Source organism: Streptomyces sp. NPDC047002, from assembly GCF_040704505.1.
Lineage (GTDB): Bacteria > Actinomycetota > Actinomycetes > Streptomycetales > Streptomycetaceae > Streptomyces.
On the sequence record NZ_JBEYWC010000040.1, the window covers coordinates 1 to 56,417 of the forward strand.

At 72.1% G+C, this 56,417-nt stretch carries 50 protein-coding genes and 2 pseudogenes; 20 read left to right on the forward strand and 32 right to left on the reverse strand.

Annotation, left to right across the window (positions count from 1 at the left end):
• The first annotated feature begins 107 nt into the window (after positions 1-107).
• Together AB0910_RS27725 and AB0910_RS27730 are read left to right on the forward strand one after the other, a co-directional pair.
• Positions 108-983 carry a LysR substrate-binding domain-containing protein gene (locus AB0910_RS27725; protein WP_366747398.1) on the forward strand — a complete coding sequence of 292 codons (876 nt, stop codon included), beginning with the start codon at positions 108-110 and terminating at the stop codon, positions 981-983.
• 326 nt (positions 984-1,309) lie between these two features.
• Positions 1,310-2,257 carry an aromatase/cyclase gene (locus tag AB0910_RS27730; protein WP_366747399.1) on the forward strand — a complete coding sequence of 316 codons (948 nt, stop codon included), beginning with the start codon at positions 1,310-1,312 and terminating at the stop codon, positions 2,255-2,257.
• Between the two features lie 69 nt (positions 2,258-2,326).
• On the opposite strand, the gene AB0910_RS27735 is transcribed toward AB0910_RS27730, so the two are convergent.
• Genes AB0910_RS27735 through AB0910_RS27750 form a run of 4 tightly spaced genes read right to left on the reverse strand, consistent with a single transcriptional unit; the run spans position 2,327 to position 6,210 of the window.
• Complete coding sequence (locus AB0910_RS27735; protein WP_366747400.1) at positions 2,327-2,596, reverse strand: acyl carrier protein; 270 nt, start codon at positions 2,594-2,596, stop codon at positions 2,327-2,329.
• Between the two features lie 55 nt (positions 2,597-2,651).
• Entirely contained in the window at positions 2,652-3,872 is a 1,221-nt protein-coding gene (locus tag AB0910_RS27740; protein ID WP_366747401.1) for a ketosynthase chain-length factor, read from the reverse strand.
• Positions 3,869-5,137, reverse strand: a complete 1,269-nt coding sequence (locus AB0910_RS27745; RefSeq protein ID WP_366747402.1) for a beta-ketoacyl-[acyl-carrier-protein] synthase family protein — start codon at positions 5,135-5,137, stop codon at positions 3,869-3,871. The genes AB0910_RS27740 and AB0910_RS27745 overlap by 4 nt, the downstream gene beginning before the upstream one ends.
• 8 nt (positions 5,138-5,145) lie before the next feature.
• Positions 5,146-6,210: an acyltransferase domain-containing protein gene (locus AB0910_RS27750; protein ID WP_366747403.1), complete on the reverse strand. Its 1,065-nt coding sequence runs from the start codon at positions 6,208-6,210 to the stop codon at positions 5,146-5,148.
• Between the two features lie 323 nt (positions 6,211-6,533).
• On the opposite strand from AB0910_RS27750, the gene AB0910_RS27755 reads away from it, so the two are divergent.
• Positions 6,534-7,508 (forward strand): ketoacyl-ACP synthase III family protein, encoded by a 975-nt coding sequence (locus AB0910_RS27755; protein ID WP_366747404.1) that lies wholly within the window; start codon positions 6,534-6,536, stop codon positions 7,506-7,508.
• A gap of 22 nt (positions 7,509-7,530) precedes the next feature.
• Here the strand turns inward: AB0910_RS27755 and AB0910_RS27760 are convergent, their stop codons facing one another.
• The 7 genes from AB0910_RS27760 to AB0910_RS27790 all read right to left on the reverse strand — a co-directional run bounded on the left by AB0910_RS27760 (position 7,531) and on the right by AB0910_RS27790 (position 13,756).
• Complete coding sequence (locus tag AB0910_RS27760) at positions 7,531-8,415, reverse strand: ABC transporter substrate-binding protein (protein WP_366747405.1); 885 nt, start codon at positions 8,413-8,415, stop codon at positions 7,531-7,533.
• A gap of 109 nt (positions 8,416-8,524) precedes the next feature.
• A complete protein-coding gene (locus AB0910_RS27765) occupies positions 8,525-9,274 on the reverse strand; it encodes an amino acid ABC transporter ATP-binding protein (RefSeq protein WP_366747406.1) in 750 nt (249 codons plus the stop codon).
• A complete protein-coding gene (locus AB0910_RS27770) occupies positions 9,271-10,164 on the reverse strand; it encodes an amino acid ABC transporter permease (protein ID WP_366747407.1) in 894 nt (297 codons plus the stop codon). The genes AB0910_RS27765 and AB0910_RS27770 overlap by 4 nt, the downstream gene beginning before the upstream one ends.
• Before the next feature lie 10 nt (positions 10,165-10,174).
• The gene (locus tag AB0910_RS27775) at positions 10,175-11,239 is read right to left on the reverse strand and encodes an LLM class flavin-dependent oxidoreductase (RefSeq protein ID WP_366747408.1); all 1,065 of its coding nucleotides are present in this window, start codon (positions 11,237-11,239) and stop codon (positions 10,175-10,177) included.
• Positions 11,236-11,781 (reverse strand): flavin reductase family protein, encoded by a 546-nt coding sequence (locus AB0910_RS27780; protein ID WP_366747409.1) that lies wholly within the window; start codon positions 11,779-11,781, stop codon positions 11,236-11,238. Before AB0910_RS27780 ends, AB0910_RS27775 begins: the two co-directional genes overlap by 4 nt.
• Positions 11,768-12,943: a phosphotransferase family protein gene (locus AB0910_RS27785; RefSeq protein ID WP_366747410.1), complete on the reverse strand. Its 1,176-nt coding sequence runs from the start codon at positions 12,941-12,943 to the stop codon at positions 11,768-11,770. Before AB0910_RS27785 ends, AB0910_RS27780 begins: the two co-directional genes overlap by 14 nt.
• 9 nt (positions 12,944-12,952) lie before the next feature.
• Positions 12,953-13,756, reverse strand: coding sequence for an AfsR/SARP family transcriptional regulator (locus AB0910_RS27790; protein ID WP_366747411.1), 804 nt, complete (start codon positions 13,754-13,756; stop codon positions 12,953-12,955).
• A gap of 110 nt (positions 13,757-13,866) precedes the next feature.
• Here AB0910_RS27790 and AB0910_RS27795 point away from each other — a divergent pair, with 110 nt between their 5' ends.
• Complete coding sequence (locus AB0910_RS27795) at positions 13,867-14,772, forward strand: MBL fold metallo-hydrolase (protein ID WP_366747412.1); 906 nt, start codon at positions 13,867-13,869, stop codon at positions 14,770-14,772.
• A 161-nt stretch (positions 14,773-14,933) separates the two neighbouring features.
• The gene (locus AB0910_RS27800; RefSeq protein ID WP_366747413.1) at positions 14,934-15,650 is read left to right on the forward strand and encodes an SDR family NAD(P)-dependent oxidoreductase; all 717 of its coding nucleotides are present in this window, start codon (positions 14,934-14,936) and stop codon (positions 15,648-15,650) included.
• A gap of 92 nt (positions 15,651-15,742) precedes the next feature.
• On the opposite strand, the gene AB0910_RS27805 is transcribed toward AB0910_RS27800, so the two are convergent.
• The 7 genes from AB0910_RS27805 to AB0910_RS27835 all read right to left on the reverse strand — a co-directional run bounded on the left by AB0910_RS27805 (position 15,743) and on the right by AB0910_RS27835 (position 23,586).
• Positions 15,743-16,036, reverse strand: a complete 294-nt coding sequence (locus tag AB0910_RS27805) for an antibiotic biosynthesis monooxygenase family protein (RefSeq protein ID WP_366747414.1) — start codon at positions 16,034-16,036, stop codon at positions 15,743-15,745.
• A 24-nt stretch (positions 16,037-16,060) separates the two neighbouring features.
• Positions 16,061-17,149 (reverse strand): alkene reductase, encoded by a 1,089-nt coding sequence (locus tag AB0910_RS27810; RefSeq protein ID WP_366747415.1) that lies wholly within the window; start codon positions 17,147-17,149, stop codon positions 16,061-16,063.
• On the reverse strand, positions 17,146-17,595 hold the full coding sequence (locus AB0910_RS27815) for a nuclear transport factor 2 family protein (protein WP_366747416.1): 450 nt from the start codon (positions 17,593-17,595) through the stop codon (positions 17,146-17,148). Before AB0910_RS27815 ends, AB0910_RS27810 begins: the two co-directional genes overlap by 4 nt.
• Before the next feature lie 112 nt (positions 17,596-17,707).
• Positions 17,708-18,532: an AfsR/SARP family transcriptional regulator gene (locus tag AB0910_RS27820; protein WP_366747417.1), complete on the reverse strand. Its 825-nt coding sequence runs from the start codon at positions 18,530-18,532 to the stop codon at positions 17,708-17,710.
• A 163-nt stretch (positions 18,533-18,695) separates the two neighbouring features.
• A complete protein-coding gene (locus AB0910_RS27825) occupies positions 18,696-21,968 on the reverse strand; it encodes a BTAD domain-containing putative transcriptional regulator (protein WP_366747418.1) in 3,273 nt (1,090 codons plus the stop codon).
• A 98-nt stretch (positions 21,969-22,066) separates the two neighbouring features.
• On the reverse strand, positions 22,067-23,086 hold the full coding sequence (locus AB0910_RS27830) for an LLM class flavin-dependent oxidoreductase (protein ID WP_366747419.1): 1,020 nt from the start codon (positions 23,084-23,086) through the stop codon (positions 22,067-22,069).
• 41 nt (positions 23,087-23,127) lie between these two features.
• Positions 23,128-23,586, reverse strand: a complete 459-nt coding sequence (locus AB0910_RS27835) for a MarR family winged helix-turn-helix transcriptional regulator (protein WP_366747420.1) — start codon at positions 23,584-23,586, stop codon at positions 23,128-23,130.
• Between the two features lie 216 nt (positions 23,587-23,802).
• On the opposite strand from AB0910_RS27835, the gene AB0910_RS27840 reads away from it, so the two are divergent.
• The 7 genes from AB0910_RS27840 (at position 23,803) to AB0910_RS27870 (ending at position 32,864) form a co-directional block, all read left to right on the forward strand.
• On the forward strand, positions 23,803-25,284 hold the full coding sequence (locus AB0910_RS27840) for a DHA2 family efflux MFS transporter permease subunit (RefSeq protein WP_366747421.1): 1,482 nt from the start codon (positions 23,803-23,805) through the stop codon (positions 25,282-25,284).
• A 155-nt stretch (positions 25,285-25,439) separates the two neighbouring features.
• Positions 25,440-26,360, forward strand: coding sequence for a zinc-binding dehydrogenase (locus AB0910_RS27845; protein ID WP_366747422.1), 921 nt, complete (start codon positions 25,440-25,442; stop codon positions 26,358-26,360).
• An 81-nt stretch (positions 26,361-26,441) separates the two neighbouring features.
• Positions 26,442-27,419 carry a zinc-binding dehydrogenase gene (locus AB0910_RS27850; RefSeq protein WP_366747423.1) on the forward strand — a complete coding sequence of 326 codons (978 nt, stop codon included), beginning with the start codon at positions 26,442-26,444 and terminating at the stop codon, positions 27,417-27,419.
• Between the two features lie 10 nt (positions 27,420-27,429).
• Positions 27,430-29,094: an FAD-dependent monooxygenase gene (locus AB0910_RS27855; protein WP_366747424.1), complete on the forward strand. Its 1,665-nt coding sequence runs from the start codon at positions 27,430-27,432 to the stop codon at positions 29,092-29,094.
• Positions 29,095-29,127: 33 nt separating this feature from the next.
• Complete coding sequence (locus AB0910_RS27860) at positions 29,128-29,940, forward strand: SDR family NAD(P)-dependent oxidoreductase (protein WP_366747425.1); 813 nt, start codon at positions 29,128-29,130, stop codon at positions 29,938-29,940.
• A gap of 1,026 nt (positions 29,941-30,966) precedes the next feature.
• On the forward strand, positions 30,967-32,013 hold the full coding sequence (locus AB0910_RS27865) for a methyltransferase (protein WP_366747426.1): 1,047 nt from the start codon (positions 30,967-30,969) through the stop codon (positions 32,011-32,013).
• Between the two features lie 11 nt (positions 32,014-32,024).
• Complete coding sequence (locus AB0910_RS27870) at positions 32,025-32,864, forward strand: TauD/TfdA family dioxygenase (RefSeq protein ID WP_366747427.1); 840 nt, start codon at positions 32,025-32,027, stop codon at positions 32,862-32,864.
• A 144-nt stretch (positions 32,865-33,008) separates the two neighbouring features.
• Here AB0910_RS27870 and AB0910_RS27875 read toward each other — a convergent pair.
• Positions 33,009-33,125 (reverse strand): annotated as a pseudogene (locus tag AB0910_RS27875) (thioredoxin-disulfide reductase); the annotation flags it as partial.
• Between the two features lie 622 nt (positions 33,126-33,747).
• Here AB0910_RS27875 and AB0910_RS27880 point away from each other — a divergent pair.
• On the forward strand, positions 33,748-34,566 hold the full coding sequence (locus tag AB0910_RS27880) for a serine hydrolase (protein ID WP_366747458.1): 819 nt from the start codon (positions 33,748-33,750) through the stop codon (positions 34,564-34,566).
• A gap of 67 nt (positions 34,567-34,633) precedes the next feature.
• On the opposite strand, the gene AB0910_RS27885 is transcribed toward AB0910_RS27880, so the two are convergent.
• Genes AB0910_RS27885 through glmS form a run of 3 tightly spaced genes read right to left on the reverse strand, consistent with a single transcriptional unit; the run spans position 34,634 to position 38,333 of the window.
• Positions 34,634-36,079, reverse strand: coding sequence for an NAD(P)H-hydrate dehydratase (locus tag AB0910_RS27885; protein ID WP_366747428.1), 1,446 nt, complete (start codon positions 36,077-36,079; stop codon positions 34,634-34,636).
• 4 nt (positions 36,080-36,083) lie between these two features.
• On the reverse strand, positions 36,084-36,452 hold the full coding sequence (locus AB0910_RS27890) for a holo-ACP synthase (RefSeq protein ID WP_366747429.1): 369 nt from the start codon (positions 36,450-36,452) through the stop codon (positions 36,084-36,086).
• Between the two features lie 33 nt (positions 36,453-36,485).
• Positions 36,486-38,333, reverse strand: a complete 1,848-nt coding sequence (gene glmS, locus AB0910_RS27895) for a glutamine--fructose-6-phosphate transaminase (isomerizing) (protein WP_366747430.1) — start codon at positions 38,331-38,333, stop codon at positions 36,486-36,488.
• Between the two features lie 197 nt (positions 38,334-38,530).
• Between glmS and AB0910_RS27900 the strand changes: the two genes are divergently transcribed.
• The 3 genes from AB0910_RS27900 to coaA all read left to right on the forward strand — a co-directional run bounded on the left by AB0910_RS27900 (position 38,531) and on the right by coaA (position 42,334).
• Positions 38,531-40,333: a hypothetical protein gene (locus AB0910_RS27900; protein ID WP_366747431.1), complete on the forward strand. Its 1,803-nt coding sequence runs from the start codon at positions 38,531-38,533 to the stop codon at positions 40,331-40,333.
• Positions 40,334-40,398: 65 nt separating this feature from the next.
• Positions 40,399-41,151, forward strand: coding sequence for a hypothetical protein (locus AB0910_RS27905; protein WP_366747432.1), 753 nt, complete (start codon positions 40,399-40,401; stop codon positions 41,149-41,151).
• A 154-nt stretch (positions 41,152-41,305) separates the two neighbouring features.
• Positions 41,306-42,334: a type I pantothenate kinase gene (gene coaA, locus AB0910_RS27910; RefSeq protein ID WP_366747459.1), complete on the forward strand. Its 1,029-nt coding sequence runs from the start codon at positions 41,306-41,308 to the stop codon at positions 42,332-42,334.
• Positions 42,335-42,399: 65 nt separating this feature from the next.
• On the opposite strand, the gene glmM is transcribed toward coaA, so the two are convergent.
• The 4 genes from glmM to AB0910_RS27930 all read right to left on the reverse strand — a co-directional run bounded on the left by glmM (position 42,400) and on the right by AB0910_RS27930 (position 46,967).
• Positions 42,400-43,758, reverse strand: coding sequence for a phosphoglucosamine mutase (gene glmM, locus AB0910_RS27915; RefSeq protein WP_366747433.1), 1,359 nt, complete (start codon positions 43,756-43,758; stop codon positions 42,400-42,402).
• 188 nt (positions 43,759-43,946) lie between these two features.
• Positions 43,947-44,411: a 30S ribosomal protein S9 gene (gene rpsI, locus AB0910_RS27920; protein WP_307865406.1), complete on the reverse strand. Its 465-nt coding sequence runs from the start codon at positions 44,409-44,411 to the stop codon at positions 43,947-43,949.
• 99 nt (positions 44,412-44,510) lie between these two features.
• Entirely contained in the window at positions 44,511-44,954 is a 444-nt protein-coding gene (gene rplM / locus AB0910_RS27925; protein ID WP_030903771.1) for a 50S ribosomal protein L13, read from the reverse strand.
• 375 nt (positions 44,955-45,329) lie between these two features.
• On the reverse strand, positions 45,330-46,967 hold the full coding sequence (locus AB0910_RS27930) for an ATP-binding cassette domain-containing protein (protein WP_366747434.1): 1,638 nt from the start codon (positions 46,965-46,967) through the stop codon (positions 45,330-45,332).
• A 95-nt stretch (positions 46,968-47,062) separates the two neighbouring features.
• Here AB0910_RS27930 and AB0910_RS27935 point away from each other — a divergent pair, with 95 nt between their 5' ends.
• Entirely contained in the window at positions 47,063-48,031 is a 969-nt protein-coding gene (locus AB0910_RS27935; protein WP_366747435.1) for a hypothetical protein, read from the forward strand.
• A gap of 61 nt (positions 48,032-48,092) precedes the next feature.
• On the opposite strand, the gene AB0910_RS27940 is transcribed toward AB0910_RS27935, so the two are convergent.
• Both AB0910_RS27940 and AB0910_RS27945 read right to left on the reverse strand, forming a co-directional pair.
• Positions 48,093-48,698: a dihydrofolate reductase family protein gene (locus AB0910_RS27940; RefSeq protein WP_366747436.1), complete on the reverse strand. Its 606-nt coding sequence runs from the start codon at positions 48,696-48,698 to the stop codon at positions 48,093-48,095.
• Positions 48,699-48,851: 153 nt separating this feature from the next.
• Complete coding sequence (locus tag AB0910_RS27945) at positions 48,852-49,220, reverse strand: hypothetical protein (RefSeq protein ID WP_366747437.1); 369 nt, start codon at positions 49,218-49,220, stop codon at positions 48,852-48,854.
• 512 nt (positions 49,221-49,732) lie between these two features.
• On the opposite strand from AB0910_RS27945, the gene AB0910_RS27950 reads away from it, so the two are divergent.
• Both AB0910_RS27950 and AB0910_RS27955 read left to right on the forward strand, forming a co-directional pair.
• On the forward strand, positions 49,733-49,861 hold the full coding sequence (locus tag AB0910_RS27950) for a hypothetical protein (RefSeq protein ID WP_366747438.1): 129 nt from the start codon (positions 49,733-49,735) through the stop codon (positions 49,859-49,861).
• Between the two features lie 100 nt (positions 49,862-49,961).
• Positions 49,962-50,152: pseudogene (locus AB0910_RS27955) on the forward strand (DUF397 domain-containing protein).
• A 21-nt stretch (positions 50,153-50,173) separates the two neighbouring features.
• Here AB0910_RS27955 and AB0910_RS27960 read toward each other — a convergent pair.
• The 3 genes from AB0910_RS27960 to AB0910_RS27970 all read right to left on the reverse strand — a co-directional run bounded on the left by AB0910_RS27960 (position 50,174) and on the right by AB0910_RS27970 (position 53,797).
• Positions 50,174-51,493 carry a UDP-glucose/GDP-mannose dehydrogenase family protein gene (locus tag AB0910_RS27960; RefSeq protein ID WP_366747439.1) on the reverse strand — a complete coding sequence of 440 codons (1,320 nt, stop codon included), beginning with the start codon at positions 51,491-51,493 and terminating at the stop codon, positions 50,174-50,176.
• A 71-nt stretch (positions 51,494-51,564) separates the two neighbouring features.
• Entirely contained in the window at positions 51,565-52,002 is a 438-nt protein-coding gene (locus tag AB0910_RS27965) for an NUDIX domain-containing protein (RefSeq protein ID WP_366747440.1), read from the reverse strand.
• A 28-nt stretch (positions 52,003-52,030) separates the two neighbouring features.
• Entirely contained in the window at positions 52,031-53,797 is a 1,767-nt protein-coding gene (locus tag AB0910_RS27970; RefSeq protein ID WP_366747441.1) for an asparagine synthetase B, read from the reverse strand.
• Positions 53,798-54,118: 321 nt separating this feature from the next.
• On the opposite strand from AB0910_RS27970, the gene AB0910_RS27975 reads away from it, so the two are divergent.
• Positions 54,119-55,510 (forward strand): sporulation protein, encoded by a 1,392-nt coding sequence (locus AB0910_RS27975; RefSeq protein WP_366747442.1) that lies wholly within the window; start codon positions 54,119-54,121, stop codon positions 55,508-55,510.
• Between the two features lie 25 nt (positions 55,511-55,535).
• Here AB0910_RS27975 and AB0910_RS27980 read toward each other — a convergent pair whose 3' ends face one another.
• Complete coding sequence (locus tag AB0910_RS27980; protein ID WP_366747443.1) at positions 55,536-56,363, reverse strand: SDR family oxidoreductase; 828 nt, start codon at positions 56,361-56,363, stop codon at positions 55,536-55,538.
• Positions 56,364-56,417 lie beyond the last annotated feature (54 nt).

A 56,417-nucleotide genomic window follows, 5' to 3' on the forward strand; every position in this document is an offset into this window, starting at 1 on the left:
GATCACAGGCCGACCCTATCTCCCGCAACGGGTACGCCGTCACGCGCCACAGGTGTACAAAAGCGGGCGCGGACTTTCTCCGAGCCACCGCAGGGGTACGCGCTGACATGGCCCTCGACCTGAACAAGCTGGAGCACCTGATCGCGGTCGCCGAGGAGGGCAGCATCACCCGCGCCGCCGCCCGCCTGCACCTGTCTCAGCAGGCGCTGTCCACCTCCGTCCGCGTCCTGGAGCGCGAGGTGGGCGTCCCGCTGCTCGAACGCACGGCGACCGGCGTCTCGCTCCTGCCCGCGGGCGCCGCCCTCGCCGAGGACGCCCGCGCGCTGCGCGGCGCCGCGCACTCCGCCCTCCAGCGCGCCCGCCGCGTCGGCCGCGGCGAGCCCGAGGTCCTGCGGCTCGGCCACACCCCCGCCGTCACCGGGGAGGAGGCCATCGGCCTGCTGCGGCAGGTCGCCGCCGCCCACCCCGATCTGGCGACCGACGTCAACCAGCGCTACCCCGCGGAGCTGGCAGAGGCCCTCCTGGCCGGGGATCTCGACATCGGGCTGTGCCGGGCCATGGCGCCGCCGCGCGGCCTCGCCCGCACCACTCTGGGCCACCAGCCCCTCCACCTCGCGGTCGCCGCCGGCCACCCCCTCGCCGCGCGGGAGTCCGTGCCGCTGTCCCGGCTGGCCGGGCAGCGCTTCGTCGTCTGGGGCAGGCCGGGCCACTCCGGCTACACCGACCTGCTCATCGGCCACTGCCGCGCCGCCGGCTTCGAACCCGACATCGAACGCACCGCACTCCAGGGCACCCCGCCCGTCACCGCCGTCATCGGCACCGACCGCTGCGCCTTCGTCACCACGCCGCCGGGCCCCGCGGCCGGCGGCGCCGTGCGCATCCTCGCCCTGGACCCGCCGCCGTACGCGCCCCTGCACGCCCTGTACTCCCCCCGCACCACGAGCCCCGCCAAGGACGCCTTCCTCGCCACCGCGCTCCTGTGAGCCGACAGACGCCCTCGGCCGGCGCCGGACGCGCCACTGGTGCCTGTCAGGCACGAGGCCGTTTCGCCGGAACCGCGGCGCTGGGCCGTGGGCCCTCTTGTGCTGCGGAGGAAGTGCAGATCCGGGGACACGTCGGCATTGCGGACCGAGCCCTGCTCCTCGGCCTCTCGATCAGTCACCCGGGACGACACTTCCTCCCCAGCTCACTGGCTCGCGAGGCTTTCCCAGGACAGATGCGTCTGCAGCGCGTGCGTCCAGTACCCCTCCACCCCTGCTGGATCGGCCTGCCCCACACTCTCGGCGACATCACCGGAAAGGGGTACAGCATGCCGGACTCAGGCATAGTCAGGACGCGTCATGCCGTCCATGTGACGGCCGACCCGAAGGCCGTGTACGAGCTGATCGCCACGGCAGAGGGCTGGCCGTACGTCTTCCCTCCCACAGTGCACGTGGAGCGGCTCGACGGGAACAGCCGTTCGGAACGGCTGAAGATCTGGGCGTTCGCGAACGGCGAGGTACGGTCCTGGACCTCCCGGCGTGAACTGGACCCCTCGGCACTTCAGGTGACGTTCCGCCAGGAGATCTCGTCGGCGCCGGTGGCCTCCATGAGCGGGGAGTGGATCGTCGAGGAGGCCCCCGGCGGTTCCAGCGTCGTGCTGCTGCACGACTTCACGGTCGTCGACGACGACCCGGGGGCGCGGGAGTGGGTGCAACGTGCCGTCGACACCAACAGCAAGGCCGAGCTCGCCGCGCTGAAGTCCGCCGCCGAGTCCCTCGGTGCCGAGCCTCGGGCGCTGTTGTCGTTCGCCGATCACGTGGACATCGCCGGGCCGGCCGAGGCCGTGTACGACTTCCTGTGGCGGGCCGACCTGTGGGAGGAGCGGCTGCCGCACGTCAGTCGGCTGGTGCTCACCGAGCCGGGAGAGGATCTGCAGACGGTGGAGATGGACACCCGGGCCGCCGACGGTTCCGTGCACACCACCACATCGGTGCGCGTCGGCTTCGGGCCTGACCGGCTCGTGTACAAGCAGACCCGGGTGCCCCCGCTCATGCGCGCGCACACCGGCCGCTGGGCCGTGGAGTCGACCGGGAACGGAGTGCGTGCCTCCTCGCACCACACCGTCGTCCTGCGCCCCGACCGAGTGAGGGAGCTGCTGGGCGTGGACGCCACGCTGGACACCGCGCGGGATCTCGTACGCAACGCGCTCGGCGGGAACAGCACGGCCACGCTGACACTGGCGAAGCAGGCCGCAGAACGGGCAGCGGCCCACTGACCGTGCGGAACGCGAGGGGCGGGCCCCGGTGGACTCCGGGGCCCGCCCCTCGCGTTCGCATCAGGAGCTTCAGGCCCGCGAGAGCTCCGTGTTGACCAGTTCGACAAAGGCCCGCGGGGTCTCGGCGCGGTCCAGCTCCTCGTCCGGCAGGGACACCCGGTATTCGCGGGTGACACGGCTCGCAACCTCCAGCAGGGCGAGCGAGTCGTAGCCAAGGTCCGTGAACGACACGTCAGCGATGTCACCGCTCAGATCGACCGCTTCGTCCTCGCCGGCCGACTCGCGCAGAATACGCGTCAGGTCGTCAAGGCTCAGTGCCGTGGTCCCGTTGGCGCTCATGTCAGTTCCTTCCTGTCGTAGCGGATGCTTGTCGTAGGGGGCGGGTCGTGCCCCATCAGTCCGCGGTCGTGACGACGGCTGCCGCGTTGAAGCCGCCCTCTCCGCGGGCGAGTACGAGCGCCGCGTCGCCGCGCAGCCGGCGGGCCTCGCCCGTCACCAGGTCGATCGGGCAGTCCTTGGCGACGCAGGTGACGTGTGCCGTGGGCGGGATGCGGCCGTCCCGCAGGCAGAGCAGGGCCGAGACCAGGTCGAGGGCTCCTCCGCCGGCGTAGAGGCGTCCCGTCTGTGCCTTGGGCACGGTCACCGGGACCTTCCCGGAACCGAACACCGCGGTCACCGCGGCTGCTTCGGACCGGTCCGCCGAGGGCACGGCGGCACCGTCCGCGAAGACGACGGCTATGTCGGAGGGCCCCAAGCCGGCGTCGGCGAGGGCCCCGCGTGCGGCCCGTGCCAGACCGTCGGCGGCCGGGGAGTCCGGGTCGGGATCGAACGTGGCGGCGTACCCGTCGAGTCGGCCGTGGAGCCGCGCGCCTCTTTCCCGGGCCGCCTCGGGGTCTTCCAGGACCAGGTAGGCGCCGCCCTCACCGGGGACGTGTCCGGCGGCGGCCTCGTCGAAGGGCAGGTAGGCCCGGTCCGGGTGGTCGGCGGTGCTGAGCCGGCCGGAGCTGAGCTGTCCCGCCAGACCGAGGGGGCACAGGGCGCCGTCGACGCCCCCGGCGAGCATGACCTTCGTACCCTTGCGGATCTGGCGGCGGGCGTGCCCGATCGCGTCCAGCCCCCCGGCCTGGTCGGTGACGACCGCGCTGCTCGGTCCCCTGAGCCCGTGCCGGATCGCTATCTGACCGGTGTTGACGGCGTAGAACCATGCGAAGGACTGGTAGGCGCTGACGAACTGGCCGCCCTTGCTCCACAGGTTCTGCAGTTCACGCTGGCCGAACTCGAAGCCGCCCATCGAGGAGGCGGAGGCGACGCCCGCCGCGTACGGCGGCAGGTTTACGAGGTCGAGGCCGCTGTCCCGGAGCGCTTCATCAGCGGCGTACAGCGCGAGCCGGGTCATGTGGTCGGTCTGCGGAAGCAGCCTGCTCGGAATGTGCTCGGCGGCCTCGAAGCCGGGTACCTCGCCGGCGAGGCGCGCGAGGTAGCCGGAGGCGTCGAAGCGGGTGATGGCGGTGATACCGCTGCGGCCCTCGACGGTCGCCGCCCAGTGGGCATCCGTGCCGAGTCCGGTGGGGGCGGCGACGCCGAGCCCGGTGATCACAGGTGCGGACGCAGTCACGCTGCGCTCCTTTCGGGGCGGGCGAGCACGACCGCGCTCTGAAAGCCGCCGAAGCCGCTGCCGACGCTCAGGACAGAGTCGACACGCGCCTCGCGGGCGGTCACCGGCACGTAGTCGAGATCGCACAGGGGGTCGGGCTCGTGGAGGTTGGCGGTCGGCGGGATCAGACCGTTCTCCATGGCGAGGACGCTCGCGACGAGTTCGAGGGCGCCGATCGCGCCGAGCGAGTGCCCGATCATGGACTTGACCGAGCTGACGGGAACCCGGTACGCGTGCTCCCCCAGCGAGGTCTTGAACGCGGCCGTCTCGTGGCGATCGTTCTGCTTCGTGCTGGAGCCGTGCGCGTTGACGTAGTCGACGTCCTCGGGCGTGAGCCGGGCCTCGGCCATGGCGACGCGGATCGCCTCGGACATCTCGGCGCCGTCCGAACGCAGACCCGTCATGTGATAGGCGTTGCTTCGGGTACCGAAGCCGGCGACCTCGGCGTAGATGCGGGCTCCGCGCCGCACGGCGTGATCCAGCTCCTCCAGGATCAGCACCGCCGCACCCTCACCGAGGACCAGACCATTGCGGGTTTTGTCGAAGGGGCGCGAGGCGTGCTCGGGGTCGTCGTTGCGCGGCGTGGTGGCCTTGATGGCGTCGAAGCAGGCGAGGGTGATCGGGGATATGGGCGCGTCGGTACCCCCCGTGACGACGACATCGGCGCTGCCCTCACGGATCAGGTCGGTGCCGTGGCCGACGGCGTCCAGGCCCGAGGTGCAGCCGTCGGACACGAGCGACACCGGGCCCCCGGCGCCCACCTCGCGGGCGAGTTCCGCGGCGAGGGAGCTGGGCACGAAGTGGTCGTAGAGACGCGGCACGGCGTACGCGGGGTCGACGAGCCACCGGGCGCCCCCGTCACTGAGCACGATGTACTCCGTTTCCATCGAGGTGGTGCAGCCCACCGCGCAGCCGAGCGCCACGCCGGTGCGCTCGGGGTTCGGTCTCGTGACGTCGAAGCCGCTGTCCGCGAGCGCCTCCCGGGCCGCGACGAGCGCGAACTGGCCCGCCCGGTCGAGCCTGCGCTCCTCCTGCGGGGACAGTCCGGCCGCGGCGGGTGAGAAGTCGCATTCCGCGGCGACCTGCGAGCGGTACGGCGAGGCGTTGAAGAGGGAGATGGCACGGGTGGCCGTCCGCCCGGTCGACAGCAGATCCCAGTACTGCTTGATCCCTGTTCCCCCGGGCGCCACCGCACCGATTCCGGTGATGACGACGCGTCGTTGCATGGGCATCCTCACTCGCTGTCGGCGGGGACCGGTGTTCCGGCCCCCGGTCGTGACCGTGGCAAGGCGGTCTGGAGATCCGCTGGAGCGGGCCCGGACACCGCGGGCGGGTTCACCAGCACCGCGAGGGCCTTCTCGAAGGCCGCGTACTCGGTGTCCGCGTCGGCGGGACGGGCGGGCAGCAGCGCGAGCGCCCCGGACGCCCCCCGGGTGACCCACGGATGGCGCCGGGCCAGCGCGGTGAGCCCCTGGCCCGGCCCCGCCTCGACGAGGACGACGTCCCGCTCGGCCAGCAGGGCGTCGAGGGCCGGCCCGAACAGGACGGGCGAGGCGGGCTGAAGCGCCCAGAACCTGGTGTCGCGGGCCTGTTCGGGCGTCAGGAGCCCGCCGGTGTAGGCCGAGTACAGCGGCAGGCGGGGCGGGCTCGGCCGTACCGAGGCGAGGAAGGGCAGGCCGCGCAGGGCCGCCTCGGTGAGCACCGGACTGTGAAAGGGGTTGAGGGCACGGGCCCGCCGGGTGGTGAAGCCGTCGGCGCGCAGCTTCTCCTCGGCCAGGCTCAGGCCCTCCTCAGGCCCGGAGAGAAGCACTTGGCGTGGCCCGTTGACGGCGCCGACGACGACCTCGCCCGTCGTGTACGGGACCATCTCGTCGGGTCTCGCCAGGACCGCGAGCATGCCGCCCGCCGGGGTGTCAGCCAGCTGGGCGATCCGGTCCGCCATGACACCGACGGCACCGGCGAGGTCGAACACCCCGGCGAGCGTGGCGGCGGCGACCTCCCCGACACTGTGGCCGAGCAGCGCGGCGGGCCGCACCCCGGCATCGAGGACCGTGCGGCCGAGCGCCCAGTCCAGGGAGAACAGCAGGGGCTGGGCGACGTGCAGGTGATCGGCCTCGGGGCCGGGGCGGCCGGCGAGCCAGTCCGCGCGCAGGTCGAAGCCGTAGTCGCGCCACAACTCCAGGGCCTGGTCCATGCGTTGACGGAACCCGGGATGTGCGTGATACAGGCCGACGCCCATGCCGGGCTGCTGCGCGCCCTGGCCGGGGAACAGCAGCGCGGTCGGCGGCGGTGCGGTCACGGCGGACCTCCTCTCCTTCGGGTCCCGCCCATGGTGGAAGCGCGGGCTGGAGGATGGCTCGACCCGGGGGACAGCGTGCGCGCCGACGGCTCCAGCCGCTCTGGACCACTCGTCCACCGGCGGGCCGGAGTGTGGGTGATGGCGGAGGCACGCGACCCGTCGCCCCCGCTGCACCGCGGTCAGTTCGAAGGCCGCCGGTTCCGGACACCCTCCGGACCGGCGGCCGTCGGCGTCCGCACGGGGATTCCCCCAAGAGACAGCCGGTGAAAGGGCATCGGGAGATGAGGTATGAAGACCTGCACATCGCCGGAGCAGCCCTGCACGTGGAGGACACCTGCTCCGTCGACCAGGCACTGCGCGAGGGCCTGTGCGACGAGCGGACAGCCGCGAGCGGCGCCGTCGAGTCCGTGGCGGTGTCGGCCGGCGGTTCGGCGCCCGAACTCGCCGTGGCGGCGGCACGGCACGTGCTGGAACGTACAGGCACGCAGGCCACCGACATCGACCTGCTGCTGCACGCCACGGTGCAGTACCAGGGGCACGACCTGTGGGCGCCCGCTTCGTACATTCAGCGGTACGCGGTCGGCAACCGGTGCCCGGCCGTGGAGATCAAGCAGCTGTCCAACGGCGGCATGGCCGCACTGGATCTCGCGGCCGGCTATCTCAGCGGGGCGCCGGGCAGAAGAAGCGCGCTGCTGACCACGGGCGACGTGTTCGGTGAGCCCGGTTTCGCGCGCTGGCGAAGCGACCCCGGCACCGTGTACGGCGATGCGGGCACTGCGGTCGTCCTCACCCGGGGACGGACGGGGCTGGCCCGGCTGCGGAGTCTGGTGACCGTGTCCGACGCGGATCTCGAACAGATGCACCGTGGGCGGGATCCGTTCTCCCGGGTGCCGTTCGCACTGCGGCAGCCGATCGACCTGGGCCTGTTGCAGCGGACGTTCATTGAGGACACCGGACGTTCTTACAGCGTGGCCCGGATCACCGCGGGACAGGACGAAACGCTGAAGCGCACCCTTGCGGAGGCTGACTGCACGCTCGCCGACGTCGCATGGTTCGTCCTGCCGAACTTCGGGCACGGACGACTGAACTCGACCTTCCTGCGTCGCTGGAGCATCCCCGAGGAGCGCACCACCTGGCCGTGGGGCCGGTCGGTCGGTCACCTCGGTGCGGGCGACCAGTTTGCCGGACTCGCGTTCCTGGCCGAGTCCGGCCGGGTCAGGCCCGGCGACCTGTGCCTGCTGTTCGGGATCGGCGCCGGGTTCACCTGGAGCTGCGCGGTGCTGGAGTGGGAAGGCTGACCGCCGTTCAGGCACGAGTCGTTCAGGGAGTGGGCCCGGGGTTGATCCGTGCGGCGGGGACGGCGGCCGCCCGCAGGTGCCACTTCTTGAGGATCCTGTCGTACGTCCCGTCCTCGATGAGGTGGTCGACCGCGCCCTTCAACGGCCCGGCCAGCAGTGACCCCTTCTTGACCGCGAGGCCGACGTTCTTGCGTTCGATCTCGTTGAGGTAGCGCAGGCCCGGCTGCTGGGTCGCCGCGTAGCGTAGGACACTCGACGAGGTCATGAGCACGTCGACTCGGCCCTGGCGCAGGGCCAGGAAGTGAGCGGCGGCATCGGGGTACGTACTGATGCCGATGGGTTTGCCGCCACCGGCGACGCAGGTCCTGCTCGCTGTCTGCAGTTCGGTCTCGAACGTCGTCCCCGTGCCTGTGCCGACCTTCAGCCCGCACAGCTGGGCCAGGCTCTTGACCTGCTTGAGCGCACTGTCGTCGCGTACGGCGAAGCCGGAGCCGTCGGTGAGGTAGAGGACGAAGTCGAGGACCTGTTCGCGCTCCTCGGTGACGGCGAGGTTCGCTGTGCCGACCTGGTAGTGGCCGGCGTCGAGGCCGGTGATCAGGGAGGCTCCGCTCACGTGCGCGCGCCGCACCTTCAGCCCGAGAACGCGTGCCACAGCGTCGATGACGTCGATGTCCACGCCCCGCGGTGGTCCCCCGTCCTCGGGGCTGAAGGCGATGGGTGGCACTCCGATGGCCGAACCGACCCGCAGCACACCTGACTTACGGACTTCGGCGGGCAGCGTCACCGACAGCTCGGCGTCCTTGTGGACCGCCGACACCACGTCCTGGGCGCCGAGTTGGCGTGCCTGGGCGTCCTCGGGAACGTCGTCGGCGGCACCGCAGCCGATGAGCAGCAGCGGCAGCAGCAACGCCGTAAGAACCGTCCCGAGGCGGGCACGGCGGGTGGTGGGGAGAACGGGGTGGGCGGATGGCATCGGTCTCTCCTCGTGAGAGCGGTGAGGGATGTGCCGGGGGCGCCTAACGCGGGTCCAGGAACCGGATGGTGCGGTCGTGCCGGGGAGCGTCGAAGACCGTCTCGGGCGGACCGGTCTCCACGATCACGCCGTTGTCCATGAAAACGACCTGGTCGGCGATGCTCCTGGCGAACCGCATCTCGTGGGTAACGACGACCATCGTCATGCCGCCGTCGGCCAGCGAGCGGATCACCTGGAGGACATCGCCGGTCAGTTCGGGGTCGAGTGCGCTGGTGGGTTCGTCGAAAAGCATGGCCCGGGGCTCCATGGCGAGGGCGCGCGCGATGGCGGCGCGCTGCTGCTCGCCGCCGGACAACTGGTGCGGGCTCGCCTCCTCCTTCCCGCCGAGTCCGACCCGGGCCAGCAGTTCGCGGGCCCGTTCTTCGGCCGTTCCCCGCCGCAGTCCGAGGACCGCGCGCGGCGCCTCGGTGATGTTGTCGAGGACCGTCATGTGCGGAAAGAGGCGGAAGTTCTGGAAGACCATGCCGATCCGGGACCGCTGGCGGGATACGGCCCGGCGCGAGCGCTCGTACAACTGGTCGCCACGCCACTCGTATCCGACGAGTTCACCGTCTACGGTGATGCGCCCCGCGTCGATACGCTCCAGCCGGTTCACACAGCGCAGCAGTGTGCTCTTGCCGGAACCCGAAGGGCCGATGACGCAGGTGACCGTGGACGCGGGAACGGTGAGGGAGATGTCGTCGAGCACCATTCTGGTGCCGAAGGACTTGCGAACGCCTACTGCCTCGATCATGGCCGGGCTCCCGGGGCGTAGCGGCGTTCGACGAAGTACTGGACGATGCCCAGCAGGGTGGTCAGCAGCAGGTACCAGAGCGTGGCCACCAGCAGCAGCGGGACGACCAGGTAGTTGCGGTTGTAGATGAGCTGGGTGGCGTACAGCAGGTCCTGGACGGCGATGACACTGACGATGGAGGTGCCTTTGAGCAGCGCGATGACCTGGCTGCCCGCGGGGGGCAGGATCGCCGGCATCGCCTGCGGCAGCACGATGCGCCGGAAGATCCGCCAGCCGCTCAGCCCCATCGCCTCTGCGGCCTCGGTCTGGTCCCGGCCGACGGACAGGACGCCGGCCCGTATGATCTCGGCGAGTTGGCCCGCCTCGTGCAGGACGAGGCCGATCACGGCGGCGATCAGGCTGCTGATCGTCCGCTCGGTGGAGAACTCGGTGAAGGCCGGGCCGAAAGGGATGCCCAGCGACAGCTTCGGGTACAGCAACGAGACGTTGTACCAGAAGAGGAGTTGGACCAGCATCGGCACCGACCGGAACAGCCAGGTGTAGCCCCAGCTCAGCGACACGAGGACCGGGTTGGCCGAGAGCCGCATCACGGCGAGCACGGTGCCGAGGACGAAGCCGCCGGTGAAGGCCACGGCCGTCAACCACAGGGTGGTGCCGAGCCCGGCCAGCACCGTGTCGGCGGTGAAGTACCGGGTGACGACGTCCCAGCGGAACGCGTCATTGGTGGCGAGGGCGTTGAGTGCCATGGCAAGCAGGACCAGCCCGGCCGCGGCGGCCACCCAGCGCGCCGGCCGGGGCCGGGGCCGCGCGAACGCCGCGTCGGCCCCGGCCCCGGCCCGCCCGGAGCCGCCGGCGAGTTCCTTGCCGGGATCGGTACGGAGGGAAACCATCGACGGTCCCTCAGTCGTTGGTCTGGTAGTACGGCAGGACCTGTTCGGCGAAGAGGCGCATGGTGCGGGCGGACTCCTCGAACGGCATGGCGCCGGAGATCACCTGGAGGCTGACGGTGCATTCGCCGAACCAGACGCGGAGGTCGTCGATCGCGGCCCGTACCTCGGCGGGCGTGCCAACCAGCGCCTTGCGTTCGGCGACGGCACGGTCGAAGTCGCCCTTGCCTGCCCGCTCGACGATCTTCTCGTACCCGGGGTAGTCGGTGCTGCGGGTCTCCCTCCAGGCGGACACGGCGGAGGCGAGGGCCTGGTTGGCGCGGTCGGAGGCGAGCTTGCCCTTCTGCCTGGCTGCCTGAGCGTCCTCGGCGATGTAGCAGCTGTAGCTCATGTGGACGTCCTCCTCAGTGGGCTTGAACCCGGCGGCCGAGGCGGCGTCGCGGTACAGGGCGAGCGTCTTCTGCACCTGCTCCCGCGGGTTGATGGATGGCACGAGCATCACGCCGTACCCGGCGCGGCCGGCGGCCTCGGCGGACGCGGGTGTCTTGGCCGTGGCGACGAGGATGCGCGGATGCGGGCGCTGCCAGGTGCGGGGAAGCAGCGTGAGCGGCCCGAAGCGGTGGAAGCGGCCCTCCCAGACGACGTCCTCCTCCGCCCACAGGCGACGGCATGCCTCGACGCCCTCGTCGAAGCGGGCCCTGCTCTCGTCCATGGACACTTCGAAGGCGGTGAACTCCTCGGGCAGGAAGGCCCGTCCGAAACCGACGTCGAGCCGGCCCTGCGAGATGTTGTCGAGCATGGCGAGCTTGCCGGCGAGCTTCAGCGGATGCGTGAAAGCGGGCAGTACGGCACCGGTGATCAGCCGGACCCGGCGGGTGCGGGCCGCGACGGCGGCGAGGAAGGTCACAGGATCAGGGCTGTAGCCGCCGTACTCGTGGAAGTAGTGCTCCACGGTCTTCACGTGGTGGAAGCCGAGCGTGTCGGCGAGCTCCGCCAGTCGCAGCGACTCCTCGAAGTGTTGCCCCGCGGACTTCTCCGCCGGGCCCACGGTGGGAAAGAGGTTGATGCCGAACTTCATGAGACCCCCTTGATCTGTGATGGCCAGTCGGGCGCGGCGTACGCGGACAGAGCGGGTCCCGGCAGGTGGATGTAGTCCCGATGGTGGTAGAGCATCGGGACGCGGCCCGACACGGCCGCGTCCTCTATCCGGCCGAACAGGACGCAGTGGTCGCCGGCCGGGATCTCCCGGAGGACCGCGCACTCGGCCACCGCGCTGACGTGCGGTGCGGGCAGCAGGGGCGCCCCCGAGGCACGGTCGGACGACCGCCAGTCGAGCCCTTCGAACTTCTGGGTGCTCTTGCCGGCGAAGCGCTCCGCAAGCTGTTCGGTGTGCACGGCGAGGAAGTTGACCGCGAAGCCGCCGGAGTGCCGGATGGCCCGCAGGGTCCGCGACTCCCTGCCGAGGCAGACCAGCAGCAGGGGCGGCTCTTTCGACAGGGAGGTGACGGCGCTGGTGGTCAGGCCACTGGGCCGGCCCTCCGGATCCAGTGCGGTGACGACGCACACCGCGGCCGGGTGCGCGCTGAACACCGCTCGGAAGAGTTCGTCATCGATCGCCATGGTCCGTGCCTCCTCCGTTCCGCGCCAAGGCTGGCCACGCACCCTGGAGGCCTGGTCCATGCTCCCTGGAGGCGTCCTCCGCCACGGGGGTTCCGGACACCTCCCGGAGGACCTTCGCGAGCAGCGCCGTGGCGTTGCGGTGCAGCGGGAAGTCCGTACCGGGCGGCAGGATCCCGCTGTCCTCGAGGAGCCGTGTCACGCGCGCCGTGACGACGCAGAACCGGTAGGCGGCGAACACCTCGTGGTACGGCAGGTCGCGGGCCCGGCGTCCTGTGCCGCTCTCCCAGCGCGCCACCGTCGTGGCCCGGTCCGGTAGTCCGGCAAGGCGCGCGGCACCGATGCCCTCGCTGAGGTGGCGGTCCATGTGCAGATACCAGGCGAGATCGGCCTCGGGCGGGCCGAGCGCCGCCATCTCCCAGTCGAGCAGCGCCGCGGGCCGGGTGCCGGAGTAGATGATGTTGCCGATGCGTGCGTCCCCCCACAACAGCGCAGGAGGTCCCGCGTCGTCGGGCTGGTTGCCGCGCAGCCAGTCCAGCGCGGTCGCGGCAGTGACGTTGTCACCCGCGCCGTAGAAGTCCAGATAGTGGGTGAAGTGCCGCAGCAGCCGGCCGGTACCCGGGCGGCCGAACTCCGGCCGGTCGAGGAATTCGAGCCCGAGCGCCCGGGGGTCCAGCCGGTGTATGGAGGCGAGCGCGTCCACTCCCCCGTTCCACACCTCGACGCGTGCCGCTGGCCCAAGGTCGGTGAGCCAGCCCTGGCGGTGGTACGAGGGCAGGTCGGCCGGGACCTGGCCGTCGACGCGCTCCATGACGAGGAACGGGGCGCCAAGGAACTCCGCGGACGGCTCGTCCCACAGCACCTTCGGCACGGGCAGCCCGGTGTCGCCGAGCGCGCGCAGGAGACGTACCTGGTCGGCCCAGAAGTCCTCGGGGAAGACGCGGTGTCCGGTCGGGGCGACGCGGAGGGCGAGGGGCTCGCGGTGGCGGACGCCGGCCACCGTCCACTCCGCGTCGAGAAGCAGGATCTCTCCCGAGAAGCCGACCTCCTTGGGCACGGTGACGGGCCCGAGTTCGACGGCGTCGATCTCCGCCGAGCGGGTGCCGAACCAGTGGGTGAGCACGGCCCGGGTCAGGTCGGGGTCGCGTTGCAGTGGTACGGGCACGGGGCCTCCTCAGGCCGGTCGACGGCCGGGGACGGCCAGAGCGGGGACAGGCATGCTGCCGCCGTCACGGATCACGGACTGCAGACGGCGGACGACGGGCCCTGGTGCGACGCCCAGGTCCTGGACCAGCCGCTGGGTGAGCCGGGTCGCGGTGTCGAGGGCGTCGCCCACCCGGCCGACCTGGTAGAGGGCGGTCATGTAGCGGGCGTGCAGGGGTTCATGCGTGGGGTGGCCGCGCGTCAGTACCGCCAGCTCGGGCAGGACCTCGCGATGGCACCCGAGGCGCAGCCGTGCGTCCAGGTATGCCTCGTGGACTTCGAGCCGGCGCCGTTCCCAGTGGGTGACCGCGGACTGAAGTACCGGGCCCGTGCGCACGTCGGCGAGGACAGGTCGGTGCCACAACGCGAGGGCGCCGCGCAGTAGTCCGGCGACCGCCGCGTCGTCGCCCGCCGGTGCCCGGCCCGCCCGCTCGACGAGGTTCTCGAAGCGCAGGAGGTCCAGTTCACCGGGGCCCACGACCATCAGGTAGCCCTGGCCGACGGTCCTGAGCCGGGCGCGGGCTGCGGCGCGAGAGGCGACGGACGGCAGCCGGGCGAGCAGCCGCCGCACATGCATGACGTACGTCTGGAGCGTGGTCGCCGCGCTGAGCGGCGGATGGCCGCCCCAGATCTCGGCCACACAGGTGTGGGTCGGCATGACCTGGTTGGCGTGGAGCAGCAGCAGGCCGAGCAGCTGCCGCTGTTTGGGCGCCGTCGGCAAGTGGCGGCCGCCGCCGTCCGTGAGGGACAACCCCCCGAGCACGCCGAATTCCATCGTGGTTCCTCTCTTCTCCGGTCTTCTTCGGCTGCTCCAGTCGCCCTCCACCGGCAGGCGGCGCAATGGGGCGTCAGGAGCACAGATCACGTCGAGCGGGTGGAGGTCTCGTGTCGGGGACAGTGGTGACGGTGGCCGACGGGGTGCACGCGTATGTGCAGGCGCCGGGCGGTTGGTGCGTGAACAACGCCGGGATCGTCGTGGGCCAGGACGCCGTGCTCGTGGTGGACACGGCAGCCACCGAGAAACGGGCGCTCGCGCTGCGGGACGCCGTCGACGCGCTGGCCCACGGGCCGCGCCGGATCGTGGTGAGCACCCACCACCACGGTGACCACACGTTCGGCAACCATGTGCTCGCCGGCCCCCACACCCATCTCGTCAGCCACGAGCGAGGCCCCGGCGAACTGTTGCGCAGGGGCACCGCGTTGCAGTCGCTGTGGCCGGACGTCGACTGGGGGAACACCCCGACGGTGCTGCCGACGTTCACCGTGGGCGAGAGCGCCACGCTGCACCTGGGCGGCGTCACCGCGCGGCTCGTCCACCCGGGCGTCGCGCACACGGGGGACGACCTGGCGGTGTGGCTGCCGGAGCAACGGGTGCTGTTCGCAGGTGACCTGGTGTTCTCCGGAGCGGCGCCGTTCGTTCTGATGGGCTCGCTCGCCGGGTCCCTGGAGGCCCTGGCGCGACTGCGGGCGCTGCGTCCTCGGGTGGTGGTCGGCGGCCACGGGCCGGTCGGCGGGCCTGAACTCCTCGACTCGGTCGAGGAGTACCTGCGTTGGGTGTCCGGCCTGGCGGAGCGGGGTCTGGCCGACGGACTGAGCCCGCTGGAGACGGCGCGGCGCGCGGACGAGGGCGCGTTCTCGAAGCTCCTGGACCGTGAGCGCCTGGTCGGCAACCTCCACCGCGCTTTCCAGGAGGCGGCGGGCGGGGTGCTCGGCGCCCACATCCCGTCGACCCGGGCCATGCGGGAGATGGTCGCCTTCAACGGAGGGCGTCCGCTGAAGTGCCTGGCCTGAGGCCGTGGAGGAGTCCATGACGCCGAGCGTTTCCCGGCTCGGTCGAGCGGCACTCCAGGTCCACTGGACCGCGGGACGTCGTCTCCAGTGCCGCTCCGCCGTCGCACGAGCCGAGCCGCCAACGCTCGGCGGAGCCCCGAAGCCGAAGTTGTGGAGGAAAGATGAAACTGCGTGGCAGGACCGCCGTCGTCACCGGGGGCACCCGCGGGCTCGGCCGGGACGTGGCGCTGGCGCTCGCCGCGGAGGGGGCCACGGTGGTCGCCGCGGCCCGGGAGACCGCCGAGGACCCGTGCGACGGTGTCGTGGTGCTCAAGGCGGACGTGACGGCACCGGACTCGATGCGGACGCTGATGGACACCGTCCACGAACGGTACGGAGGACCGCACATCGTGGTCGCCAACGCGGGCCTGAGCCGGCCGGGCCCGGTCGCGCGGCTGTCCGTCGAGCACTGGAGCGAAGTGGTCGGCACCAATCTGCACGGCGTCTTCCACACCGTGAGGGCGGCCCTGCCGTATGTGCGCGAGTCGCCGGGCGGGCGGGTGATCACCATGTCCTCCCTGCTGGGTTCACGAGCCATGCCGGGCGCCGCCGCGTACTGCGCGTCGAAGGCGGCGGTGGAAGCGTTCACCCGGGTGACGGCGCTGGAGCTGGCCGCCGACGAGGTGACCGTGAACTGTGTGGCACCGGGGTACATCGACTCCGGCATGGGCAGAGCGCTGATCGGCAACGAGGAGCTGTGGACAAAGCTCGCCCCGTCGCTCGCGGCGGGACGCCCCGGCACCGGCGACGAGGTGGCCCGGGCGGTGCTGTTTCTGGCCTCGGCGGACAGTTCGTACGTCAACGGGCAGGTGCTGCAGGTGGACGGCGGGGTACTTTGACGCATCCGTCTCCGATGGACCCACGGGACGGGGTGCGGGCGGCGGAGTGACTCCGCCGCCCGCACCCCGCTTCTCGTCTGCAGGGATCGGAGTTACGCACGCTGTCCCTGGCGCACCGGCACGGTGAGGTGCGGCTCCCCCTTGATGAGGCCGGTGAGCGCGTCGAGCCGGCTGCGGAACTCCGGCTCGGCGAGGGCCTTGCGGAACGTCTCCTCGTCCTCCCACTCCGCGAGGTTGAAGTAGACGGAGGGGTCCTTGTCGGACCGGACGAGGGAGTAGCGGATGAGCCCGGGCTGGGTCTCCATGAAGGCGCCGACGGTCTCGTAGCGCTTCTCGAACTCCTCGGCGTCACCGATCAGGGTGAGCTTGTTGACGAACACGACCATGGTGGTCTCCTCAGTGTGCGGCCGTTACGGCAGGGGTGCTGGGGCGGTCTCGCTCAGGACGGGGTAGTCGGTGTAGCCCCGTGCGCCGCCCTCGTAGAAGAACGGAGGCTGCCAGGCGTTGAGCGGGGCCTTGGTGCGCAGCCGGTCAGGCAGATCGGGGTTGGCGAGGAACTGCCTTCCGAAGGACAGCAGTTGGGCTCCGTCCTTCAAGGCCTGGTCGGCGACGGCGAGCGTCGAGTCGGTGTCGAGCGGACCGGTGCCGCAGTTGACGATGACAGTGCGCTCCCACAGCCGGCTCAGCCGCCGTACGAGATCGGTGTCGCTGCCCGCGACGAAGTGGACGTGGCCGAGGCCGAGTCGGTCGAGCTCGGCGAGCAGCGCCGGATAGGTCTGAGTACGGTCCGGCTCGGACATGTCGTTGAGGGGGAGGCCCGGCGACAGACGCATCCCGACCCGCTCCGGCCCGACTTCGGCGGCCACGGCCCGGGCGACCTCGACGGCGAACCGGATCCGGCCCGCGACGTCACCGCCGTAGGGGTCGGAGCGATGGTTGGTCGCCGAGGCGAGGAACTGGTGGAGCAGGTAGCCGTTGGCGCCGTGGATCTCGACGCCGTCGAAGCCGATCTGGGCGGCGGTGCGCGCGCAGCGCGCGAAGTCCTCGACGGTCCGGGCGATGTCCTGCTCGGTCATGGGCCGCGGCACCGGATAGTCCGGCTTGCCGCGGAAGACCCGGGCAGTTCCGTCAGCCCGTATCGCGGACGGTGCGAACGGGGTCTGACCGTGCAGGTCTGGATGGCTGATCCGGCCCGCGTGCATGATCTGCAGGTACATCCGGCCGCCGCGCCGGTGCACCGCGTCGACAACCTCGGCCCAGGCACGGGCCTGCTCGGCCGTGTGCAGCCGGACGCTGTGGGCGTGTCCGACCGCGACTGCGCTCGGATGGGTCGCCTCGCTGATGACGAGTCCGGCCCCGGCACGCTGCGCGTAGTACTCCGCCATGACCGGCAGCGGGGTGCCGTCGACAGTGGTACGGCCGCGGCCCATGGGGGACATGACGAGCCGGTTGGGGAGTTCGAGGGCGCCGAAGGGGACCGGGTCGAACAGCCCACTCATGCGTCGGTCCCGTCATGGGCGATGTACCGGCTGCGCACCAGCCATCCGTCGCCGTCGCGTACGAGGACGTCCTCGGCGGTCGTACTGAGATACAGCCGCGGCTCGCCGCCGCGCGGCGTCTCGAACACCACGGCGTAGTAACGGGTGGCCACGACATCGGGCTCGACGGCTTCCGCGGCCACCATGCCGAACCAGTGGCGCCGGGTGAGGCCGCGCGCGGCCAGGGCGTCGATGCCTTTTCGCATGCCCGCGGCGATGTCGGCGCGACCCTGTTTCACGCCCGGCTTCACGTTCTGGGCGAACGTTCCGTCCTCGGTGAACTGCTCGGCCCACTCCTCGGCCCGGCCGACATCCAGCAACTGCGCGTGTCCGGCGTAGAACTGGATGATGGCCGCGTAGTCCAGGTGGGAAACGGTCTGCGTGTCCGGCGGTGCGGTCCGCGTCACGGTCTTCCTCCCTCTGATCGGGGTCGCCGGTCGGGCGCTGTCCGTGCCAGGTTCGGCGGCACCGGTGGAGCGGCCGTGGAGTCCGGCTCCACGGGGTCCGCGACCGGCCCGGTCAGCCCGCGGACCGCAGGGGGACGGGACCGGCGCCGCCACCCGGAGCGGGCAGGTACACCGACTCGGTCAGCGGGGCGGAGTTGAGCAGATCGGTCTGCAGGGCGCGCATTCGGGCCGAAGGTTCCAGACCCAGCTCGGTGTTGAGGGTCTGGCGCAGCCGCGCGAAGACCTTCAGGGCATCGGCCGACCGCCCGGACCGGTGGAGCGCGATCACGAGCTGGGCGTACAGGTTCTCGTGGGTGGGGTACTGCCGCGTGAGCACGTTCAGTTCACCGATCAGCTGGTGGTGGCGGCCTGTCCTCAGGTCCGCGTCGATGCGCTGTTCCAGGGCGCCGAGCCAGGTCTCGTGCAGTCCGCTGAGCCGCATCCGCAGCAGGGGCCCGCATGTCACGTCCGCAAGGGCCTTGCCGGTCCACAGCCCGAGGGCGTCGTGCAGCAGCGCGGACTCCCGTGCGTGGTCACCGGCGATCCGGGCCATGGCCGCCTGGTCGACGAGTCTCTCGAACTGTTGGAGGTCAAGCCGGCCCGGGTCCACGGCGAGCAGGTAGCCGCGGTCCCGCGTCTCAAGACGCAGCTCCGCGGGGCCCGTCCCGCCCGCGCTTCTGAGTGTCTTGCGTATCTGCATGACATAGGTCTGCAGCGTGGAGTGCGCACTGTGCGGGGGCGCGTCGTCCCACAGCTCGTCCACGCACTCCTCGATCGTGACGACCTGTCCGGCGTGCAGGAGCAGCAGGGACAGCAGCTGCCGCTGTTTCGGGGCCCGCGGAGTCAGGGACCGCAGACGGTCGGTGAGGGTCAGCGGGCCGAGGATCCGTGCGTACATGTCGCCTCCAGGGCTGGCCGGTTGCCAGGCGGGCACCATCGTGTCGCCCGGCCCTTACGGCTTGCCTTCGGCACCCTTTCACCTCGGCCGAACCGCCCTTTCACGTGTCCCTGACCACCCACGCCGTACTCCGCGCCGCAGGACGAGCCGCGGCGGGGCCGGTTCACGCATGGCACTCCGGGAACAGCGCCCGCCCGTCGAATCCCTCTGGCAGCTGCCTGTCCACGAGTGGGTCCCCGTCGGCCTCGGCCCGGGCGGCGCCGACGTGCGCCGCGGTCAGGCCGGTCCGCCCGCACAGTTCCGAGGCCCGGGAGCTGAGCAGCCGCAACCCGGAGCGCTGGGCCACGACACACGCGCGCATGGCGAGTTCGTACGCCTCGGCCTGCCGCCCCTCGTCGAGTTCCAGCCTGCCGAGGCCGATCAGCGCGTGCGCCTCGACCTGCGGGTGGCCGATGCTCTCGGCGATGCGCAGGGCCCGGCCGAACTCCTCGCGGGCCTCGGACGACCGGCCCCGGATCTGGTGCACCCCGGCGAGCACGGCGCGCGCGTTGGCCTCCGGGGCGAGATAGCCGTGGTCCCGTGCGATGACCGCGGCGCTCTCTGCGTGCTGGTGGGCGAGCTCGACATAGCCGTTGCAGGCGTAGACCTGTGCGAGTCCGGAAGAGGCGAGCACCGAGGAGTGCGGGGCGTTGAACTCCTCGCTGAGCGAAAGCGCCTCGCTGAGGTCGGACATGGCGGCGTCCCAGTCCCGCAGGTCGGCGTGGACGGCACCGAGCCGGGCCAGGACCTCGGGCCGGGAGCGGCGGACCCCGTCCTCTTCGAGGATCGCGGCAGCGCGGGTGAAGTGGGCCTCCGCGGCACGCAGCCGGCCCTGGCTGTGCCGGGCCATGCCGAAATAGAGCAGGCCTCGGGCCTCCACCTGCCGCAGTCCCAGCCGCCGGCTGATCTCCAGCCCCCGCTCCAGCAGGGTGACGGCGCTGTCGATGTCCTTGTTGGGCCGCTGAAGCTGATTCATAGCGATGGCGTTGACGGTGACCGCTTCGAAGTCGCGGATGCCGAGCCTGATGAACACGCGGTGGGCGGCGCGCAGTTCGCGGGCGGCGTCGCCAAGCCTGTTGAGGCCCTGCAGGGCGAGGCCGACGTTCAGCCGCATCCCCGCCTCAAGGCGCGGTTCGCCCAGCGAGGTGGCGGCGCGGAGTCCGGCCTGTGCGACCCTGAGCCAGTCCATCTGCAGCCGTCCCAGTGAGAAGTAGCCGCGGAGCATGTCGGCGAGCCGCACGCAGGCCTCGTCGAGCCCCTCGTCCGCGGCCCGTACGACGAGCGTCACCAGGTTCGGCTGCTCGCTCTGCAGCCATGCCTGAGCTGCCTGCGGGGCGATCTCGCGCACGGGGACCTGCGGGTCGGGTCGCAGCACGCGAAGGAAGCCCGGGTAGCAGGACTGCACGGCCTCGTCGGTCCGGTGCAGATACCACCGGCACAGCTGGTTCAGCGCGTGCAGCCGGTCCTCGGGACTGTCCTCCTCGACACCGCGTTCCGCCGCGAACAGGGCGATGAGGTTGTGGAAACGATACGTGTCGCACGCCTCGGCCTCGATCAGCTGGGCGGCGGCGAGCTTGTCGAGGAGCTGCTCCGCCAGCCTCGGTTCACAGCCCGCGAGCTGCGCGGCCGTACGCGTCGTGAAGGCCATGTCCCCGACGATGCCGAGGACCCGGAAAAACCTCCTGGACAGCGCGGGGAGTGACTCGTAGGCGACGCTGAAAGCGGCCCGTACGGCGGTGGCGGGGCTGTCGCCGACGGCGAGTAGCTCCAGTGGGTCTCCCTCCCGCAGTGCCTCCACGAAAGACTCGACGGAGCGCCAGGGCCGGCCGGCGAGGTGCCCGGCGGCGATGCGCAGGGCGAGCGGCAGCCTGCCGCACAGTTCGACGAGTTCGGCGACGGCCTTCCGGGACACCGCCTTCTGCGGGCGGTCGAGCACTGCCGTCAGCACCTCCTCGCTCTCCTGTTGCGAGAGCAGGTCGAGGGTGAAGCTGCGGGCTCCGTAGACCGCGACCAGGTCGGGGCGGTATTCGCGGTGCAGGGCCAGGACGGCGCAGCTCGGGGAGCCCGGCAGGAGGTCGTGCACCTGCTGGCTGTCGTTGACGTCGTCGATGACGATGAGGACGCGTCGCTCCGCCAGCCTGCTGCGGAGCACTCCTGTGAGCTGATGGCGTTCGGCGGGCAGCGCGGAGACGTCCGCGCCGGAGAAGAAGAGCAGTTCGTCGATGATGTCCTGGACCGGTCGGGCCCGGCCGCGGGGGTCGTGGAGCCGTACGTACCACTGGCCGTCCGGATAGGCGGAGCCGAGCCGGTGGGCGGCGCGCAGTGCGAGGGCCGTCTTGCCGATGCCGGGAGGTCCCACGAGGCTTACCAGAGGGACAGCGGTGCGCTGCCGTGGGGTGAGGGCGTTCACGATGTCTTCCAGGAGTTCCTCACGGCCCACGAAGTGGGTGGCTCCGGGCGGCAGTTGACGCTGGACAACCCAGGGGACGCCGGGGTTGACGGTCGGCACTTCCACGGGCCGGCGCAGGGCGGACAACGCACGTGAGGGGTTCGTGGACGGCACGGCCCGGTGGACGGCGGGATCGGGGAGTTCGCCGATCTCCGCGAGCAACTTCCGGTGCAGACCCTGGAGTTCCTGTCCTGGTGGCAGCCCGAGCTCGCGGTCGAGCATGCGGTAGTAGTCCCGGTACTCCTCCAGGGCCACGGCGATCTGCCCGGCGCCCCGCAGTGCACGCATGAGGTACTCGCGCAGCCGCTCCCGCAGGGGGTGTTCGGCGGCGAGGGCGCGGATCTGCGGAACGACATCGGGGCCGCCACCGAGGTCGAGTACGAGCGCGAAGCGTCGCTCGGCGAGGCCGAGGTGCTCCTCGACGAGTTGCGGAAGGACTTCCGTCTGCAGGGAGGCGGAGGCGATCGTCTCGAAGGGGGCACCCCGCCATTCAGCCAACGCTCGTTCCAAAGCGGCCAGTTCGCGAGCGGCGTCGCAGTCGCCACGGGCGGCCCTGGCCTCTTCCGCGGCACGGCGGCTGCGCACGAGGTCGAGGGCGGCCGGGTCCACCGCGAGCCGGTAGCCGCCCGGATGGGTTTCGATGACCGGACCACCGCCGGTGGCCGGCGGTGTTCTCAACAGGGCTCGCAGCCGCGTGGTGTGGACGTGCAGCGCCGCTCGGCTGTCCCGCGGCGGCTGGTCGTCCCAGAGCCGCCGGATGAGTTCGTCGGAGGTGGCCACCTGATCGATCCTCAGCAACAGCGAGGTCAGGAGCACTCGCTGCTTGGGGGACGAGACGGTCAGTTCGCGTCCCCCAAGCCGAATCGCCAGCGGCCCGAGTATTCGGAAGTCGGTAGAAGCACGTTCCCCGTTCAAGCGCACACCTGCCTGATAGCTCCCCCTGCGCACGGTCGGCCGTGCACAGTCGCCACAGTAGGACCCGCCCGCACATATGACCGCCGACGTGTGATCCAGGTCTCATTCAGTCGAACAGTCGAAGCTACAGTTCAAGACACAGCCGCCTGACCGGCCGTCAGCCCGAAACGTCGCGCCAGCAGCTCGTAGGAGCGCATACGGTCTTTCGGGGAGTGGATGGTGGACAGCACCATGAACTCGTCGATGTCGAGCGTTTCCGCCATGGAGGTGAGCACCTTGTGCACATGGTCGGGGTCGCCGACGACGCAGCGCGGCCAGTCGGTCACCTCGTCGGCGAGCGGCTCCGCCTCTCCGCGCAGGCCGTCCAGCGCGGCCTCGGGTGACGGCAGGGGCAACAGCAGTCCGCGCCCCATACGCAGCCTGAACAGCCGCTGACTGGCGAAGACGCGCTGGGCCTCGTCCTCGGTGGGGCCGCAGTAGACACCGACGCCGATCTGGATGCGCGGCCTGGAACCGCCCCTGCCGTCGAAGGCCCCGCGATAGGCATCGACGACCGAGCGGGTGATCTGTGGCCGCCCGAAGTGCGCGATGGAAATGGGCAGTCCGAGCCGTGCGGCGCGTTCCGCACTGCCGGGGCTCGCGACCAGGAGCCACACCTCGGGAGCCCCGGCGGTGGGCATGAGCCGGATACGGCCGTAGGGATGACCATCAGGGAATCCACCGTGCAGGAAGGCCAGGAGCTCCACGAGCCGCCGGGGGAAGTCGTCCTCACCGTCCACCGCAGAGCCGGGGGCCAGAGCGTGCGTCTCGATGCTGCCGGCGCCCGTACCTCTCCCGATACCGAGGTCGATGCGTCCGGGCGACAGGGCCCCGAGAACGCGGAAGACCTCGGCGACCTTGAGCGGGCTGTAGTGGGGCAGGAGAACTCCCCCGGAGCCCACCCGGATCCGGCTGGTCTCGGCGGCCGCCCGGGCGACCATGACCTCGGGCGCGGGGCCGGCGAAGGAGGGCGTGGCATGGTGCTCGGCGAACCAGTAGCGATGGTAGCCGAGCCGGTCCGCGAGGCGTACCAGGTCCAGGGAGTTGTGCAGTGCGGCAGCCGGGGTGGCGCCCTCCGGCACCACGGACTGGTCCAGGACGGACAGTTTCATACGGGTCTCCTTCACGATCGAGGCCGTGAGGAGAGGGCGGTCTAGGGGGTGGCACCCGCCGTGGTGTGCCTCAGGCGGGCGACGAGCGAGGCCCAGCGGTCGTCGAACGAGGCAACGTCGAGCAGCCCCGTGAGCGCATCACGGCATCGGGCCTCCGCCTGCTCACCGCGTTCGGCGCCCTCGGGCGTCAGCATGCAGTAGACGCCCCGGCGGTCATGCTCGCAGGAGACCCGGGTGGTCAGACCCTTGTTCTCCAGGCGGGTGACGAGCCGGCTCATGGACGACTGGTCGAGGCCGACCGCGGCAGACAGCTCCTGAACGCGCGTGCCCCGGACATGTCCGAACCGGAGTTCGCCCAGCACCATCAGCTCGGGCAGCGAGATCTGGTACTCGCTCACGAGCGTGCGCTCCAGCGACTGGTTGAGCTGCCCCACCATCAGCGTCAGTCGACGCCACAGGTCGAACTCGTCGGGACGCCCCGCACGCTCATCGGCCGACATGTCCGTCTCCCCTTCGTTCGCTCCTCCTCCACTATAGCCGCCATTATGCATAGTACTTGTGTACGCATGTATTTTTCTCGCGGCTTCCTGAGCAACTCTGCCCCAGATGGCGAGACAGGAACAGATCAGACAAAGATCTGGCTCAAAAATAGATGCGTGCACCGACATTTGTCTCTACGGTGGAAGTGATTGTCCACCAACATCCAGGCGGTACGCATGACAAACGGAACACCTGAATCCACCACGGCAGGCGACAAACTCGATCCGGCGTTCCTGCGGATGGCCGGCGTCCTGCTGCTCGCGCTGCTGATGGCTCTGCTCGACGAGACAATCGTCAACGTCGGCCTCAAGACGCTCGGGGGTGAGTTCGGCTCCCCCCTGTCGACCATCCAGTGGGTCACCGCGGGCTATCTGCTTGCCGTGGCCGTTGCCACACCGTTCGCCGGATGGGCCGTGGACCGGTTCGGCGGCCGCAGGATGTGGCTTGTGGCCGTCTTGCTGTTCGTCCTCGGCTCCGCGCTGTCCGGCTTCGCCTGGTCGATCGAGTCCCTCATCGTCTTCCGGGTGCTCCAGGGGATCGGCGGCGGCATGATCGTCCCTGTGGTACAGGGCGTGCTCGCGACCACCGCGGGCCCCGCACGCGTGGCCAAGGCGATGGCTCTCATCTCCCTGCCGCTCACTCTCGGCCCGATCCTCGGCCCTGTCATCGGCGGTGTGCTCGTCGATGCGGTCAGCTGGCGCTGGATGTTCCTGATCAACCTGCCGATCGGCCTGGTCGCCCTGGTGCTCGCGCTGTACACCCTGCCCGCCGACGAGCACCGGGGCCGGCCGGAGGAACGCCTCGACGTCCTCGGGCTGGCGCTGCTCTCCCCCGGCTTCGCCGCGCTGGTCTACGGCTTCACGACCGCCGCCCACTCAGGCGACGCGTCGTCTCCCGAGGTGCTCGTCGCGTCCGGCGCGGGCGTCCTCCTCCTCATCGGCTACGTGGCGCACGCGCTGCGCACGACGGTGACTCCGCTCATCGACCTGCGCATGTTCGGCAAGCGCGGCTTCACCATGGCCGTCATCACGATGTTCTTCGTCGGGGCCGTCGCCAACACCCTGCTGCTGCTGACCCCGCTGTACTACCAGCAGTCCCGCGGCTTCGGCGCCCTGCACGCGGGGCTGCTCCTGATCCCCTCCGGCGTACTCGGGGCCGCGGGGGCGATCATCTCGGGCAAGTCGGCGGCGAAGGTCACCGCGAGGCTGACCTCGACGGTCGGTATGGCGGTGACCGCCCTCGGCGCGCTCGCCTTCTCGCAGGTGGGCCCGGACACCAACACGGCGTGGCTGTCGTTCGCATTGGCGCTGACCGGACTCGGCATCGGTCTCACCGCGCCGGGCACGATGGCGTTCATGTACCGGGCCGTCGGTGAGGCCAGCGCGCCCCGGGCCACCAGTGCGCTGTTCATCTTCAACCAGATCGGCGGGGCCCTCGGCATCGCCGTCGTCGCCATCACCCTGCAGAAGCGGCTCGGCGACGTCACGGGCCACCCGGCCGGTGCCTACGGCGGCAGCTACTGGGTGGTGATCGCGTTCAGCGCCATCGCCGCACTCGCCGCACTGACCCTGCCCGGCGCGTTCCGCGCGTCCGCGCCCGAGCAGCCCCAGCCCTCCGGCGAGGAGCACGACACGGTTGCGGAGTCCACCCGCGCTTGAACGCCTGACCCACTTGCCCGGCGTCGGCCCGCCCACCATCGCAGGGGCGGGCCGACGTGTTTCCTGGCCGCCCAGCCCCATGAGCGCTGGACCAGGAATCCAGCGGGTGGGACTACACCTCAGGACATACACCGCTACTGCGCTGACGAGGAAGCATGAAGGCACTCGTAACCACAGGACTCGACCCGCTCGCCCTGGAACTGCGGTCCGTGGCCGACCCCAGCCCTCGCCCCGACGAGGCACTCGTGGAGGTTCACGCCTCCGCCCTCAACCGGGCAGACCTGCTGCTGGCCCGGCACCGCCCGGTCGGTTCGCCCCTCGGGCTTGACCTGGTCGGCACCGTGCTGCGCCCGGCGGCCGACGGCAGCGGACCGCCGGCCGGAGCACGGATCGCCGGCCTGGCCGAGAACAACGCGTGGGCCGAACTCGTGGCGCTGCGCACCGACCGCATGGCCGTCCTTGCGGACGGTCTCACGGACACCGCCGCGGCCACTCTGCCGGTCGCCGGCCTCACCGCGCTCTACGCCCTCCAGCGCGCCGGCTGGCTGCTCGGCAAGAGGGTCCTGGTCACCGGCGCGAGTGGTGGAGTCGGCCGACTGGCCGTACAACTGGCGCGGGCGGGCGGCTCCGAGGTGACCGCCTGGGTCCGTTCCCCGGCGCGGGGCGCAGGACTCGCCGAGTTCGGGGCCGAGGTCGTCACCGGCTACGACACACCGCCGACCAACCCGGCCGACATCCTCGTCGACAGCGTCGGCGGCGAGGTGCTCAGCGTCGGCTACACGTTGCTGCGCGCCGGTGGTGTGGCGACCGTCTTCGGCAACACCGTCCGCGCCGAACTGCGCCTGCCCGCTGATTGGGGCCACGCACGGCCCGGGGTCCGGCTGGAATACCTCTTCCTGCTCGACGAGATCACGAGGCGCTCCGTGCCGGCCGACCTCGGTCTCCTCGTGGACCTTGCGGCGACCGGACGGCTGATCGCCGAGCCGGGCCTGGTCACCCCGTGGACCGATCCCGACCGTGCCGTCCGCTCCCTGTACTCCCGCGAGATCAACGGCAAGGTCGTCCTGTCCATCTGAGGGCGGCCCGGACCGTACGACTGACTGCCGCACCGCTTCCGGGACGGCACACCCCCCGCCACCGCACCGCGAGGACTCACCATGCGACTGATCAGCTACGCCGAGCACGGCTCCCCCGACGTCCTGCGCCTCGAAGACGTACCCGCGCCCGCCCCGGGCCCGGGCCAGCTGCTGCTGCGCACCGAGGCCGTCGGCGTCAACTTCATCGAGACGCAACTGCGCGGCGACACTGCCCCGTTCCCGTCACCGCTGCCCGGGCGCCCCAGCGGCGACGTGGTCGGCCGGGTGGAGGCCCTGGGCCCGGACACGGGGGGAGCGCGGCCCGGCGACCGGGTCGTGGCCTTCGGCGTGCCCGCCGCGTACGCGGACCAGGTCGTCGTCGACGCCGGACGCACCCTCGCCGTACCCGACTCCGTCGACGCGGCCACCGCCACCGCGCTGGGCTCCACCGCCCAGACCGCCTGGAGCGTCCTGGACGCCGCCCGGCTCGGCAAGGACGAGACCGTACTGGTGCACGCAGCTGCGGGCGCCATCGGACACCTGGTGACCCAGCTGGCGAAGCTCCGGGGCGCGGGCCGGGTCATCGGGACCGTCAGTTCACCCGCCAAGGCCGACTTCGTGCGCGTGCACGGCGCCGACCAGGTCGTCGACTACAGCCGGCCCGACTGGGCGGACCGCGTGCGCGAGCTGACCGGGGGCCAAGGAGTCGACATCGTCCTGGACAGCGTCGAGGGCTCGGTGTTCCACGACGGGCTGCGGCTGCTGAAGCCGTACGGGCGCCTGGTCTACTACGGCTTCGCCGGGGCCGGGGGCGAGGTCGCGAAGGTCTCGATGACCGAACTCCTCGGTCTCACCTACGTGGTGGGCACCTCGCTGGACGCCTGGACCAGGGCCGCCCCGGAGCGCGTCGCCGAGACCCGCAGGGAGCTGGTCCGCCTGGTCACTGCGGGCGATCTGCGCGTCGCCGTGCACGCCCGGCTGCCGCTGGCCGACGCGGCCGAAGCACACCGGATCATCGAAGGCCGTTCGCACCTGGGCCGTGTCGTACTCGTCCCCTGAGGAGCAGGACATGACAGAACGACAGGCCCGTACCGGGGCCCCGCCGGCCGCCCCGCCCGACGAGACCGTGCCCGTCCTCGTCGCCGGTGCCGGGCCCGGTGGCCTCAGCACCGCCGTCTTCCTCGGTCTGCACGGTGTACCCGCGCTGGTCGTCGAGCGGCGTCCGGGCACCTCGACCGCGGTCAAGGCCACCGGGCAGTATCCCCACACCATGGAGGCGCTGGAGATAGCCGGCGCCGCCGACGCCGTACGCGAGCGGAGCCGCGCCTACCGCAGCGACTTCCACATGGTCGTCGCCAAGACCCTGGCGGGGCCGGTGCTGCGCACCCTGATGAGCGGCGCCGAACTCGGCATGCGACACGTCTCGCCGCAGGACTGGGGCACCGCGAGCCAGTCGGGCGTGGAAGCCGTACTCGCCGAACGAGCCCGGGAGCTGGGTGCCCGAGTGCGCTTCTCGACCCGGCTTGCCTCACTCACCCAGGATGCCACCGGGGTCACCGCCGCCACCGAGAACACAGTCACCGGTGAACGCCGCACCGTCCGGGCCCGGTACCTGGTGGCAGCCGACGGTTGGCGGAGCGGGATCCGGCAGTCCCTCGGCGTCGCCATGCGCGGACGCGGCACGGTCGGCAGGGTGCTGCGTGTCCTGTTCCAGGCCGACCTGCGCGAGCAGCTCGCGCACACCGACGGCGCCGCGGACGGGCGGCGCTTCACGGCCCTGCACGTCGGCCGTGCAGTCCTTTTCAACACCGAAGTCCCCAGTCTCTACGGCTACTTCCGTAACCTCACCCCGGAACTCACGGACGGCTGGTGGACGGGTGAGGAGACCGTTGCCGAACAGATACGCACCGACCTCGGCATCCCGGGCACCCCGCTGAAGATCGAGGAGATCGGCGAGACGGAGATCTCCTGCGGGGTCGCCGAGCGATTCCGCGAGGGACGTGTCCTGTTCGTCGGTGACGCCGCGCACGTCATGCCGCCGACCGGTGGCATGGGCGGCAACACGGCCTATCTGGACGGCCTCTATCTGGCCTGGAAACTTGCCGCCGTGCTCGACGGAACCGCCAGTGACGCACTCCTCGACAGTCATGACGACGAACGCCGCCCGTACGCCGAGCAGTTGGTGGAGCAACAGTTCGCGAACCTCGTGGACCGCATCTCCCCCGAACTCGCCGACGAGTCGATGACCGCGCCCCTGCCCCCGCCCGTGATCGCCTTCGGATATCGGTACCCGAAAGGGGCGGTGGTCACCGAACCCGGCGACCCCGGCGACCTGTTCGAGGACCCCGCGCACCCCACGGGCCGGCCCGGGTCCCACGCGCCGTACGTCCCGCTCGTCGGCCGCGACGGCACACCGTCCTCGACCACTGCCCTCTTCGGCCGCTCGTTCGTCCTGCTCACCGGAACCGAGGGTGCAGCGTGGGCGGCGGGTGCCACGGCCGCCGCCCGGGCCCTCGGTGTGGGGCTGCGAGTGCACCGCATCGGTCGCGAAGCCGAACTGCAGGATTCGGAAGGCGCGTTCAGCGCTGCATACGGCATCGGTGACGCCGGTGCCGTGCTGGTGCGGCCCGACCGGTTCGTGGCCTGGCGGGCCCCGGACTCGTACGACGCCCCCGAGGCGGAGATCGACCGGGTACTGCGGCATGTCCTGTACAGGGCCGACAGCGCGGCCTGACCCCACCGTCCCGAAGCTCGAAAGGACCCATCCATGGCAGCGGCAGAGAAGGCAGCGGAAGAAAAGACGGAAGAGCGGCGCGTCGCGTTGATCACCGGAGGCACGAGCGGTATCGGGCTCGCCTGCGCCGACCTCCTGGGGGAGCAGGGGCATGCCGTGTTCGTCTGCGGCCGGGACGGCGGCACCGTCGCCGCCGTCACCGACAAGCTCCGCAGCCGCGGTCTCGACGCCGACGGCATCGCGGCCGACGTCACCTCGAAGAGCGCGGTCCAGGACCTCGTCCACGCGGCGGTGGAGCGCTACGGACCGGTGCATGTCCTGGTGAACAACGCTGGGCGCGGTGGCGGCGGTGCGACCGCCGAACTCCCGGACGAGCTGTGGGAGTCCGTGATCGAAACCAATTTGAACAGCGTCTTCCGCGTCACCCGTGAGGTGCTCTCCCGTGGCGGCATGCTCGACCGCGGCCACGGCCGTGTCATCAACATCGCCTCGACCGGCGGAAAACAGGGCGTGGAGCTCGCCGCCCCGTACTCGGCGTCCAAACACGGCGTCATCGGCTTCACCAAGGCTCTCGGCAAGGAACTTGCCCTCTCCGGGATCACCGTCAACGCCGTCTGCCCCGGTTATGTGGAGACTCCGATGGCGGCCCGGGTGCGGCAGGGTTACGCCGCGCACTGGGGCACCACCGAGGAGGACGTGCTCGCGAGGTTCCAGGCGAAGATCCCCCTGGGCAGGTACTCGACCCCCGAGGAGGTGGCCGGGCTGGTCGGTTATCTCGCCGGGGACGTCGCCGCGTCCATCACCGCCCAGGCCCTCAACGTCTGCGGCGGTCTCGGCAACTACTGACCCCGGCCGCGTGCTGCCCGACCGGCTGCGGCGCGGCAGCGAGCACCGACGTGCTGTACACGCTGAAGCTGCGCAACGCCGCCGAACTGCTGACGGCGAGGTGATGACGGCCGAAGCACCTCGGTGCGCCCGCCGGACTCGGGGCGCGTGCCCGCGACGCGATCCGCTCGGGCCTCGCCACCGACCACGAACTCGTGGTGCTCGGGCACCGCTGACACCACTGGACGGTCACTGCCTGTGCATGGGTGGTGCCTGCGTCGGCGAGGAGCCCCTGAGGCGCGCGGTACGGGACCAGGTGTCCGCAGGTTCGACCTCATCAGGGTCATGGCGACCGGCGGCCCACTGACCGCTGGCCCCGCCGCGTGGGGCGGCAGTCAATGAGGCCGAACCGGCTGCCGTCGCCGACGAGGGGGCCCACGCCGCCTCGTCGCGGGCCCGATCTACGTCCGCCCCACCATCAGCCGACGTCGCACCAACCGCTGGGACCGAGGAAAACGACATCATGTGCCCGGCCGGTCCCGTACCGCGAGGGCGTTCTCATCGTCGCCGATACCGACGAGGGCACGGACAGCGCACCCCACCACGCCTACGCTGACGGGCTGCTCGGCATCGCCCGGCTCGGCCTGCCACCCGAGAAGGTACTCCAGACGGCGACCTCGCGTGCCGCCCGCGCCCTGCGGGGTGGAGGGGGCGACGGGCCGCTCCGGCATGCGCACCAGGCATCATCGCCGTGGAGGGCGATCCGCTCCACGGCGTGTGTGGAGCAGAGCTCGATCGTGTCTCCACCGGTCCGGGCGATGCTGCCCTCATGCGTACCGACATACGTACCGAAGCCGAAACACCGCCGGCCGGTCCCCCGGTGTTCCGGCCCGCCGAGCACCTCACCATCCCCCTGGGCTGTGCGCTGCTCGCTCCGGGAGGCCACATCACCGCCTCGCGCCTGCTGGGTCTCCCGGACGACCCCCCGCCGCCAGCGCCCCGGCGTTTCCCGTGTCCTTGATCCCTCCGTACAGCCGAGGAGCCGCCGTGTACAAGCGCCCGCACACCGGGACCGTCCCGCTCACGCCCGTGCCGCTGATGGAGATGGCCGCCGGTTTCCGCATCTCCAAGGTTCTCGCCACCGCCCTCGAACTGAACGTCTTCGGCACACTGAACGGCTCCCGGGGAATGGAGGTCGCCGAGTTCGCCGAAGCCGTCGGCCTGGCCGAGCGTCCCGCCAAGATGCTGCTGGTCGGCTGCACCGCTCTCGGTCTGCTGGAGCGGACTGCGGAGGGCTACCGCAATTCGCGTCTCGCAGACGAGTTCCTGATCCGCGGCAAGCGGTACTACTTCGGGGACTTCATTCGCTTCAACGACCGCAGGGCCTACTCGGGGTGGCTGCACCTGGAGCAGGCGCTGCGCGAGGACCGGCCGATGACCTGGGACACCGCTGCCGCGTCGAGCGTCTTCGAAGGCGACGGCATGCTCAAGGACATGTTCTGGCAGGCGCTGTACTCCGGCGCCATGTTCACCGCGAGGGCGCTCGCCCTCTCCGTCGACCTCGGCCCGTACCGGAAGCTGCTGGACGTCGGCGGCGGCTCGGGAGCCTTCTGCATCGAGCTGACCGCGCATCACCCGGCGCTGTCCGCCACGGTCTACGACCGGGCGGTGGTGTGCGAACTGGCCCGGCAGTCCGTCGAGGACGCGGGCGCCGGGGACCGGGTCGAGGTGATCGCCGGGGACTTCTGGCAGGAAGACCTGCCGCGCGGCCACGATGTCATGTTGCTCTCCAACGTCCTCCACGACTGGAGCGAGGAGGAGAACCTGGTGCTGGCCCGCAAGTGCCACGCCGCGCTCGACGAGGGCGGCGCGGTGATCGTGGCCGAGGCGTTCGTCGACGACGACGGGACGGGACCGGTCTCCGGTGCGGTTTCCAGCCTGCACATGCTCCTGGAGACGTCGCACGGCCGGAACTACTCCCGCGCCGAGTACGAGTCGCTGCTGCGCAAGGCCGGGTTCTCCGACGTCTCACGGGTCGACTTCATCCTCGACGCCCCCGGCGCCAACGGTGCCCTCGTGGCGCGCAAGATCTGACAGGAGGCCACATGCGCACCAGGGAACTGAGCTCTTTCATCGGCACGGAGGTCACCGGTGTCACCAGCCGGGACCTCACCGGCCGGCGGGCCCTCGACGAGGTGCTTGACCTCGTCCACCGCAGCGAGCTGGTGGTCGTCCGGGATGTCGAACTGACGCCCGCCCAGCAGGTGTTGCTCGCCGCCCGAATCGGCCGACCGGTGCCGCTGCGCAGGCAGTCCCACCCCGACCACCGGGAGATCATGGTGCTGTCGAACGAGATCCGGGACGGCAAGCCGGTCGGCGTGGCACGGGCGGGGAACTTCTGGCACCAGGACTCGTCGTGCACGCCCGCCCCGGAGACTTACACCCTGCTGCACGGCGTGGACGTACCCAGTACCACCGGCCACACTCTGTTCGCCAGCGCCGTCGACGTCTACGACCGGCTGCCCTCGGAATGGAAGGACAAGGTCGCCGGGCGCACGGCCCTGCACACGGCGGCCAAGCGGCTGCGGATCGGTCCGGAGCACCTCGGCCTGTCGATCGCGGAACTCAGGCAGCGGGTGTCGGACGACTATCCCAGGGTCCCGCACGACCTGGTGCGCCACGACCCGTACACGGGACACCGGTTCCTTTACGGCGCCCCGGAGTTCCTCGACTCGGTGGTGGGCTTCAGCGACCGGGAGAACGAGGAGTTCCTCGCGCTGATCGACGGTCTGATCCAGGACCCGGATCACGTCTACACCCACCGCTGGCGCCCCAGAGACCTGGTGCTGTGGAAGACAGCGACCACCTACCACAGCGCCACCGAGCTGGCACCGGGCACGTGGAGGAGGGTGCACCGGGTAAGCATCAGGGCGGAGGCCGGGTAGCGCCGGATTTTGTCACCGGTCGACCTTGTGCGGCCTGCCCGGGGACTTGAGCGGAGAGCGCACGCAGACGCCTCGGCCCCTTCAGGCGCGGCGGTCCTGCACGGGATGCCGGCCAGGTGGCACCATCGGTGCCGGCCGGACGCCTCATGCCGTTCGTGCGGCGTCCGGAGCCGCGGCGGTTCCGGTGCCGGCGGCAGTGATGGCCTGCCGGTAGGTGCGGTCGACGACGCCACCCGCACCGAACACTCCGGACAGGTCACTGCCAACGGCGTGCGCCGGCCGGACGGCACCGGTCCGGCAGTCAATGACCACCGGGTTCTCCTCGGCGTCCCGGACCGGCTCGTCCGCGCGTGCGTGAATTCGGCCGACTGCGGCGGGGACGGGGTTCGGCCAGGTCACCCGGACGTTTTCGCCCGCATTTCCGGCAGTCGGGCCCCTGAACTCCTCTGCCCCCCGCGGCCCCTCGCCGGGTGGCGCGGACGCGGGCGCGGACCACGCCCGCGCGCCGCTCGTGCGGGTCCCGCGCGCGGGGGCGTGTGCGCCGGGCGCCGGGCCCCGTCGCGCGGGCGCGCCGAAGGGGAATTGACGCCTCCGCGCCGTGAACTGCGACCCCGCCGTGACCGCAGGGCAAACAGGGCGGAAAACTGTGGGCCGTACCGCAACCTCAGGGGTTTCCCGGCGTTCTCACAGGCAAGCGGTACGGACAACTGGCCGTTTCCCAGGGGCGTTTGGAGCGATCAATTTGAAGACCCGCAACGGAAGGCCGTATGTGATACCGGCTCTCGCAGCCGCCGTGGGCACCGCGCTCGCCACCGGCGCTGTCGCGGTGCCCGCGCAGGCGGCCGTGGTGAGACCGGCGGCGCGCGACGCGGCGGCCGCTGCCGTGCACGCCGTACCCGCTGCCGTGCGCGCGGCCCCCAAGGCGCCGTCCGTCGTCGCCAAGGGCGGCTATGTGATGAACGACGCGACCGGCACCTCGTACTTCACCAAGGCGGCCGACACCCGCAGGTCCACGGGGTCGACCACGAAGATCATGACCGCCCGCGTGGTACTCGCGCAGAAGAACCTGGACCTGGACAAGAAGGTCACCGTCCAGAAGGCGTACAGCGACTACATCGTGTCGAAGAACGCCTCGTCCGCCCATCTGATCGTCGGCGACAAGGTGACGGTGCGCCAGCTGCTGTACGGGCTGATGCTGCCCTCGGGCTGCGACGCCGCCTACGCGCTCGCCGACGCCTACGGCAAGGGCTCCACCCGCGCCAAGCGCGTCTCGTCGTTCATCGGGCAGATGAACTCGACCGCCAAGAGCCTCGGCCTGAAGAACACCCACTTCGACTCGTTCGACGGCATCGGCAACGGCGGCAACTACTCGACGCCGCGCGACCTCACCAAGCTCGCGAGCAGCGCGATGAAGTACGCCACGTTCCGCTCGGTCGTGAAGACCAAGTCGACCAAGCAGAAGGTCACCACGAAGAACGGCGGCTACCGCTACATGTCGTGGACCAACACCAACGGCCTGCTCAGCAGCTACTCGGGCACCATCGGCGTGAAGACGGGCTCGGGCCCCGAGGCCAAGTACTGCCTGGTGTTCGCGGCCACGCGCAGCGGCCGCACGGTCATCGGCGCCGTCCTCGCCTCCTCCTCCGAGGCGAACCGCACCGCCGACGCGAAGAAGCTCATGGACTACGGCTTCAAGCGCTGAGGCGCACCGGCAGGACGCGCGGCCGCGGGCCCCGCCGTACGGGCGGGGCCCGCGGCCGTGTCCGGCCTCAGGCACCGCCGGTGACGTTCCGCCAGGCCGCCGGGATGTGGTCGGCCACGTCGTGCGCGGCGAGCGGCGCGCCACCGGCCGCCAGGCGCGCGGCGAGGCCGTGCAGGTACGCGCCGACGGAGGCCGCGTCGCGCGGCGCGAGACCCGCGGCGAGCAGCGAGCCGGTCAGGCCGCTCAGCACGTCGCCGCTGCCCGCGGTCGCGAGCCAGGGCGTGCCGGTGGGGTTGACCCGCACCGGCACGCCGGGGTCCGGGTCGGCGACCAGGGTCGTGGACCCCTTGAGCAGCACCGTCGCGCCGTAGCGCGCGGCGATCTCCCGTACGGCGGCGAGGCGGCCCGCCTCGACCTCGGCGCGCTCGGCGCCGAGCAGGGCGGCCGCCTCGCCCGCGTGCGGGGTGAGCACGGTCGGCGCGCTGCGGGCCCGCACCGCCGCCGCGTCCAGCGTGTGCAGCGCGTCCGCGTCGACGAGGACGGGCACGTCGGAGGCGAGCGCGTCGTCGAGGCCCGGGCCCTCGGCGAGCCCGGGTCCGACCGCCCACGCCTGCACCCGGCCTGCCTGCGCCGGCGGGCCCTCGCTGACCAGCGTCTCCGGGTAGCGCGCGAGGACCGCGGCGCCGCCTGGCCCGGCATAGCGCACGCCGCCCGCGCCGCCGCGCAGCGCGCCCGCGACGGCGAGCACCGCGGCGCCCGGGTACTTCGCCGAGCCCGCGACGACCCCGACGAGGCCGCGCCGGTACTTGTCGCTCTCGCCCGCGGGCACCGGCAGCAGCCGCGCCACGTCGGCGTGCTGGAGCGCCTCCGCCTCGGGCACCGCGGGCAGGTACGGGCCGAGCCCGATGTCCACGAGCCGTACCGCGCCCGTGTGCCCGGCCGCCGGGTCGATCAGCAGCCCCGGCTTGTACGCGCCGAAGGTGACGGTCACGTCCGCGCGCAGCGCCTCGCCCCGCACCGTGCCGTCGCCCGCCTCGACGCCGCTCGGCAGGTCCACGGCGACCACGGCGGCCCCGCTCTCGCGGGCGGCGCGCGCGAGCGGCACCGCGTCGGGCCGCAGCCCGCCGTGCCCGCCGATGCCGGTGATGCCGTCGAGGACGAGGTCGGCGGCCGCGAGCTGCGCGTACGCCTCGCCGCCCGCGTCCAGCGCCCTGCCGCCCGCGCGGCGCAGCGCGGCGAGGCCCCCGGCGTGCGCGCGGCCGGGCGCGAGCAGCACCGCGCCGACGCGGGCGCCGCGCCGCGCGAGGTACGCGCCCGCGTAGAGCGCGTCGCCGCCGTTGTCGCCGCTGCCGACGAGCAGCACGAGCCGCGACCCGTACACCCGGCCGAGCAGGCCCGCGCAGACGGCGGCGAGCCCGGCGGCGGCGCGCCGCATCAGCGCGCCCTCGGGCGACTCGGCCATCAGGGCGCGCTCGGCCGCCCGTACCGTCTCCACGCCGTAAGCAGTCCGCATGTGTTCAACCCTCCGCGATCACCACGGCCGACGCCACTCCCGCGTCATGGCTGAGCGAGACGTGCCAGGCCCGTACCCCGAGTGCGGCTGCCCGCGCCGCGACCGTGCCACGCACCCGCAGCACCGGCCTGCCGCCGTCCTCGACGCAGACCTCCGCGTCCGTCCAGTGCAGGCCGCCCGGCGCGCCGAGCGCCTTGGCGAGCGCCTCCTTGGCGGCGAAGCGCGCGGCGAGCGACGCGGTGCCGCGCGGCGCCCCGTCCGGCAGCCGCAGCTCGCCCTCGGTGAACAGGCGCCGCAGCAGCTGCGGGGTGCGCTCGATGGACCGCCCGAACCGCTCGATCTCCGCCACGTCGATCCCCACCCCGATGATCACTTCTGCGCCCACTTCCTCGGTCGGTGCCGCCGCTCACTCCACGGTGACGGACTTCGCCAGGTTCCGCGGCTGGTCCACGTCGTTGCCGCGCCCGGTGGCGAGCGCGCAGGCGAACACCTGCAGCGGCACGGTCGCCACCAGCGGCTGGAGCAGCGGGGGCACGGCGGGCACGCGCACCAGATGGTCCGCGTACGGTGCCACGCTCTCGTCCCCCTCCTCCGCGACGACCACGGTCCGCGCGCCGCGCGCCCTGATCTCCTGGATGTTGGAGACGATTTTGTCGTGCAGCAGGCGGTGCCCGCTCGGCGAGGGTACGACCACGACGACCGGCAGGCCCGGTTCGACCAGCGCGATGGGGCCGTGCTTCAGCTCGCCTGCCGCGAACCCCTCGGCGTGCATGTAGGCGAGCTCCTTGAGCTTGAGCGCGCCTTCGAGGGCGACCGGGTGGCCGACGTGGCGGCCGAGGAACAGCACGGTGGGCTGGTCGGCGAGGTCCAGCGCGAGGTCCCGCACGGGCCCGGCCGCGGCGAGCGTGCGCTCAAGGGCCTCAGGGATGCGGGCGAGTTCGCGCACGGCGGCACGGATCCCCGTGCCGTCCGTGCTGCCGCGCGTCTGCCCGAGGTAGAGGGCGACCAGGTAGCAGGCGACGAGCTGGGTGAGGAACGCCTTGGTGGAGGCGACGGCGACCTCGGGGCCCGCGTGCGTGTAGAGCACCGCGTCGGACTCGCGGGGGATGGTCGAGCCGTTGGTGTTGCAGATCGCGAGGACGTGCGCGCCCTGCTCGCGGGCGTGCCGCAGCGCCATCAGCGTGTCCATCGTCTCGCCCGACTGGGAGATCGCGACGACCAGGGTGCGGTGGTCGAGGATCGGGTCGCGGTAGCGGAACTCGCTGGCCAGCTCCACCTCGCAGGGCACCCGGGCCCAGTGCTCGATCGCGTACTTGGCGATCAGGCCCGCGTGGAAGGCCGTGCCGCAGGCGACGACCACCACCTTCCGCGCCTCGCGCAGCACCTCGGGGCTGATGCGCGCCTCGTCCAGGTGGAGCGTGCCGTCCTCGCCGACCCGGCCGAGCAGGGTGTCGGCGACGGCGCGCGGCTGCTCGGCGATCTCCTTGAGCATGAAGGAGGCGTAGCCCTCCTTCTCGGCCGCCGAGGCGTCCCAGTCGACGCGGTACGCGCGGACCTCGGCGGGCGTGCCGTCGAAGCCGGTCACGGTGACGCCGTCGCGGCGCGCCTCCACGACCTGGTCCTGGCCGAGTTCGAGGGCGTCGCGGGTGTGCGCGATGAAGGCGGCGACGTCGGAGGCGAGGAACGCCTCGCCCTCGCCGACGCCGACGACGAGGGGCGCGTTGCGGCGGGCGCCGACGACGGTGCCGGGATCGTCCGCGTGCACCGCGACGAGGGTGAACGCGCCCTGGAGGCGGCGGCACACCCGGCGCATCGACTCGGCGAGGCCGCCGCACCCGGCGAACTCCTCGGCGAGCAGGTGCGCGACGACCTCGGTGTCCGTCTCCGAGGCCAGCGCGTGACCGCGGCCCGCGAGTTCGGCGCGCAGGGCGGCGAAGTTCTCGATGATCCCGTTGTGCACGACGGCGACGCGGCCCGCGTTGTCGAGGTGGGGGTGGGCGTTGGTGTCGTCGGGCGCGCCGTGGGTGGCCCAGCGGGTGTGCCCGAGGCCCGCGCTCCCTGCGGGCAGCGGTGCCTCGGCGAGCGCCTTGTCGAGGTTGACGAGCTTCCCCGCCCGTTTCGCGGTGGCCAGCGCCCCGTCGGCGAGCACGGCCACACCGGCGGAGTCGTACCCCCGGTATTCGAGGCGTTTCAGTCCTGCGACGACCACGTCGAGCGCCGACTGAGGACCTACATATCCCACAATTCCGCACATACCGGGCAGCCTAAGCGGGACGGCGGCGCGGTCCTGGACAGGCACGCGGTGCACGGCGCGGCGCCGGGAGCGCCCCCCGCGCCCGGGGGCGCGCGCTGCGCACCGCCGGGGTCCCGGCGCCCCCGATCGCACCACCCCGGGGGGACAACGCCCCGTTCCCCTGGTGGCCGGCGGCCCGTACGGCATTCAATGGGGGCGTGACGCTCCGCTCGCTGCTCAGCCTCCCCCGGATGCTCCGGCACGGTTCCACCGTCGGCACGGACCTGCCGCCCGACACCTCCGTCGTCCTCGACCCGCCGGAACCGCGGCTGCGCCCCGCCCTGGTCGCCGCGGCCCGCGGCGACCACGGCCCGGCCCGCGCGCTGCTCGCCGCGACCCGGCTCGGCGGGGAGTGGGAGAACCGCGGCGCGTGGCTGCCGCGGCTCGCCTCGGCCGTGCTGCACAACCCCGGCGCGCTCGACGCCTGGTTCGAGCGGGAGCCCGACGACCCGGACGCGGCGCTGCTGCGGGCCGCCGTGAGCCTCAAGCACGCCTGGGCGGTCCGCACGGGGGCGCGGGCCAAGGACGTGCCGCAGGAGCAGTTCCAGGCGTTCTTCGCGCTGCTCGACGACGCGGTGCCGGTGATCAGCGCGGCGGCCGAGGCCAACCCCGCCGACCCGGTGCCCTGGCAGCTCGCCCTCGAACACGCCACCGGCAGCCAGTCGCCGCGCGAGGTCTTCGACGCGTACTGGGCCGAGGCCGTCGCGCGCGCGCCGCACCACTACGGCTGCCATGTGGCGGCCCTGCAGTACCTGTGCGAGAAGTGGCACGGCTCCCACGAGGAGATGTTCGACTTCGCCGAGCGGGCCGCGCAGAACGCGCTGCCCGGCTCGAAGCTGCACGCCCTGCCGCTGCTCGCGGCCGTCGAGTACGACGTGCTCGCCGACGCTCCGGGCGACGGCGCCCGCTCCCGGATCTCCCGGGTGCGGGTGCGGGCCGCGGTGGACCGGGCGCTCGCCCTGGCAGGCGCGTACGAGCCGGGCGACCCCGAGGTCGCCGACGTGCGCAACCACCTGGCGCTGATGCTGCTGCTCGGGCGCCGCCCCGAGGAGTCGCTCGCGCAGTTCAGCGCGCTCGGCACGCACGCGACGGAGTACCCGTGGGCGTACTTCGGGCCGCCGCGCGAGCAGTTCCTGGAGTTCCGCGCGGGCGTACGGCTCCAGGTGGCGGCGCGCATCCCGTTCTTCACGGGCCGCCGCGCGGTGCCCGCGCAGCGTGCGCGCACCGCGGAGGCGGTGACCGTCGCGGTGCTGCGGGCCGCGCCGCGCCGGGTCGCGGAGGCGGCCCGGCAGGCGGGCGCCGACCTGCGGATAGCCCCGCGCGGCGACGCGACGTACGCCGAGGTGCCGGCGGGCCTGCCGCAGCGCGGCGCCTCGGCGCGGCGGGCGACGCTGATGGGCGAGGACGGGCTCACCGCGGTCACCGCGAGCCTGACGCGCGCGGTGCGCCGTCCCGCGCTGGTGCTGCGCAGGACCGGCGACCGGTACGGCTTCACCCTGCTCCAGCGCGGGCGCAGGCTCGCCGACCACGTGTGGGACCCGGCGGCGCCGCTGCCCGACCACGAGACGGCCGCGGCGACCGCACGCGCGCTCGCCGCGTCGTACGGCATCGCGGACGCCCGGCCGCTGACCGCGCTGCTGCGCGCCTCCAACGCCCCCGCGGCGCGGCTCTCCTCGCTGGTCGCCGCGCTCGGCCTGCCGCCCGTGCCGCCCGAGCTGACGCTGGCCAGGCTGCCGGACACGCAGCTGATCACCCGCCGCACCCGCAGGCCGCGCGGCTGGTGGGCGGCGCGGATCGCGGCGGTCGCCGTGTGCGCCCCTGCGACGGTCTACGCCTGGTGGGCGCCCGGGGTCGGCCGCACCCGCGCCTCACTGGCCACGGTCGCCACCGCGTACCTCACCGCCCGCCTCACCCGCGCCTGGCGCCACCGGCCGCGCCCGCTGACCGAGGCCCGTTCGTGACCCGGCCGCGCGACACTGGGCAGCGGGCCGAGCGCCCCGACCACGCAGCGAGGAGAGGTGCGCCCATGCCACCGCAGCACGACCCGTCCGGCAGGGACGCCGCCACCGGGGCACCCGGCACCCCGTCCCCCCGCACCGCCGCGACCGCCCCCGCGCCCGTCCGGTTCTCCGAGGAGCCGGGGGCCGCGGCCGACCCTGCGGCGACCCGGCACAGGTCGCTCGCCACGGTCGACGACCGCCTCCATGTGGGCGCCGAGGCCGTGACGCTCGCCACCCCCGAGGGGTTCGCCACGGTCCGCTTCGCCGAGGCCGCCGAGGTGCTCGCGCACCCGGACGGCGGCCGGGTGCTGACCGGGCCCGACGGGGTGCGGGTCGCGGTCGAGCCGACGCTGTACGCGATGCTCACGCCCGAGCGGATCGCCGCACTGGACGCCGCGCTCTCCGCCACCGCGCCGCGCGCCGCCCTGCGTACCGCGCCGCGCGCCCCGGAGGCCGTCCCGCGCCCGCCTGCGGGCGAGGACCCGCGGGGCTCGGCGCTCAGCAGCCGCACCCGGGCGCCGGCGCCGGCGCGCACCCGCTCGCGCGGCCGTACGGCCGGCCTCTACCTGGCGTGCCTCGCGGTCGCGGGCGCCGCGCTCGCCGCCGTACGCACCACCTTCGACCAGCTCGGCGCCGCCCATCCGCACTACACGGTGGCGGCCATGTTCTGGGTGCTGACCGCCGGCCTCGTGGTCGTGGCGCGCGACCTGCGCAACCCGCCCAAGGACCGCACGCACGTGCCGCGCTGGTGGGAGATGGGCGACCACTTCAGGCGCTGAGCGCCGACAGGCCCGGACCGCTTCAGGCGCCGGGTTCAGGCGCTGAGCCGCAGGCGCCGGGCCGCGCCCGCTGCGCCGGAACCGTACGGACGTGACGAACGCGACCCGCGGCCGGGCGCCCACGGCGGGGCCAGGCGCAGCGACCCGGCCGACAATGGACCCCGTGATCAGCTCTCCCGCGCCCCAGCAGTCGCCCGCGCACCACCCCGACGCCCGGCGTAAGTCCGACCACGGGCCGACCCCGTACGTCGACCTGTCGCGCGCCGAGTGGAGCGCGCTGCGCGAGAAGACGCCGCTGCCGCTCACCGCCGACGAGGTCGAGCGGCTGCGCGGCCTCGGTGACGTCATCGACCTGGACGAGGTGCGGGACGTCTATCTGCCGCTCTCCCGCCTGCTCAACCTGTACGTGCAGGCCACGGCCGGGCTGCGGGGCGCGCTCAACACGTTCCTCGGCGACGCGGGCGGCGGCCACGGCGCCCAGCGCGGCACGCCCTTCGTCATAGGCGTCGCAGGCAGCGTGGCCGTGGGCAAGTCGACCGTGGCCCGCCTCCTCCAGGCGCTGCTCGCGCGCTGGCCCGAGCACCCGCGGGTGGAGCGCGTCACCACCGACGGCTTCCTGCTGCCGATGAGGGAGCTGCGGGCCAGGGACCTCGTGCACCGCAAGGGCTTCCCCGAGTCGTACGACCGCCGCGCGCTGACCCGCTTCGTCGCCGACATCAAGGCGGGCAGGGAAGAGGTCACCGCGCCGGTCTACTCGCACCTGATCTACGACATCGTGCCCGACGAGCGCCTCGTCGTGCGGCGCCCCGACATCCTGATCGTGGAGGGCATCAACGTCCTCCAGCCCGCCCTGCCCGGCCAGGACGGCAGGACGAGGGTCGCGCTCGCCGACTACTTCGACTTCAGCGTGTACGTGGACGCGCGGGCCGAGGACATCGAGGCGTGGTACCTGAACAGGTTCCGCACGCTGCGCGCGACCGCGTTCCAGGACCCGTCCTCGTACTTCACGAAGTACACCAGGGTCTCGGAGCGCGAGGCGCTCGACTACGCGCGCACGACCTGGCGCACCGTCAACGAGCCCAACCTGCTGGAGAACGTCGCCCCGACCCGCGGCCGCGCCACCCTGATCCTGCGCAAGGCCGCCGACCACAAGGTCCAGCGCCTCTCCCTGCGCAAGCTCTAGACGTGCGCACGCGACGAGGGGGCGCGGATCGTGCGGATCCGCGCCCCCTCGCCGTGTGCGCCGGCTCAGCCGAGCGCCGACTTCACCGCGTCCGCGAGGCGGCCCGCGACCGAGCGCGCCTGGTCGATGTCGGCGGCCTCGACCATCACGCGCACCAGCGGCTCGGTGCCGGAGGGGCGCAGCAGGACCCGGCCCGTGGTGCCGAGTTCGGCCTCCGCCTCGGTGACGGCCGCCGCCAGGTCGGCCGAGGTGGCGACGCGGGACTTGTCGACGTCGGGGACGTTCACCAGGACCTGCGGCAGCCGCCGCATCACGCCCGCGAGGTCGGCCAGGGTCCTGCCGGTCGCGGCGACGCGCGCCGCGAGCATCAGGCCGGTGAGCGTGCCGTCGCCGGTCGTGGCGTGGTCGAGGATGATCACGTGGCCGGACTGCTCGCCGCCGAGCGCGTAGCCGTGCTCCTTCATGGACTCCAGCACGTACCGGTCGCCGACCGCCGTCTGGACCACCGCCACCCCTTCGCGCTCCATCGCCAGCTTGAAACCGAGGTTCGACATCACGGTCCCGACGACCGTGTTGTGCCGCAGCCCGCCCTGCTCGCGCAGCGCGAGCGCCAGGACGGCGAGGATCTGGTCGCCGTCGACCTCCTCGCCCGCCGCGTCGACGGCGAGGCAGCGGTCGGCGTCGCCGTCGTGCGCGATGCCGAGGTCGGCGCCGTGCTCGACCACGGCCGCCTTGAGCTGGTCGAGGTGGGTGGAGCCGCAGCCGTCGTTGATGTTGAGCCCGTCGGGCGCCGCGCCGATGGTGACGACCTCGGCGCCCGCGCGCGCGAACGCCTCGGGCGAGACGCGGGCGGCGGCGCCGTGCGCCTCGTCCAGCACGACCTTCAGGCCGTCGAGGCGGTTGGGCAGCACCCCGATGAGGTGGGCGACGTAGCGGTCGAACCCCTCGTCGTACGCGCGGACGCGGCCGACGCCCGCGCCGGTCGGCCGGTCCCAGGGCGCGCCGGTGCGGTGCGTGTCGTACAGCGCCTCGATGCGGTCCTCGAGATCGTCGGGGAGCTTGTGGCCGCCGCGCGCGAAGAACTTGACGCCGTTGTCCGGCATCGCGTTGTGGCTGGCGGAGAGCATCACGCCGAAGTCGGCGCCGAGCGCCCCGGTGAGGTAGGCGACCGCCGGGGTGGGCAGCACACCGACGCGCAGCACGTCCACGCCCGCGCTGGCGAGCCCCGCGACGACCGCGGCTTCGAGGAACTCCCCCGAGGCCCGCGGATCGCGCCCCACCACGGCTGTGGGCCTGTGCCCCTCGAACGTCCCCACCTCGGCCAGTACATGCGCGGCGGCGACCGAGAGGCCGAGCGCGAGCTCGGCCGTCAGGTCCGCGTTGGCGACGCCGCGCACGCCGTCCGTACCGAAGAGTCGTCCCACAGCTCTCCCTCCGAAATGTCTTTTGAGCGCTTGATGCTGTTATACGCCCGGCGCTCTGGATAAAAACGAACGCCCCGGCGGCACTGACTGCCACCGGGGCGAACGATGTACGTCGTACGGGGGGTCGCACGGCCCCGGCGCGGCCCCTGACCGGGTCCGCGCCGCGCCCGCGACACCTCCGGGACGGATTAGCGCTTGCTGTACTGCGGCGCCTTGCGGGCCTTCTTCAGACCGGCCTTCTTGCGCTCGACGGCGCGGTCGTCGCGGCTCAGGAAGCCGGCCTTCTTGAGCGGGCCGCGGTTGTTGTCCACGTCGGCCTCGTTCAGCGCGCGGGCCACGCCGAGGCGCAGCGCGCCGGCCTGGCCGGAGACACCGCCACCCGCGATGCGGGCGACGACGTCGTAGCGGTTGTCGAGCTCAAGCACCTTGAAGGGCTCGTTGACTTCCTGCTGGTGCACCTTGTTGGGGAAGTAGTCCTCAAGGGTGCGCCCGTTGATCTTCCACTTGCCGGAGCCCGGGATGATCCGGACTCGGGCGATGGCGTTCTTGCGGCGGCCCAGGCCCGCGGCGGGCTGCGGGTCGCCGAAACGGGACGCCATCGACTCGGAGGTGTACTCGCCCTCGACGGGCGCCTCCGACTCGAAGGTCGTCACCTCGGCGAAGGTCTCTTCGCCCTCGACAGGGGTCTGCTCGGCAGTGGTCTCGGCCACGATTCTCCTCAGATTTCTTTTCTTCTTAGGGGGTGGCCGGAACTACTGCGCGACCTGGCTGATCTCGTACGGGACGGGCTGCTGCGCCCCGTGCGGGTGGTGGTCACCCGCGTAGACCTTCAGCTTGCTGAGCATCTGGCGGCCCAGGGTGTTCTTCGGGAGCATGCCCTTGACGGCCTTCTCGACGGCCTTCTCCGGGCTCTTGGCCAGCAGCTCGTCGTAGCGGACGGAGCGCAGGCCGCCGGGGTAGCCGGAGTGGCGGTAGGCCATCTTCTGCGTGGCCTTGTTGCCGGAGAGGTGCACCTTGTCGGCGTTGATGATGATGACGAAGTCACCGGTGTCGACGTGGGGCGCGTAGATCGGCTTGTGCTTCCCCCGGAGAAGGGTGGCGGCGGTGGTCGCCAGACGGCCCAGGACGATGTCCTGCGCGTCGATGATGTGCCACTGGCGCGTGACATCGCCGGGCTTGGGGCTGTACGTACGCACGGTCGTAGCCTTCGCTTCTTCGTGAATGGGTCCTGACTGGCCACCCGGACGATCACGACAGCCTGGAGACAGCAGGTGACGCAACCCGCTCATGCTCCGCTGGTCATCGGCCCGGTGGACCGGCGTAAGGGCCCCTCACGTGAGAATGAAACAGCCAATACGCACAACGAACCAGCAGGATACTCGGGCCCACCCGCACGGGTCAAAACGCGCTGACGGCCTCGCATCCGGTCGGCACCCCCGATTTTACGGCCCTCCGGGGGTGTCCCCGCCCACGGAGTCCCCCGGGCGCCGGGGTCCCTCGCGGCCCGGTCCGCACCCCTTTCGCAGCGCGGGGCGCGGCACGGGGCGCGGGGCCGCGGCGCGCCGGCCGGCTCAGCGCGCCCGCGCGACCCGCGACTCGTCCCACACCGGCTCCGGCGTCTCCCGCACGGCGCCGTCGGCGCCGAAGACGAGGAAGCGGTCGAAGGAGCGGGCGAACCACCGGTCGTGCGTGACGGCCATCACGGTCCCGTCGAACGCCTCAAGACCCTCCTGGAGCGCGGAGGCCGACTCCAGGTCCAGGTTGTCCGTCGGCTCGTCGAGCAGCAGGGCCGTCGCCCCGCTCAGTTCGAGCAGCAGGATCTGGAAGCGCGCCTGCTGCCCGCCGGAGAGCCGGTCGAAGGGCTGATCGCCCGCAGCGGCCAGCTCGTAGCGGCGCAGCGAGGACATCGCGCGGCCCCGGTCGCGCGCGTGCTCGGTCCAGAGGATCTCCACCAGGGTGCGTCCCGCCAGCTCCGGGTGGGCGTGGGTCTGCGCGAAGTGGCCCGGCACGACGCGGGCGCCCAGCCGCCACGTACCGGTGTGGGCGACGTCCCCGCCCGCGAGCAGCCGCAGGAAGTGGGACTTGCCCGAGCCGTTCGAGCCGAGGACGGCGACCCGCTCGCCGTAGTAGACCTCAAGCGAGAACGGCTTCATCAGCCCGGTCAGCTCCAGGTCCGCGCAGACCACGGCGCGCACGCCGGTGCGCCCGCCGCCGAGCCGCATGCGGATGTCCTGCTCGCGCGGCGGCTCGGGCGGCGGGCCCGCCTCCTCGAACTTCCTGAAGCGGGTCTGCATGGCGCGGTAGCGCGAGGCCATGTCGGGGCTGTTCTCCGCCTGCTGCCGCAGCCGCAGCACGAGGGCCTTCAGGCGCGCGTGCTCCTCGTCCCACCGGCGCCGCAGCTCCTCGAAGCGCGCGAACCGCTCGCGGCGCGCCTCGTGGTACGTGGCGAAGCCGCCGCCGTGCACCCACACGTCGGAGCCCGCGGGGCCCGGCTCCACGCTGACGATCCGCTCGGCCGCGCGCGCGAGCAGCTCCCGGTCGTGCGAGACGAACAGCACCGTCTTGCGGGTCTCGCGCAGCCGCTCCTCCAGCCAGCGCTTGCCCGGCACGTCGAGGTAGTTGTCCGGCTCGTCGAGCAGCAGCACCTCGTCGGGCCCGCGCAGCAGCGCCTCCAGCACGAGCCGCTTCTGCTCGCCGCCGCTGAGGGTGCGCACGCGCCGCCACTGCGCCTTCTCGTACGGGACGCCGAGCGCGGCGACGGTGCAGATGTCCCACAGGGTCTCCGCCTCGTAGCCCCGCGCCTCGGCCCAGTCGCTGAGCGCCTGCGCGTACCGCATCTGGGCGCGCTCGTCGTCGACGGTCATGATCGCGTGCTCGGCCGCGTCCACGGCGCGCGCCGCCTCCCGTACGCGGGGCGGTGCGACGGAGACCAGCAGGTCGCGCACGGTCCGCTCGTCCTCGCCTCCGGCTCCCGCGACCGCGGAGCCGACGAACTGCGGCATCACCCCGAGCCCGCCGCCGACGGTGACCGTGCCGCCGTGCGGCGCGAGCTCCCCGGAGAGCAGCCGCAGCAGGGTCGTCTTGCCCGCGCCGTTGGCGCCGACGAGCGCGACGACGGCGCCCTCGCCCACCCGGAACGAGGCGTCGCCGAGCAGCGGGCGCCCGTCCGGCAGGTAGTACTCAAGGTGCGCGGCTTCGAGATGTCCCATGGTGCGCATTGTGCGGTACGCGCGGCCCGGCGCCCCAGCCGTTTTTCCGGCTCCCCGGGGGCCGCGGCACCCGCTCCCGGCCGTAAACTCCGGGTATGAGCTTTGGGCAGGGGGGACCCCCCTGGGGCGGCGGCTCCGAGCCGCGCGAGCAGAATCCGTACGGCCCCGCCTACGGCCCCGAGCCGGGGCAACCCCGGCCGGGAGCCGGGCCGTTGCCGCCGCAGCGGCCCTGGCCGCCCGAGCAGGGCAGGCCGGGCGCCACCGCCACGCCCGACTGGTCGGCGCTCGCGGAGGCCTCCGAGGCGCGCGGCCGGCGCAAGCGGTGGTTCCTGATCGGCGGGATCGCGCTGGCGACCTGTGCGGTCGGGGCGATCGTCGCGACGGCCGTGGTCTCGGCAGGCGGCGCCTCGGACGCCGACGGCAGCCCGAGCCCCGGCACCTCGCAGGCGCTGCCCCCGCTGCCCGGCGAATCGGCCTCGCCCGAGCCGTCGTTCTCCTCGGTCGCGCCCAAGCCGCCGCCGGACCCGAAGGACTTCGTGGACAGCGCGGCCAAGGACAAGGCGCCGCTGGGCACGGACACCCTCTTCCCCGGCAAGCGGCTGACGATCGGCGGCCGCACCTACGTCAAGGGCGCCACCGCTTCCACCCCGAGCTGCGCCGCCGCCACCCAGGGCGCGCTCGGCGCGTCGCTGACCGCGCACGGCTGCACCCGGCTGCTGCGCGCCACCTACACCAGGGACGGCGTCGCCGTCACGGTCGGCGTGGCCGTCTTCGACCACGAGTCCCAGGCGCGGGCCGTGAAGGACCAGGGCCCCGGCGGCGGCGTGGCCTCGCTCTCCGGCGCGGGCGTCCCGGTCTTCTGCCGCGTCACGGTCTGCCGCACGACGACCAACTCCTACGGCCGCTACGCCTACTTCACGGTCGGCGGCTTCGAGACGCGCCGCGCGGTCACCGCCGCGGACAAGCGCGTCTTCACCGCGGGCGACGACATCTCCGACTTCGCCTTCCGCCAGATCGTCGCCCGAGGCCAGTCCCAGGCCTCGGCGGCGGCGCGCGAGCAGTAGCGCCCGGGGGCCGGCGGCCCCGGCCCTGTCGGCGGCGTCGGGGCGGGCCGGGCCGGGGGCGCTAGTAGCTGTCGTGGCCCGGCTCGCCGTTCGGGCGGTAGACGCCGACGACCGTGCCGCCCTTGGTGGTGGAGACGCTGACCGGTTCGAGCGCGGTGGGGACCGCTCCGTCGGCGAACAGCCGCTTGCCGGTGCCGACGATCACCGGGTGGACGGTCAGCCGGTACTCGTCGACGAGGCCGTGCCGCATGAGGGTCTGCGCGAGGCCGCCGCTGCCCACGACGTTGATGTCCCCGCCGTCGGACGCCTTCAGCGCGCGTACGGCGTCGACGACGTCGCCCGTGAGCAGCGTGGAGTTCTGCCAGTCCACGGATGTCAGGGTCCGGGACGCCACGTATTTGTGCATGCCGTTCATCCGGTGGGTGAACGGCATGTCCGGGTCGGCGGTCGGCCAGTACGCCGCGAAGATCTCGTACGTCCTGCGGCCGAGCAGCATCGCGTCGGCGGACTCGTACCAGCCGGCGACGGCCGTGCCGACCTCGTCGTCGGACACCGGCTTCTGCCAGCCGCCGTGCCCGAAGCCGTGCTGCGTGTCCTCGTCCCGGCCGCCCGGCGCCTGCATGACGCCGTCCAGCGTCAGGAACGTGCACAGGATGATCTCGCGCATGGTGCGCTCCCTTCGTCGAAAGGGTGGACCGCAGGAGCGCGGACAACTCATCGGCGGCGCGGGCGGCCGACGCCGGGGCACACGGAGCGGGAGGCGGCCCGCCGAGGGGCCGCCTCCCGCCGTGGTCGTTGCCGCGCCGGAGGGCGCGCCGCGTCAGGCCGTCACGACGCTGATCTCGCCGATGCCGGTGCCGATGGAGCCGCAGTGGGCCGTGGACTGGCTGCTCTGGCCGGGGCCCACCGTGACGTGGTTGCCGTCCACGTCGGGCGCCCATCCGCAGACGAGGTGGACCCAGAAGGTGACGGGCGCCGAGCCGGTGTTCTGGCACAGGGCGAAGCCCGTGTAGTCGTCGACCGCGCTGCGGCCGGTGTCGCAGGAGAGTGCCGCGGCGGGAGCGGCAGGTGCGGCGGGTGCGGCCGAGGCCGACCCGATGCCGAAGGGCAGGGCGAAGGCCGTCGCGAGAGCGGCGAAGGACAGGCCCCGAAGCGCCCTCCCGCCGGACAGGCGTGTGCGCTGGGACATGATGGTGGAACCCCCGGTTTCTGTTGTGGTCTCGTACGGCCCCGCCACTGCGCCGGGTGGTCAACCCGGCCGACGAGCACCGGACTTCATGCTAGGCGCCACCGCGGCCCCCGTCGATACGGCGCGCACGGCCCGCCCTTCGCGCCCCCGTGCCCGAGCGCGCGCCGCCGTCCCCCTTGTACGCCCGGGGCATGGCGGGCGCCGGGCGCGCCCGGCCAGAGCGCGTTCGGTGTGACCGTGGCCCCGGACCACACCCAGCGCGTCCGGCTCACCGGCCCCGAGGGGCCCTCCTGGCCCCTCCCCGCGTGAACACCCGAGAGGGAGCCTGCAGCATGCACAACAGGAAACGCCGCTCACGGGTACACGCAGGAGTCCCTTGCGGAGAGGGCCGTCATGGCTTCGGACACCATCGCTTCGATCGGACAAGGCCGCCGACTCCTGAAGCAGGATCAGGCAGAGCTGCTGGACTGAATCCTCGATACGAAAGGGGTGCGGCCGCAGCCCTGGAACACATGCCCGACGCTGCGATGACGCCCCTGTGGACGCAGCAGCTGTTCGATGTGGAAAAGGATGCCGCGGCCATGTCGGACACACCGAGCTGGTCGGCCGCGCCCGAGTCCACGATGACCCGGAAGTCGTGAGTCTCTTGGCTGAGAGATATGCCATGCCGCGCACGCAGGCCCTCAACACCCTTGAAACCAAGCGCCTGTTGGAACGACTGGGAGAGTAACGCGTACGGCACTGACGTGGTTCAAGTCCAGCTACAGCAGCGACCGGGGCAACTGCATCGAGGTGGTGTACGCCGTCGAGAGTGCCGCGCGTACGGGGCGACGCAGACGGTGTACGTCCGCGACTCCAAGGACCCCTCAGGGCCCGTGCTGAGCGTCGCACCGGACGCGTGGGCCGCCTTCGCGCGGGACGCGGGGCGGTAACTCGGCCTTGTCGGGCCGAATTCAGGGCCGACCGAGGGCCCGGACGGTCCAGCCGGCTTGACGCCAGGCGCCGGCGTCGAGGGTGCCGCGTCCGTCGATGACCCGCGGGGCTACCGCGCGTGCGGCGAGGCTGCGTGGGTCGATGTGGGAGTACTGCGGCCACTCGGTCAGGTGCAGCAGCAGGTCGGCGTCCTCGACGACAGTGACCGGGTCGTCGGCGTAGTCGAGCTCGGGGTGCGTCTTGCGAGCGTTGTCGAGGGCCTGGGGGTCGGTGACAACGACCGTGGCGCCGAGTTCACGCAGACGCTCGGCGACGGCGAGAGCGGGCGAGTCACGGATGTCGTCGGTCTCGGGTTTGAAGGCGGCGCCCCAGACAGCGATCCGTTTGCCCGCGACATTGCCGTCGAGCTCCCGACAGGCGAGGTCGACCACGCGCTCGCGGCGCCGGTTGTTGATCGCTTCGACCTCGCGGAGGATCACCACGGCCTGTTCGACGCCGAGTTCGCCGGCGCGGGCCACGAAGCCCCGGAGGTCCTTGGGCAGGCAGCCGCCGCCGAAGCCGAGGCCGGGGCGCATGCTCCGGCGGCCGATGCGGGCGTCGTGGCCGAGGATGTCGGCGAGCTTGCCCACGTCGGCACCGGTGACCTCGCAGACCTCGGCGATCGCGTTGATGAAGGAGATCTTCGTGGCGAGAAAGGCGTTCGCTGATGCCTTGGCGAGCTCGGCCGTCGCCCAGTCGGTGACGACCGTCGGCGTCCCCGCTCGGACGACCGCCTCGTAGCACCGCCGCAACACTGCTTCGGCCCAGGAGTGTTCGGCCTCGAAACCGAGAACGAGCCGGTCGGGACGGAGGGTGTCCTCGATGGCGAACGACTCGCGCAGGAACTCCGGGTTCCAGGCGACCTCGATGGCTCGGCCGGCCGGGGCGATCTGGTGCAGCAGATCACGGACGCGAGGCGCAGTGCCGACCGGGACGGTCGACTTCACCGTGATGACCGCCGGGTTCTTGAGGCAGGCTGCGAGTCGGCGGACGGCGGAGAAGAGATGGGTGAGGTCGTAACCGTCCCCGTCTGCTCGCTCGGGGGTGCCGACACCGATGAAGTGGAGGTCGGCGAAGGCCGCGGCCTCCGCATAGGAGGCGGTGAACTTCAGGCGTCCCGATGAGGTGTGGCGGGTGAGCATCTCGTCGAGACCTCGCTCGCGGAAGGGGGCCTTGCCGGAGTTGAGAATCGCGACCTTGTCCGTGTCGGAGTCCATGCCGAGAACCTCGTGGCCCAGTTCGGCCATGCAGGCCGCGTGGGTGGCGCCGAGGTAGCCGCAGCCGACGAAGGTGAGCTTCATGAGCGATTCCTTTGCGAAGTGGAGACCGCCGGCGGCTCCACTTCTCAGCACCGCCCGGAAGGGCGGCGTGCTCAGGCGGGCCGGGCGGCCAGATAGCGGTTGATGCCGTCCCTGATGAACGGCGGGACCGTGCGGGATGTGAGGTCTTCGGGAGCGAGGAACTGGAGCTTGACGCCCTCGGCGAGGGGCAGTTGTGTCTCGTCGCCGTCCCAGGAGGCGGCGAAGAATGTGATCAGCTGCCCGGAGCCGTGCTCGTCGCGCATCTCGAACAGCTCGGTGAGACCGTCGACGGCCAGGCCCGCTTCCTCGTCGAGCTCACGGACGATCGTCGCGTAGGGGCCCTCACCAGGGTCGCAGCCGCCTCCCAGGACGCTCCAGTGGTTCGGCCAGGCGATCACGCCGGGCAGGTTGTCCCGCAGGTGAAGGAGGAGTTCGCCGCGGCGGTTGGCGATGATCGCGACGGCGCCGCGGGTGGCGGCCGGGCTGTCGCCGGTGGTGTCCAGGTGCATCCGGGCACCGTAGCGAGGCGGGGGAAGGTCATGCTGCAGCCGTTGCTGTCCGGTCACACAGCCAGGCCGCCGCCATGAGGGCCTGCATACGGGTGCGGTCGAACTGCCCGCCCGGCCGCAAGCCGCCTTCCAGCAGCGGCCGCATCACGGCCGGCGCCTGGGCGAGGGCGTGGCTTATCCGGGCGTCTGCCCAGGCTGCGAGCTGCCCGTTCAGCCAGGACGGGACCGGGGATGCGAAGCCGAGCTTGTCCCGGCTGCCCCAGACCTCCCGCGGCAGCCCGAGGGCCTTCGCAGCGTCCCGCAGGATCCGCTTGCCCTCGACGGGGTGACGGATCTTGTGCTCCTGCGGCAGTCGGTAGGACAGCTCGACCAGCTCCCGGGCCAGGAAGGGAGACCGGCGCTCGATGGCGCAGGCAGAGGCGAGCTTGTCGCTCGTCATGACCAGTGGCCGCCAGGCGGTCGCCAGGTCGGCGAGGGTGAGCGCGCGGGCCGGGTCCCCGTCAGCCCGCTCCATCGCGCTGGCCACCAGGTCGTGGATTCGCCGCTCGGGGTCGGGGCCGCGCAGGACGAGCCGGGTGGCCGCTTCGGCGGCCGCAAGGCCCCCGCCGGCTGTGTGCGTCAGCTTGGCCGCCAGCGGCCGGTAGGCATCCATCCCGGCATCCAGGACAGCGTCGGGACCGAGCAGGACCAGCGAGTGGCGTACGTAGCCCATCAGGAACTCGTCCGGCCCGAGACCGCCGACGGCGACCTTCAGTCCGAGGCCGGCGATCTTCCGATAGGCCATGTGCTCGGAGAAGGTGGACGCGTTGCCCATCGGGTAGTCCAACGCGGACATCATGTGCGGCAGGGCCTTGGTGAAGTCGAGGGGGTCGGGCTCGATCACGATCAGCTCGGCGCCGATGTCGGAGGCGATCCCCGCGGCGGTCCTCGACTCGTCGAGGCGGTCCTGTCCGGGGTAGCGGACGGTGACGCAGACCGGTGGCCGCATCAGGTGGGCCAGCACGGAGGAGTCGAGGCCACCGGAGAGTAAGAGGGCGAAGTCGCGGGCCGGGGTCCGCAGCGGGACCTGCTCGGCCAGGACGGCTGAGAACTCCGCCAGGGCTTCCCGGTAGGACCCGGTGAACGGCTGCAGGTCCTCCAGGCGCCAGTAGACATGGTGGTCCAGTGAGCCGGTGGCAATGTCGAAGGTCAGCAAGGTGGCGGGGGCCAGCATCTGGATGCCCTGGAAAGGGGTGTCGACGCCGACCGGCGTCTCGATCGCCAGCATCTCCGGCCGCAGCATCAGCGGCGCCGGGCCGTAGCCGGTCAGGGTGGTGACTTCGGAGGCGAACGCGAGCCGTCCGCCGTCCAGACGCCAGTAGAGCGGCTTCTCGCCGAGCCGGTCGCGGGCCAGGAACAGCTTCCCGGGGCGTGGGTCGTGGACGGCCAGGGCGAACATGCCGTCGAGGCCGTCCAGGCAGGACGGGCCCAGCTTGTCCCAGGCGCGCAGCACGAAGTGGGCGTCGGTATCCCCCGGACCGAGCCGGATGCCCCAGGCGGCGGCCTGCTGACGGTAGTTGTAGATCTCCCCGTTGAAGGCCAGCAGCACCCCGGTTCTGCGGTCGAGGTAGGGGCCGGGCGTGGCCTGCGGGTCGACGATCAGGAGCGTGTTCATGGCCAGTACGGCCCTGCCGTCGCTCGCTGCGACGTGCCGGGTGCCGTCCGGGCCCCGGTGCGCCTGCGAAGCGCCCATCGCGCCGACGGTGCGCTCGTGGCGGGCGGCATCCGCGCCGGCCAGTCCTGCGATTCCGCACATGTCCGGTTCTCCCCCGAGTGTGGTGATGCCCTGGCTGCGGCCGCCGCCGGACGGCGATTCGTCCGAGTTCTGGTGGCGGCCCGTGCTCTCATCACAGCGGCCCGCCGAGATCGCGGGGAGGGCTCGCAAGGGGGCTCACAACTCGCAAACGCGGTTCGCGGCGGCCTGCGGAGGAATATCGTCGGTGACCCACCACGCGGAACACGTATGACTCGTCGTTTCCGGTTGCGTGCGGCGCTTGTGCTCCGCCGAGTACGGACATACGCGCTCAACTGCCCGTTCGAGCCGTGCGTGGTCCGGTCACCGGCACGGAGGAGAGTCGTGGCATCGACCATGCGCCGGGCCCGCCCGCCCAACGCGGGCCTGGCCCGGCTCATTGAAGCCAGCGGCGCGAGCCACAAGTCCCTGGCTCTGCGCGTCAACCAGCTCGCCCGTGCCACTGGAATAGAGACCGACTACTCGCATACGTCCGTGGCGAACTGGTGCAGGCGGGGGATGACGCCCAAGTGGCCGGTCCCCAAGCTGCTCTCCCAGGCCATCGGCGAGAGGCTCGGCCGGTCTGTCGGGCTCGGTGAGATCGGTATGGGCGAGGCGGAGACAATCGACGCGGGCGTGGGGTTGGATTTCCCGCGAGACCCTGCCGACGCCGTCTGCGCCGCCACTTCGTTCTGGAGTTCTGTGAACCGCCGCGATTTCCTGGCCGGATCCGGCTTCGCCGCCTCCGCCTTCAGCACTCCCGTCACCCGATGGCTCGTCACCCCCGCCGATGAGACCGCCGACCACGCGGGCGGAAAGCGGGTGGGCCGCTCCGACCTGGACGAACTGCGCGAAGCCGCCGACGACGCCCGTCGCTGGGACTCCAAGTACGGCGGCGGGAACTGGAAGGCGAACTCCGTCACCGGCTGCCTCGACCAGCGCGCGGGCCCGCTGCTCCAGGGCAGTTTCTCCGACGAGGTCGGCCGCGAACTCTTCTCCGTCACCGCCGAGTTGTCGAGGCTGGCGGGATGGACAGCCTTCGACGTCGGCCGGCACGACGCCGCTCAGCGGCACTTCATCCAGGCTCTGCGCCTCGCTCGCGCCGGCGGCGACGTACAGCTGGGCTGTTACGTGCTGACCACCATGGCCCTGCAGACCCTGATGCGGGGCTTCGCATCCGAGGCCGTGGACATGGCGGAGGGCGCCTTCGAGCGGGCCAGGGGCCGGGCCGTCCCCCGAGTGCTGGCGTTCACCAAGCTGATCGAGGCACGGGCCCATGCCCGGGAGAACGACGCAAGGGCCGCCGCGCGGGCGCTGGAAGTCTCCGAGGACCTCCTGGGGCGGGCGAAGGACGGCAGCGGCGACGAACCCGCCTGGATCGACTTCTACCACCATGCCCGTCTTTCGGCGGACGCCGCCGAGATCTTCCGGGATCTGAAGAACCCCAAGGCGGCCCTCGCGTGGAACCGGCAGGCCGCCGCCATGCCCTCCGGCGTGTTCACCCGCTCCGTCGGCATGCGGCTCGCCATCGTCGGGACCGCCCACCTCCAGGCACGTGACCTCGACCACGGCCTCGAACTCGGCAACCGCAGCGTCGACATCCTCGCCCGCGTCCGGTCCACCCGGGCCCTCGACTACGTCCGCGAATTCCACAGCGCCCTCGCCCCCTGGCGGCGCGAACCGGCTGTCCGGGAGTTCGTCCGGCGGACCCGCACGGAACTCGGTGTCGCCGCCTGACCGGCGTCCGCGCGCCCCGGGCGCGTCACGTCGATGCGACCGAGTGGGCGATCTCCCGGTGGGACTCGTGTTCGGACAGGCGGGCGGTGAGGGCCGCGTGGACGTCGGCGTAGGTGTCGACGCCCAGGGGGAGGCGCAGCGGGGGCTTCGGGGAGTCGGCGAGGTCGATCATCGCGGCGGCGATCTTCTCCGCGTCGTTGGGCAGCGGGAACGCGCCGTTCGCGAGCGCGCGCCGCACCTCGCCCGCGGGGGTGTCCTCGTACTCCGGCATGACGGGCGCGGTGTCGAGTGAGCCGCCGAAGCCGGTCGGGGTCGCGCCGGGCTCGACGATGGTGAGGCCGATGCCGAACGGCGCGATCTCCTGGGCCACGGTCTCGCAGAAGCCCTCGATGCCCCACTTCGAGGCGTGGTAGTAGCCGAAGTTGGGGTACGTGGTCTGGCCGCCCGCCGTGGAGACCTGGATGATCCGCCCGTGCCCCTGGGCGCGCAGGTGCGGCAGCGCGGCGCGTACGACGTGGATCGAGCCGAGCAGGTTGGTGTCGATCACCCGGCGGATCTGCTCGTCCGCGGCCTCCTCCACGGAGGCGAAGACGCCGTGGCCCGCGTTGTTGACCACGACGTCGACGGTGCCGAGCGCCGCGAACGCGTCGTCCACGACGCGGTGCACCCGCTCGGTGTCGGTGACGTCGAGCCGTGCGGTCCAGAGGCGGTCGCCGTGCTCGGCGCGCAGGTCGTCGAGCGCCTCGGGCCTGCGCAGGGTCGCGGCGACGCGGTCGCCCCGCGCGAGCAGCCGCTCGGTGAGCAGGCGCCCGAAGCCGGAGGACGTGCCGGTGATGAACCATGTGGTGGCCATGGTGTTCCTTCCGTCGAGGTGTGTCTTCGACGCTAGGAGTTGAAGTCGACTTGA

Coding starts and splice junctions, on each gene's coding strand:
- AB0910_RS27970 (WP_366747441.1), bottom strand. CDS start 53,797: ATGTGCGGAATCGCAGGACTGGCCGGCGCGGATGCCGCCCGCCACGAG.
- AB0910_RS27960 (WP_366747439.1), bottom strand. CDS start 51,493: ATGAAGCTCACCTTCGTCGGCTGCGGCTACCTCGGCGCCACCCACGCG.
- AB0910_RS27730 (WP_366747399.1), top strand. CDS start 1,310: ATGCCGGACTCAGGCATAGTCAGGACGCGTCATGCCGTCCATGTGACG.
- AB0910_RS27770 (WP_366747407.1), bottom strand. CDS start 10,164: ATGGTTTCCCTCCGTACCGATCCCGGCAAGGAACTCGCCGGCGGCTCC.
- AB0910_RS27830 (WP_366747419.1), bottom strand. CDS start 23,086: ATGAAACTGTCCGTCCTGGACCAGTCCGTGGTGCCGGAGGGCGCCACC.
- AB0910_RS27775 (WP_366747408.1), bottom strand. CDS start 11,239: ATGAAGTTCGGCATCAACCTCTTTCCCACCGTGGGCCCGGCGGAGAAG.
- AB0910_RS27860 (WP_366747425.1), top strand. CDS start 29,128: ATGGCAGCGGCAGAGAAGGCAGCGGAAGAAAAGACGGAAGAGCGGCGC.
- AB0910_RS27850 (WP_366747423.1), top strand. CDS start 26,442: ATGCGACTGATCAGCTACGCCGAGCACGGCTCCCCCGACGTCCTGCGC.
- glmS (WP_366747430.1), bottom strand. CDS start 38,333: ATGTGCGGAATTGTGGGATATGTAGGTCCTCAGTCGGCGCTCGACGTG.
- AB0910_RS27780 (WP_366747409.1), bottom strand. CDS start 11,781: ATGGCGATCGATGACGAACTCTTCCGAGCGGTGTTCAGCGCGCACCCG.
- coaA (WP_366747459.1), top strand. CDS start 41,306: ATGGACCCCGTGATCAGCTCTCCCGCGCCCCAGCAGTCGCCCGCGCAC.
- AB0910_RS27885 (WP_366747428.1), bottom strand. CDS start 36,079: ATGCGGACTGCTTACGGCGTGGAGACGGTACGGGCGGCCGAGCGCGCC.
- AB0910_RS27855 (WP_366747424.1), top strand. CDS start 27,430: ATGACAGAACGACAGGCCCGTACCGGGGCCCCGCCGGCCGCCCCGCCC.
- AB0910_RS27870 (WP_366747427.1), top strand. CDS start 32,025: ATGCGCACCAGGGAACTGAGCTCTTTCATCGGCACGGAGGTCACCGGT.
- AB0910_RS27950 (WP_366747438.1), top strand. CDS start 49,733: ATGCCCGACGCTGCGATGACGCCCCTGTGGACGCAGCAGCTGTTCGAT.
- AB0910_RS27735 (WP_366747400.1), bottom strand. CDS start 2,596: ATGAGCGCCAACGGGACCACGGCACTGAGCCTTGACGACCTGACGCGT.
- AB0910_RS27765 (WP_366747406.1), bottom strand. CDS start 9,274: ATGATCGAGGCAGTAGGCGTTCGCAAGTCCTTCGGCACCAGAATGGTG.
- AB0910_RS27725 (WP_366747398.1), top strand. CDS start 108: ATGGCCCTCGACCTGAACAAGCTGGAGCACCTGATCGCGGTCGCCGAG.
- AB0910_RS27805 (WP_366747414.1), bottom strand. CDS start 16,036: ATGGTCGTGTTCGTCAACAAGCTCACCCTGATCGGTGACGCCGAGGAG.
- AB0910_RS27845 (WP_366747422.1), top strand. CDS start 25,440: ATGAAGGCACTCGTAACCACAGGACTCGACCCGCTCGCCCTGGAACTG.
- AB0910_RS27930 (WP_366747434.1), bottom strand. CDS start 46,967: ATGGGACATCTCGAAGCCGCGCACCTTGAGTACTACCTGCCGGACGGG.
- AB0910_RS27965 (WP_366747440.1), bottom strand. CDS start 52,002: ATGCACCTGGACACCACCGGCGACAGCCCGGCCGCCACCCGCGGCGCC.
- AB0910_RS27840 (WP_366747421.1), top strand. CDS start 23,803: ATGACAAACGGAACACCTGAATCCACCACGGCAGGCGACAAACTCGAT.
- AB0910_RS27800 (WP_366747413.1), top strand. CDS start 14,934: ATGAAACTGCGTGGCAGGACCGCCGTCGTCACCGGGGGCACCCGCGGG.
- AB0910_RS27820 (WP_366747417.1), bottom strand. CDS start 18,532: ATGTACGCACGGATCCTCGGCCCGCTGACCCTCACCGACCGTCTGCGG.
- AB0910_RS27935 (WP_366747435.1), top strand. CDS start 47,063: ATGAGCTTTGGGCAGGGGGGACCCCCCTGGGGCGGCGGCTCCGAGCCG.
- AB0910_RS27835 (WP_366747420.1), bottom strand. CDS start 23,586: ATGTCGGCCGATGAGCGTGCGGGGCGTCCCGACGAGTTCGACCTGTGG.
- AB0910_RS27945 (WP_366747437.1), bottom strand. CDS start 49,220: ATGTCCCAGCGCACACGCCTGTCCGGCGGGAGGGCGCTTCGGGGCCTG.
- AB0910_RS27745 (WP_366747402.1), bottom strand. CDS start 5,137: ATGCAACGACGCGTCGTCATCACCGGAATCGGTGCGGTGGCGCCCGGG.
- AB0910_RS27980 (WP_366747443.1), bottom strand. CDS start 56,363: ATGGCCACCACATGGTTCATCACCGGCACGTCCTCCGGCTTCGGGCGC.
- AB0910_RS27810 (WP_366747415.1), bottom strand. CDS start 17,149: ATGAGTGGGCTGTTCGACCCGGTCCCCTTCGGCGCCCTCGAACTCCCC.
- AB0910_RS27790 (WP_366747411.1), bottom strand. CDS start 13,756: ATGGAATTCGGCGTGCTCGGGGGGTTGTCCCTCACGGACGGCGGCGGC.
- AB0910_RS27940 (WP_366747436.1), bottom strand. CDS start 48,698: ATGCGCGAGATCATCCTGTGCACGTTCCTGACGCTGGACGGCGTCATG.
- AB0910_RS27905 (WP_366747432.1), top strand. CDS start 40,399: ATGCCACCGCAGCACGACCCGTCCGGCAGGGACGCCGCCACCGGGGCA.